56 protein-coding genes (2 of these 56 cut by a window edge) are annotated in these 55756 nt (G+C 72.8%); 28 read left to right on the top strand and 28 right to left on the bottom strand.

Going from position 1 to position 55756, the window contains the following annotated elements; all coding sequences use genetic code 11:
• On the top strand, positions 1-863 hold the 3' portion of the coding sequence (locus ABS735_RS21630; RefSeq protein WP_373900970.1) for an LVIVD repeat-containing protein. 640 nt of this gene lie to the left of the window's left edge; 863 of the gene's 1503 nt are visible here — the last part of the coding sequence; its start codon lies beyond the left edge, outside the window; its stop codon occupies positions 861-863.
• On the opposite strand, the gene ABS735_RS21625 is transcribed toward ABS735_RS21630, so the two are convergent.
• The 5 genes from ABS735_RS21625 to ABS735_RS21605 all read right to left on the bottom strand — a co-directional run bounded on the left by ABS735_RS21625 (position 851) and on the right by ABS735_RS21605 (position 4995).
• Positions 851-1588, bottom strand: coding sequence for a TetR/AcrR family transcriptional regulator (locus ABS735_RS21625; RefSeq protein ID WP_373900971.1), 738 nt, complete (start codon positions 1586-1588; stop codon positions 851-853). The genes ABS735_RS21630 and ABS735_RS21625 overlap by 13 nt on opposite strands.
• Before the next feature lie 145 nt (positions 1589-1733).
• Positions 1734-2474 (bottom strand): HAD family hydrolase, encoded by a 741-nt coding sequence (locus ABS735_RS21620; protein WP_373900972.1) that lies wholly within the window; start codon positions 2472-2474, stop codon positions 1734-1736.
• Positions 2475-2557: 83 nt separating this feature from the next.
• On the bottom strand, positions 2558-3229 hold the full coding sequence (locus ABS735_RS21615) for a phosphatase PAP2 family protein (RefSeq protein ID WP_373900973.1): 672 nt from the start codon (positions 3227-3229) through the stop codon (positions 2558-2560).
• Positions 3230-3283: 54 nt separating this feature from the next.
• A complete protein-coding gene (locus ABS735_RS21610; protein WP_373900974.1) occupies positions 3284-4219 on the bottom strand; it encodes a M56 family metallopeptidase in 936 nt (311 codons plus the stop codon).
• A 173-nt stretch (positions 4220-4392) separates the two neighbouring features.
• A complete protein-coding gene (locus tag ABS735_RS21605) occupies positions 4393-4995 on the bottom strand; it encodes a DUF5134 domain-containing protein (RefSeq protein WP_373900975.1) in 603 nt (200 codons plus the stop codon).
• Positions 4996-5192: 197 nt separating this feature from the next.
• Here ABS735_RS21605 and ABS735_RS21600 point away from each other — a divergent pair, with 197 nt between their 5' ends.
• Complete coding sequence (locus ABS735_RS21600; protein ID WP_373900976.1) at positions 5193-6881, top strand: FUSC family protein; 1689 nt, start codon at positions 5193-5195, stop codon at positions 6879-6881.
• On the top strand, positions 6878-7441 hold the full coding sequence (locus ABS735_RS21595) for a MarR family winged helix-turn-helix transcriptional regulator (protein ID WP_373900977.1): 564 nt from the start codon (positions 6878-6880) through the stop codon (positions 7439-7441). The genes ABS735_RS21600 and ABS735_RS21595 overlap by 4 nt, the downstream gene beginning before the upstream one ends.
• Positions 7442-7485: 44 nt before the next feature.
• Here ABS735_RS21595 and ABS735_RS21590 read toward each other — a convergent pair whose 3' ends face one another.
• Both ABS735_RS21590 and ABS735_RS21585 read right to left on the bottom strand, forming a co-directional pair.
• Positions 7486-8250 carry a VOC family protein gene (locus ABS735_RS21590; RefSeq protein WP_373900979.1) on the bottom strand — a complete coding sequence of 255 codons (765 nt, stop codon included), beginning with the start codon at positions 8248-8250 and terminating at the stop codon, positions 7486-7488.
• Between the two features lie 121 nt (positions 8251-8371).
• On the bottom strand, positions 8372-8764 hold the full coding sequence (locus ABS735_RS21585; protein WP_373900980.1) for a VOC family protein: 393 nt from the start codon (positions 8762-8764) through the stop codon (positions 8372-8374).
• 86 nt (positions 8765-8850) lie between these two features.
• On the opposite strand from ABS735_RS21585, the gene ABS735_RS21580 reads away from it, so the two are divergent.
• Complete coding sequence (locus ABS735_RS21580; protein ID WP_373900981.1) at positions 8851-9390, top strand: GNAT family N-acetyltransferase; 540 nt, start codon at positions 8851-8853, stop codon at positions 9388-9390.
• 33 nt (positions 9391-9423) lie between these two features.
• On the opposite strand, the gene ABS735_RS21575 is transcribed toward ABS735_RS21580, so the two are convergent.
• Entirely contained in the window at positions 9424-10107 is a 684-nt protein-coding gene (locus tag ABS735_RS21575; protein ID WP_373900982.1) for a glycerophosphodiester phosphodiesterase, read from the bottom strand.
• Between the two features lie 227 nt (positions 10108-10334).
• On the opposite strand from ABS735_RS21575, the gene ABS735_RS21570 reads away from it, so the two are divergent.
• The 4 genes from ABS735_RS21570 to ABS735_RS21555 all read left to right on the top strand — a co-directional run bounded on the left by ABS735_RS21570 (position 10335) and on the right by ABS735_RS21555 (position 14275).
• Positions 10335-11732, top strand: coding sequence for a DUF6421 family protein (locus ABS735_RS21570; RefSeq protein ID WP_373900983.1), 1398 nt, complete (start codon positions 10335-10337; stop codon positions 11730-11732).
• Between the two features lie 68 nt (positions 11733-11800).
• Complete coding sequence (locus tag ABS735_RS21565) at positions 11801-12547, top strand: SDR family NAD(P)-dependent oxidoreductase (RefSeq protein WP_373900984.1); 747 nt, start codon at positions 11801-11803, stop codon at positions 12545-12547.
• Positions 12544-13614, top strand: coding sequence for a threonine aldolase family protein (locus tag ABS735_RS21560; protein WP_373900985.1), 1071 nt, complete (start codon positions 12544-12546; stop codon positions 13612-13614). Before ABS735_RS21565 ends, ABS735_RS21560 begins: the two co-directional genes overlap by 4 nt.
• A gap of 88 nt (positions 13615-13702) precedes the next feature.
• A complete protein-coding gene (locus ABS735_RS21555) occupies positions 13703-14275 on the top strand; it encodes a transglutaminase domain-containing protein (RefSeq protein WP_373900986.1) in 573 nt (190 codons plus the stop codon).
• A 10-nt stretch (positions 14276-14285) separates the two neighbouring features.
• On the opposite strand, the gene ABS735_RS21550 is transcribed toward ABS735_RS21555, so the two are convergent.
• Positions 14286-15014, bottom strand: a complete 729-nt coding sequence (locus ABS735_RS21550; RefSeq protein WP_373900988.1) for a lysophospholipid acyltransferase family protein — start codon at positions 15012-15014, stop codon at positions 14286-14288.
• Positions 15015-15254: 240 nt separating this feature from the next.
• On the opposite strand from ABS735_RS21550, the gene ABS735_RS21545 reads away from it, so the two are divergent.
• From ABS735_RS21545 to ABS735_RS21525, 5 genes are all read left to right on the top strand, one after another.
• Positions 15255-15659: a TlpA family protein disulfide reductase gene (locus ABS735_RS21545; RefSeq protein WP_373900989.1), complete on the top strand. Its 405-nt coding sequence runs from the start codon at positions 15255-15257 to the stop codon at positions 15657-15659.
• Positions 15660-15805: 146 nt separating this feature from the next.
• A complete protein-coding gene (locus ABS735_RS21540; RefSeq protein ID WP_373900990.1) occupies positions 15806-16315 on the top strand; it encodes a flavin reductase family protein in 510 nt (169 codons plus the stop codon).
• Positions 16316-16535: 220 nt separating this feature from the next.
• Complete coding sequence (locus ABS735_RS21535; RefSeq protein ID WP_109030411.1) at positions 16536-17324, top strand: electron transfer flavoprotein subunit beta/FixA family protein; 789 nt, start codon at positions 16536-16538, stop codon at positions 17322-17324.
• Positions 17325-17378: 54 nt separating this feature from the next.
• Positions 17379-18341 (top strand): electron transfer flavoprotein subunit alpha/FixB family protein, encoded by a 963-nt coding sequence (locus ABS735_RS21530; protein ID WP_373900991.1) that lies wholly within the window; start codon positions 17379-17381, stop codon positions 18339-18341.
• Between the two features lie 165 nt (positions 18342-18506).
• On the top strand, positions 18507-19805 hold the full coding sequence (locus ABS735_RS21525; protein WP_373900992.1) for a DUF6986 family protein: 1299 nt from the start codon (positions 18507-18509) through the stop codon (positions 19803-19805).
• Here the strand turns inward: ABS735_RS21525 and ABS735_RS21520 are convergent.
• Together ABS735_RS21520 and ABS735_RS21515 are read right to left on the bottom strand one after the other, a co-directional pair.
• Positions 19786-20658: a hypothetical protein gene (locus ABS735_RS21520; protein ID WP_373900993.1), complete on the bottom strand. Its 873-nt coding sequence runs from the start codon at positions 20656-20658 to the stop codon at positions 19786-19788. The genes ABS735_RS21525 and ABS735_RS21520 overlap by 20 nt on opposite strands.
• A 125-nt stretch (positions 20659-20783) precedes the next feature.
• Positions 20784-21860 carry a LacI family DNA-binding transcriptional regulator gene (locus tag ABS735_RS21515; protein WP_373900995.1) on the bottom strand — a complete coding sequence of 359 codons (1077 nt, stop codon included), beginning with the start codon at positions 21858-21860 and terminating at the stop codon, positions 20784-20786.
• 214 nt (positions 21861-22074) lie between these two features.
• Between ABS735_RS21515 and ABS735_RS21510 the strand changes: the two genes are divergently transcribed.
• From ABS735_RS21510 to ABS735_RS21500, 3 genes are all read left to right on the top strand, one after another.
• A complete protein-coding gene (locus ABS735_RS21510) occupies positions 22075-23028 on the top strand; it encodes an ROK family protein (protein ID WP_373900997.1) in 954 nt (317 codons plus the stop codon).
• A gap of 247 nt (positions 23029-23275) precedes the next feature.
• The gene (locus ABS735_RS21505) at positions 23276-23470 is read left to right on the top strand and encodes a hypothetical protein (protein WP_373900998.1); all 195 of its coding nucleotides are present in this window, start codon (positions 23276-23278) and stop codon (positions 23468-23470) included.
• A 168-nt stretch (positions 23471-23638) separates the two neighbouring features.
• Complete coding sequence (locus tag ABS735_RS21500; RefSeq protein WP_373900999.1) at positions 23639-24682, top strand: NUDIX hydrolase; 1044 nt, start codon at positions 23639-23641, stop codon at positions 24680-24682.
• A 2-nt stretch (positions 24683-24684) separates the two neighbouring features.
• On the opposite strand, the gene ABS735_RS21495 is transcribed toward ABS735_RS21500, so the two are convergent.
• Positions 24685-25389 carry an MBL fold metallo-hydrolase gene (locus ABS735_RS21495; protein WP_373901001.1) on the bottom strand — a complete coding sequence of 235 codons (705 nt, stop codon included), beginning with the start codon at positions 25387-25389 and terminating at the stop codon, positions 24685-24687.
• Positions 25390-25464: 75 nt separating this feature from the next.
• Positions 25465-26820, bottom strand: coding sequence for a dipeptidase (locus tag ABS735_RS21490; RefSeq protein ID WP_373901002.1), 1356 nt, complete (start codon positions 26818-26820; stop codon positions 25465-25467).
• Between the two features lie 144 nt (positions 26821-26964).
• Here ABS735_RS21490 and ABS735_RS21485 point away from each other — a divergent pair, with 144 nt between their 5' ends.
• The 3 genes from ABS735_RS21485 (at position 26965) to ABS735_RS21475 (ending at position 30373) form a co-directional block, all read left to right on the top strand.
• The gene (locus tag ABS735_RS21485) at positions 26965-28242 is read left to right on the top strand and encodes a geranylgeranyl reductase family protein (protein WP_373901003.1); all 1278 of its coding nucleotides are present in this window, start codon (positions 26965-26967) and stop codon (positions 28240-28242) included.
• Positions 28243-28410: 168 nt separating this feature from the next.
• Entirely contained in the window at positions 28411-29640 is a 1230-nt protein-coding gene (locus ABS735_RS21480) for a histidine kinase (protein WP_373901004.1), read from the top strand.
• A gap of 67 nt (positions 29641-29707) precedes the next feature.
• Positions 29708-30373, top strand: a complete 666-nt coding sequence (locus ABS735_RS21475; RefSeq protein ID WP_115740757.1) for a response regulator transcription factor — start codon at positions 29708-29710, stop codon at positions 30371-30373.
• Here the strand turns inward: ABS735_RS21475 and ABS735_RS21470 are convergent.
• Complete coding sequence (locus ABS735_RS21470; protein ID WP_373901005.1) at positions 30334-30618, bottom strand: DUF6332 family protein; 285 nt, start codon at positions 30616-30618, stop codon at positions 30334-30336. The genes ABS735_RS21475 and ABS735_RS21470 overlap by 40 nt on opposite strands.
• A gap of 76 nt (positions 30619-30694) precedes the next feature.
• Here ABS735_RS21470 and ABS735_RS21465 point away from each other — a divergent pair, with 76 nt between their 5' ends.
• Complete coding sequence (locus ABS735_RS21465; RefSeq protein ID WP_373901006.1) at positions 30695-31093, top strand: MarR family winged helix-turn-helix transcriptional regulator; 399 nt, start codon at positions 30695-30697, stop codon at positions 31091-31093.
• Between the two features lie 22 nt (positions 31094-31115).
• Here ABS735_RS21465 and ABS735_RS21460 read toward each other — a convergent pair whose 3' ends face one another.
• From ABS735_RS21460 to ABS735_RS21435, 6 genes are all read right to left on the bottom strand, one after another.
• Positions 31116-31856, bottom strand: coding sequence for a maleylpyruvate isomerase family mycothiol-dependent enzyme (locus ABS735_RS21460; RefSeq protein WP_373901007.1), 741 nt, complete (start codon positions 31854-31856; stop codon positions 31116-31118).
• 76 nt (positions 31857-31932) lie between these two features.
• Positions 31933-33159 carry an MFS transporter gene (locus ABS735_RS21455; protein WP_373901008.1) on the bottom strand — a complete coding sequence of 409 codons (1227 nt, stop codon included), beginning with the start codon at positions 33157-33159 and terminating at the stop codon, positions 31933-31935.
• A gap of 186 nt (positions 33160-33345) precedes the next feature.
• Positions 33346-34749 (bottom strand): GH1 family beta-glucosidase, encoded by a 1404-nt coding sequence (locus ABS735_RS21450; RefSeq protein ID WP_373901010.1) that lies wholly within the window; start codon positions 34747-34749, stop codon positions 33346-33348.
• A gap of 39 nt (positions 34750-34788) precedes the next feature.
• Positions 34789-35616, bottom strand: a complete 828-nt coding sequence (locus ABS735_RS21445; protein WP_373901011.1) for a carbohydrate ABC transporter permease — start codon at positions 35614-35616, stop codon at positions 34789-34791.
• A 5-nt stretch (positions 35617-35621) separates the two neighbouring features.
• A complete protein-coding gene (locus ABS735_RS21440; RefSeq protein WP_373901012.1) occupies positions 35622-36599 on the bottom strand; it encodes a carbohydrate ABC transporter permease in 978 nt (325 codons plus the stop codon).
• Positions 36600-36610: 11 nt separating this feature from the next.
• Positions 36611-37897: an ABC transporter substrate-binding protein gene (locus tag ABS735_RS21435; protein WP_373901013.1), complete on the bottom strand. Its 1287-nt coding sequence runs from the start codon at positions 37895-37897 to the stop codon at positions 36611-36613.
• 284 nt (positions 37898-38181) lie between these two features.
• Here ABS735_RS21435 and yicI point away from each other — a divergent pair, with 284 nt between their 5' ends.
• On the top strand, positions 38182-40461 hold the full coding sequence (gene yicI / locus ABS735_RS21430; protein WP_373901014.1) for an alpha-xylosidase: 2280 nt from the start codon (positions 38182-38184) through the stop codon (positions 40459-40461).
• Between the two features lie 11 nt (positions 40462-40472).
• Here yicI and ABS735_RS21425 read toward each other — a convergent pair whose 3' ends face one another.
• From ABS735_RS21425 to ABS735_RS21415, 3 genes are all read right to left on the bottom strand, one after another.
• Positions 40473-41675, bottom strand: coding sequence for a cysteine desulfurase-like protein (locus ABS735_RS21425; protein ID WP_373901016.1), 1203 nt, complete (start codon positions 41673-41675; stop codon positions 40473-40475).
• Positions 41676-41805: 130 nt separating this feature from the next.
• Positions 41806-42867: an ABC-2 transporter permease gene (locus tag ABS735_RS21420; RefSeq protein WP_373901018.1), complete on the bottom strand. Its 1062-nt coding sequence runs from the start codon at positions 42865-42867 to the stop codon at positions 41806-41808.
• Positions 42868-42878: 11 nt separating this feature from the next.
• Positions 42879-43481 (bottom strand): Dps family protein, encoded by a 603-nt coding sequence (locus tag ABS735_RS21415; RefSeq protein WP_373901019.1) that lies wholly within the window; start codon positions 43479-43481, stop codon positions 42879-42881.
• 231 nt (positions 43482-43712) lie between these two features.
• Here ABS735_RS21415 and ABS735_RS21410 point away from each other — a divergent pair, with 231 nt between their 5' ends.
• Both ABS735_RS21410 and ABS735_RS21405 read left to right on the top strand, forming a co-directional pair.
• Positions 43713-44828, top strand: coding sequence for a Gfo/Idh/MocA family protein (locus tag ABS735_RS21410; protein ID WP_373901020.1), 1116 nt, complete (start codon positions 43713-43715; stop codon positions 44826-44828).
• A 127-nt stretch (positions 44829-44955) separates the two neighbouring features.
• Positions 44956-45408, top strand: coding sequence for a phospholipase (locus ABS735_RS21405; RefSeq protein WP_373901021.1), 453 nt, complete (start codon positions 44956-44958; stop codon positions 45406-45408).
• 32 nt (positions 45409-45440) lie between these two features.
• Here the strand turns inward: ABS735_RS21405 and ABS735_RS21400 are convergent, their stop codons facing one another.
• The 3 genes from ABS735_RS21400 to ABS735_RS21390 all read right to left on the bottom strand — a co-directional run bounded on the left by ABS735_RS21400 (position 45441) and on the right by ABS735_RS21390 (position 48923).
• Positions 45441-46136, bottom strand: coding sequence for a phosphatase PAP2 family protein (locus ABS735_RS21400; protein ID WP_373901022.1), 696 nt, complete (start codon positions 46134-46136; stop codon positions 45441-45443).
• Positions 46137-46341: 205 nt separating this feature from the next.
• Positions 46342-48603, bottom strand: a complete 2262-nt coding sequence (locus tag ABS735_RS21395) for a heavy metal translocating P-type ATPase (protein ID WP_373901023.1) — start codon at positions 48601-48603, stop codon at positions 46342-46344.
• A gap of 86 nt (positions 48604-48689) precedes the next feature.
• Positions 48690-48923 carry a heavy-metal-associated domain-containing protein gene (locus ABS735_RS21390; RefSeq protein ID WP_373901024.1) on the bottom strand — a complete coding sequence of 78 codons (234 nt, stop codon included), beginning with the start codon at positions 48921-48923 and terminating at the stop codon, positions 48690-48692.
• Between the two features lie 188 nt (positions 48924-49111).
• Between ABS735_RS21390 and ABS735_RS21385 the strand changes: the two genes are divergently transcribed.
• The gene (locus ABS735_RS21385; protein WP_373901025.1) at positions 49112-50083 is read left to right on the top strand and encodes a hypothetical protein; all 972 of its coding nucleotides are present in this window, start codon (positions 49112-49114) and stop codon (positions 50081-50083) included.
• Positions 50084-50154: 71 nt separating this feature from the next.
• On the opposite strand, the gene ABS735_RS21380 is transcribed toward ABS735_RS21385, so the two are convergent.
• Positions 50155-50934: a DeoR/GlpR family DNA-binding transcription regulator gene (locus ABS735_RS21380; protein WP_373901026.1), complete on the bottom strand. Its 780-nt coding sequence runs from the start codon at positions 50932-50934 to the stop codon at positions 50155-50157.
• Between the two features lie 127 nt (positions 50935-51061).
• On the opposite strand from ABS735_RS21380, the gene ABS735_RS21375 reads away from it, so the two are divergent.
• A complete protein-coding gene (locus ABS735_RS21375) occupies positions 51062-51943 on the top strand; it encodes an SIS domain-containing protein (protein WP_373901027.1) in 882 nt (293 codons plus the stop codon).
• 33 nt (positions 51944-51976) lie between these two features.
• The gene (locus ABS735_RS21370; protein WP_373901028.1) at positions 51977-52873 is read left to right on the top strand and encodes a class II fructose-bisphosphate aldolase; all 897 of its coding nucleotides are present in this window, start codon (positions 51977-51979) and stop codon (positions 52871-52873) included.
• Here ABS735_RS21370 and ABS735_RS21365 read toward each other — a convergent pair.
• Positions 52863-54041, bottom strand: coding sequence for a methyltransferase (locus ABS735_RS21365; protein ID WP_373901029.1), 1179 nt, complete (start codon positions 54039-54041; stop codon positions 52863-52865). The two genes, ABS735_RS21370 and ABS735_RS21365, sit on opposite strands and share 11 nt — an antisense overlap.
• Positions 54042-54120: 79 nt before the next feature.
• Between ABS735_RS21365 and ABS735_RS21360 the strand changes: the two genes are divergently transcribed.
• Entirely contained in the window at positions 54121-54771 is a 651-nt protein-coding gene (locus ABS735_RS21360; RefSeq protein WP_373901030.1) for an alpha-ketoglutarate-dependent dioxygenase AlkB family protein, read from the top strand.
• A 37-nt stretch (positions 54772-54808) separates the two neighbouring features.
• Positions 54809-55756: the 5' portion of an ROK family protein gene (locus ABS735_RS21355; RefSeq protein ID WP_373901032.1), read on the top strand. 291 nt of this gene lie beyond the right edge of the window; the window shows 948 of its 1239 coding nt (coding positions 1-948); its start codon is at positions 54809-54811; the stop codon falls past the right edge of the window.

The following is a 55756-nucleotide window of genomic DNA, read 5'->3' as shown; positions in this document are numbered from 1 at the left end:
CGTACTCGCCGAACGCCGCCTACCCCGACTGCCGGCCGCCGCACGACGGGATCTCCGTGATCAAGGTGCCGCGCAAGGCACCCGAGCGGGCGGCCCTCGTGGGCTTCCCCGTGCTGTTCCCCGGTGAGGGTCCCGACGGCGGCGGCAACCCGGGCGGGCCCACCAACCCGGGCGTCTCCAAGACCACCGGCTGCCACGACATCACCGTCCTGCCCTCCGAGGACCTGGCGGCGGGCGCCTGCATGGGCGACGGCATCCTGTTCTCCATCAAGGATCCCGAGCGCCCGAAGGTCATCGACCGCGTCCAGGACAACGTGAACTTCGCGTTCTGGCACTCGGCGACCTTCAACCAGAAGGCGGACAAGGTCGTCTTCACCGACGAGCTGGGCGGTGGCGGCGCCGCCACCTGCAACGCGGAGATCGGCCCGAACCGCGGCGCCGACGGCATCTACGACATCGTCGGCCGGGGCGAGAACCGCAAGCTGGTCTTCCGCAGCTACTTCAAGATCCCGCGCCACCAGGCGGACACCGAGAACTGCGTGGCCCACAACGGCTCGCTGATCCCGGTCAAGGGCAAGGACATCATGGTCCAGGCCTGGTACCAGGGCGGCGTCTCCGTCTGGGAGTTCACCGACTCCTCGCGGCCCAAGGAGATCGCCTACTTCGAGCGGGGTCCGCTGAGCACCGACACGATGACCACCGGCGGCTCCTGGTCGGCGTACTACTACAACGGCTACATCTACTCGAACGACATCGCCAAGGGCTTCGACGTCCTCAAGCTCAGCGACCGGCGCACCGACCCGGCCAAGCGGGTCCATCTGCAGGAGCTCAACACGCAGACACAGCCGGACTACTTCGACTGAGCACTCCGCTCCGTCCGGTCTGTCCGGTCCGTCCGGTCCATCTGGTCGGTCCGCTCCGGCTGATCCGGTACGCCGGTCGCGAAGAACCGCGACAGGTCCGGGTCGCACGACGTCCCGCCGGGCGCCTCGGCGTCCGGCGGGACACCCAGTTTCCAGTCCAGCCGGTAGCGCTCGAACAACTCGGCGCGCAGCTCCGGCACCGGCATCGGCACCCCGGGCACGAGAGCCGCGAAGACGGCGCCCATCAGCTGCGCGCGGAGCATCGGGTAGTCGCGGTCGACGTCCGGTGAGCCGTGCCGGGCCACGGTGTCCCGCAGCAGCTCCGCCAGTCGCCGCTGTTCCGGACACGGTACGAAACCCACTTCGGCCTGGAGCAGTCCCGCCATGTGCTGGCGCATGAGCACCGGCCGGTCCCGGGCGAGCCCCAGGATCGCGTCGATGGCCCGCGCCAGCCGCTCGCGCCCCTCGGTGGTGCGCGGCTCGCGCTCCAGAGCCTCCTCCAGGGTGCGGTGCATCAACCGGTGCACGGCGGACTGCACCAGCTGGCGCTTGCCGGGGAAGTAGTACGAGACGAGTCCGCGCGCCGAGCCCGCCCGGTCCGCGATGTCGCCCAGCGTGGTCGCGTCGTACCCGCGCTCGCCCACGAGCTCCACAGCCGCCTGCAGGAGACGCTCTTTCGAGCGCCGCCGCAATTCTTCATTGACCGAGGCGCTGCGCGGGGACATGCTGTACTCCTGCGTTGACTGGCTGCCAGCCAACTATACTCGGCGCAGACGGACGGCCCTTCGGGGCCCGCTCCGGCTACCGTCTGCCTCGGGCGACACGGGGGATCGTCCGAGGCGGACGGCAACACTCACTGGTTGCCTCGGGCTACGGGCCCGTCCGGCTGTGGAGGTGCCGAGCAGCCCACGTCGGCGCCGGTCGGCGCACCAGGTCCAGCACCGGCCGCAGCCCGTCCGGGCGTTCGGCCACCGGCAGGTGCTCCACGAAGTGCACCCCGCAGCCCAGCGCCGTCGCGCCGCCGTCCGCCCGCCGGTCGTCGCCGACCATCAGCGTCCGTCCCGGCTCCACGCCCAACGCCGCGCAGGCGACGCCGAACAGCCGGGGGTCGGGTTTGCGGATGCCGTGCTCGTACGACAGGACGTAGGTGCCCACGTACCGGTCGAGGCCGTGCGCGCGGAAGACCGGCCGCAGGTCCCAGCCGATGTTGCTGACGACCCCCACGGCGATCCCGCGCCCGCGCAACGCGCCCAGCACCTCGGCGGCGTCGGGGTAGGGACTCCACGCGCCCGGTGACATGTGCCGCTCGTACAGCGCGTCGTACAGGCCGGGGTCCGGCAACGGCACCTGCCGGGACAGTCCGGTGTACGCGGCCCGGTGCAGCTCGGAGCTGTCGTCGCGTACCTCCCACGCCTCGGCGAGCTCCTCCGGCACCCGCAGCGGCGGTGCGCCGCCGGGCAGTGCCCCCGCCCGCTGGAGCGCCTCGGCCGTCTCCGCCAACTCCGGCGCGGGAAGCCGCAGTCCGGCACCGTCGAGCGTCGCGCGCAGCCAGGCCTCGGTGGATTCGACACGGAACAGCGTGCCGGAGAAGTCGAACAGAACGGCGGTCATGGGCCGGATCCTAGGGGCGGTGGCGGTACCGGGGCGACGCAGGGGTTCGGGCGGGGACCCGGTCCGTCGGATCGCCGCTCCGCTCAGGGATGCCCGCGCCGGTGCACCAGCACCGCGAGCGCCACGACCAGGGCGCCCAGGATCCAGCCGCCGAGGACGTCCGTGATCCAGTGGACGCCGAGCCACACCCGGGTCACGCCGACCCCGGCCACGGAGACCACCGCGATGGCGAGGCCGGCGCGGCGCGGGTCGCGGCCGGCGCCGTAGTGGTGCAGCAGCCACACCAGCAGACCGCACACGAACGTCGCGGTCATGGCGTGCCCGGAGGGGAAGGCCGCGTAGTGCGCGGAGTCCACCGGGTCGGACCAGACAGGGCGGGGGCGGTCCACCGCCGCCTTGAGGGCCTGTTGCAGAAGGCTGCCCAACAGACAGGTGGCCCCCAGCCACACGGCCGTCCACCGGTCCGCCCGGCGCCACCAGAGCCACAGCACCACCACCGCGCACAGCAGACGCATCGTCCAGGTGTCCCACACCCAGTCGGTGAGGATCCGCATGGTGTGCGTGACGCCGCCTTCGTCGACGGCCCAGCGGTGGGTCGTGCCGGCGACGTCGTCGTCCAGCCGCACCAACGGGCGCCACTCGACAGCCACCAGGGTGAGCAGGAGCGCGGAGCACACGGTCAGCACCCAGGTGGCGCGGAGGGCGATGCGCGGCTGCGGCGGGGCGGGCGGGGAGTCGACCGGCGGCGTCTGCATGCTGCGATCCTCGCCGAACCGGTGGTTCCGGGGCCAGTTCCCCGGACAGAACAGCTAGCCGAGCGCCCGCAGCCCCGGTGCGAAGGCCACCAGTACCGGAACCGCCGGTACCAGTGCGGCGGCGGCCGTCAGCCGCAGCCTCCGGGCCGCCGTCAGCCGGTTCGGCGGGGTGAGCAGGCGGTGGACCCGCTGCGGGACGTGGGCCTGCGCGGTCGGACACGGGCCGAAGACGCCGCGGCCCTCGTTGAGTTCGACCAGGGCCAGGGCGGTCGTCAGCCGGCCGAAGCGGCGGGAGGCCACGTCGTCGGCGGCGAGTTCGACCAGGCGGTGCATCTCGTCGCGGAACGCCGCGAAGACCGGAACCCGCGGGAAACCGTCCGCCAGCGCGGTGGAGCAGTGCAGCAGCCAGTCGTGCCGCGCCTGCGCGTGCCCTTTCTCGTGGGCGAGCACCGCGTCCAGCTGCCGGCCCTCGAGGCGGCGCAGCGCCGCGGTGGTGACCACCAGCTGTGGGGGAGCGCCGGGCAGCCACCAGGCGTCCGGCCGCTCGCCCTCCAGGACGACGAGCCGGCTCGGGCCGGGCTCCTCGCCGGGCAGCAGCGGAGCGCGGTGCCGCAGTTCCGCCCGGCGCAGCCGGCGCCCCGAGCTGGCCCGCGCGACTTCGCGGGCCAGCATCGCGACGCTCCACAGTCCACCGCAGGCCAGCGTGACGGCGGTCGTGTCCGCCCAGAGGCCGGACGTGCCCAGCGCGTAGGCCTCGACCACCGGGCCGGGAGCGGTCGCGAAGACCGGTCCGCCCACCGCGTGCCAGGCCGCCGCCGCGCTGAACGTCATCGACAGCGCGCAGCACACGATCACCGCCGCCACCGCGCACTGCCAGACCCACAGGGCGACCACCGGTTCGCGATCCGGCCAGTCGGCCCGGGCGAGCAGCCTCGGGGCGAGCACAGCGGTCAGCGCGCCGAGCAGCAGCAGTGCCGCGGGGAGAATCATGGGGGGCAGCCTATGAGCGCCGCGCCGCCGGCAGTACGGCCCGACGCGCAAAGTGACGCAGGCAACGATTGCGCACGGCGGACCCCGGGCAGGCCAGGCCCCGGCAGGCCGGGCCCCGGCAGGCCGGGCCCCTGGGCGGGGGTCCCGGGCAGGCCGGGCTCCGACCGCCGGTTTCACAGGGGCAGCAGCATGGCCAGCATCCCGATCGCCATGGAGAGCCGGCAGGCCCGCGCCAGCTCCGGCCGGTCGCCCCACCCGGCCGCAGCACCGCCGCCGGCGACCGGACCAGCCCCGGGCGCGGGCACGGGTGGCGCCCCCGGGCCGCCCCCGGCCACTGCCACGACGGGTATCAGACGCACGCCGGTCAGCAGGACGTACCCCGTGAAGTAGAGCAGCAGCGCCCCGGTCAGCACCGGCGTGCCGGCCGTACCGTGGGCATGCGCGTGGGCGGGGGAGCCGGCCATCACCACCGCCATGTAGACCATCGCCGCGGCGCCCACGAGGTGGTGCAGATGGTGACGCCCGGACCGGGCCGCCCACAACGCCCGCAGCCCCGCGGCGCCGAACACCACCGCGTAGCCGGGCCAGACCCAGACCGGCGGGGTGAACACCGCCGCGGGCACGGCCATGGCCGCCATGCCGAACCCCATGAGGGCCTCACCGCCCGCGGCGCTGCGCTGTTCCTCGACACTGCTGCGCATCCGCAGCAGGCAGTAGACGCCGGTCGCCGCGCACAGCGCGACCAGCAGCCACCCGGACGACGCCGGTCCGTGCACACGCACCTCCCCGTTCCGCGGTCCACGGTCCGTCAAGAACTGCCCGGGCCACGCGGCGCGCACGCGAGCGCAAGGGTGTACGCGGGGGCATACGGGGGAGCGCGCCCTCGCCGCGGTCGGTCGTCGCTGGTCGGTGACGTGGGCGGAACCGCATCCGGCATTTGATTTACAAGTAAAACACTTGTTAACCTCAAACCATGAGCAGTGCGACCCCCACCCCCGGCACCTCACCGGTCCGACGTCTGTCCCTGGCAGGCGTGCTGCGCCTGCGCCGTCCCTCGGAGATCTGGTTCAAGCCCGCCCTGAGTTCGGTCGCCGCCGTCGCCCCTCCCAACCTGCTCCTGCTGGCGTTCGGCCGGCTCGACCTGGCGATGTACACGATGGCCGGGTCCCTGTGCGCGCTCTACGCCCACAACCGCCCCTACGCCGCCCGCGCCCGCACCCTGGCGTGGGTGGTGCTCGGCATGCTCGGCGGCGTCGCCGTCGCCCTGGTCACCGCCTCGCTCACCCGCGACGCCGTCGTCCTCGTCACCGTCGGCGCCCTGCTGGCCGCCGTGCAGAAGGCCCTGTGCGACGCCACCCGCGTCGGCCCGCCGGGCAACGTGGTCCTGACCTTCATCAGCTCCGCCGCACTCTTCGTCCCGCAGACCCTCGGCCAGGTACCCGGCCACCTGGCGCTGGCCGCCGCCGCCGGCGTCTGGGCCTGGCTCGTCGGGATGGCACCCGCCCTGGTCCGCCCGCACGGGCCGGAACGCCGGGCCACCGCCCAGGCCCTGAACGCCGCCGCCGCGTACGCCGCCACCCGCGGCACCGGCGACGGCCACGCCGCCCTTCGCGCCGCCGGGTACGCCGCCGTACAGGCCGCCTGGCAGACGCTGCTGTCCCTGCCCGCGACGGGCGCCCGCGCCACCACCCGGCACGCCCTGGAACGCCTCGTCGTCCGCGCCGAGGTCGCCCTGGCCGCACCCGCCGACACCGACCCCGAGCGGCTGCGCGACTGGGCCCACGCCCTGCGCGGCGGCGGCCGGATCCCCCGCACCGGCGACACCCCGGCCGACACCGACGAACTGCTCGGCGTGGACGCCGAACTCGCCGCCCGCCCCGCGCCCCTGTGGCAGCGGCTCGGCCCGCTGGCCCCGATCGCCGTCCGCACCGCCCTCGGCTGCGCGCTGGCCGGCTACGCCTCCCTCGCCCTCGGCATCGGCCGCCCCTACTGGGCCCTGGTCACCGCCGCCGCGCTCTACCAGGCCAACATCACCCTGACCTGGAGCCGGGCCGTACAGCGCGTCGTCGGCAACCTCGCGGGCGTGCTGCTCTTCGCCGCCATAGCCCCGCTCGCCCACCTCGGGCAGGCGCTGCTCGTCCTGTGCTGCCTCGCCCTCAACTTCGGCGCCGAGGCCCTCATCACCCGCAACTACTGGCTCGGCAGCGTCTGCGTGACCCCGATGGCCCTGCTCGTCACCGAGTTCGCCGGCTACCAGGCCCCCGGCGACCTGATGACCGAGCGGGCCGTGGACACCCTCGTCGGGGCCCTGGTCGGCTTCCTCGCCGCCGTCGTCGTCACCAACCGGCGCGCCGGGAACCGCGTCGAACAGGCGGTGACCGCGGCCGACCGCGCCCGGGAGCGCACCGCGCGCCTCCTCGCGGAGCCCGCCCCCGCCCCCGGCGCCCTGGAGACCGCCCGCCGGGGACTGGCCGCCGCGCTGACCGACCTGCGGGCCACCGCCGAAGGCGCGGCCGGCGAATGGTGGGGACGCGCACTGCCCCAGGAGAGGGTCGTGCTCGCCGAGCAGTCCGGACACCGTACGCTCGCCGAGGCGGTGCGACGCCAGGCAGCGCGTCCGGACCGGGACACGGGCACGAGAACGGAGGACGTACGGCCATGACCGCAACCGACGGGGGAGCCCACGACGGGGGAGCCGGTGACGGCAGGACGGGAACGGGCGGGGACACCGTGGCCGCCGTGGTGCGTCAGTGGCGTGCCGTCCGCCCGGACCTCGACACCGGGCCGATGGAGATCATCGGCCGCATCAACCGCTGCGCCGCCCTCCTCCAGCAGGCCGAGGACGCACCGCTGCGCCGGGCGGGCCTCAGCCGCGCCGAGTTCGATCTGCTCGGCGCGCTGCGCCGCACCGGGCACGAGCTGACACCCGGCGAGCTGGCCCGGGAGACCTTCTCCTCCGGCGCCGCCGTCACCAAGCGCCTCAAACAGCTCACCGAGCGCGGCCTCGTCGAGCGGCGCGGCGACGCCCGGGACCGCCGGGTGGCCCACCTCCGCCTCACGGACACCGGACGCGACCTCGTCGACGGCATCCTGCCGGAGCAGCTCGCCTACGAGTCCGCCGTCCTGTCCGGCGTCGACGGACCCCGGCAGGGCGAGCTGGCGGCACTCCTCGGCGGGCTGCTGGGACAGCTGGAGGGCCGCCTGGACGCGCTGCGGGCCTGAGCGCCCTCCGCCGGACGGCGGCGGCCTCCCGCGCGCCGGGCGGATCAGCGCTCGTCGCCCGCCCGGTACACGCCGAACATCGCGCCCTGCGGGTCCCGCAGCACCGCGATGCGCGGCCCGTCGGGCACCGAGGTCGGCTCCATGAGCACGGAGCCGCCGCCGTCCGTCGTGTCGACCGCGACCGTGTTCACGTCCGCCACCGCGAAGTACGGCAGCCAGTGCGCCGGCACCTCGTGCGGGAACTTGTCGTCCATCGTCACCATGCCGCCGAAGTCCGCCCCGTCGATGCCCCACTGCGGATAGTGCTGCGAGGCGGTGACGCTCCAGCCGAACACCGTCTCGTAGAAGTCGGCGGCCCGGTCGGGCTCCCGGGTCAGCAGCTCCACCCAGCCCAGCGACCCGGGTGCGTTGAACAGCCCGGCCCCGGGGAACGAGCGGCCCTGCCACAGCTGGAAGACCGCCCCGGTGGGATCGGCGGCCACCACGAAGCGGCCCGAGTCGAAGACGTCCGTGGGCCCCTGGAGGGCCGCACCGCCGGCCGCCGTCACCTGCCGTACGGCCGCGTCCGCGTCGCGGACGGCGAAGGACACGTTCCACGCGACCGGCTGCTCCCGCTGGTACAGCGGCGTGAGGGCGGCGACCGCGGCGTCGTCGATCCGGGCGATCGTGTAGCCGCCCGCCTGCTGCCGCGGGTCCGTCTCGGGGTACCAGCCGAAGAGCTTGGTGTAGAACCTCTTGGCCGCTTCCAGGTCGGTGGTCCCCAGCTCCGCCCAGCAGGGCCCGCCGGTCACCGGTTCGTGGAGCTTCATCGTGGTGGCGTCCTTCCGCCGGGGCCGCAGACCGTCCGTCCCCCTCCAGCACGCTAAGGCCGGGCCCCGGCCGCGGCCATCCGGCAGGTACGCACCCCTGTCGCGGTACCTCGCCGGCGGCTCAGATGCCGGGCCGGTAGCGCAGCGGGTGCTCCGCAGGCACCTCCACCAGCACGATCCGGGTGCCGTCGGGGTCCGCGATCCACATCTCCACCAGGCCCCAGGGCTCCTTGACCGGCGGTCGCACGATCTCGACCCCCTTGGCGCGCAGCTCCTCGTGGGCCGCCGCCGCGTCCTCGACCTGGAGCCACAGGGCGAGCCCCGGGGTGACGGGGGCTTCGGAGCGCCCGGAGACCTCCAGGAAGCCGCCACCGAGGAAGTAGACGGTGCCCCGCTCCGGGCCCGTGCCGAACTCCCGGTGGACGGCGAGGCCGAGCTGCTCGCCGTAGAAGGCGCGGGAACGGTCGGGGTCGGCGGGGCGAAGCAGGGTCCGGCTGCTGAGTACATGCACCATGCGTCCCGACCCTAGTGGCGCCCTCCGACGGCGTTACGCTCATCGGTGCCCGCGCCGCGCCCGAGAACGAACCGGAGACGCCCACCATGGACACCGCCGCCAGCCGACTGACCTACCGCGACGCCACCGACGCCGACGTGGACGCGCTCGTCGCGCTCATAGAGTCCGCGTACCGGGGCGAGACCAGCCGGGCCGGGTGGACCACCGAGGCGGACATCCTCCAGGGACAGCGCACCGACCCGCAGGGCGTGCTGGAGGTCGTCAAGACGCCGGACAGCCGCCTGCTGACGGTGGAGCGGGACGGCCGGATCGTGGCCTGCTGCCAGCTCGAGCACCGCGGGGCGCACGCCTACTTCGGCATGTTCGCCGTCAGCCCGGCGCTCCAGGGCGAGGGACTGGGCAAGACGATCATCGCGGAGGCCGAGCGGCAGGTCCGCGAGACGTGGGGCGTCACGGAGATGCACATGACCGTGATCTCCGTGCGCGAGGACCTCATCGCCTGGTACGAACGCCGCGGTTACCGCCGTACGGGAAAGACGACCCCCTTCCCGTACGGCGACGAGCGCTTCGGCATCCCGCAGCGCGACGACCTCGAGTTCGAGCTGCTGGTCAAGCCGCTGGCGTGACGCGCGTCCGGCCGCTCAGGCCGTTCAGGCCGCTCAGGCGGTGAAGCGGCCGGTGCGCTTGATCTCCGGGTAGTCGGTCGTCGCGCCGTCCAGGCCGAGGGCGCGCACCAGCCGCAGGTGGTCCTGGGTGTTCACGGTCCAGGAGAAGACCCGCAGACCCGCCTTGCGGGCCTTCTTCACGATCTCCAGCGTGATCCTGTTGATGTCGAGGCACAGGGTCCCGGCCCCCGCCTCCAGAGCGCGGTCCACGACCTCGGGGCCGTAGTACTGCGCGACCAGGGCGGTCCGCACCCCCGGCACCAGCCGGGCGACCTCGACGATGGCCTCGTCGTGGAACGAGATCACCTCCACCCGGTCCACCAGGTCCCGGCGGAGCATCACCTCCGCGAGGACGCGTGCGGCCGCCGCGTCCTTGATCTCGGCCTGCAACGGCACCGAGACGGCGTCCAGCGCCTCCTCGAAGACCGGGACCCGCTCCCCGCGGCCGGCGTCCAGGGCGCGCAGCTCCTCGAGGGTCTTGTCGGCGATCGCACCGGTGCCGTCGGTGGTGCGGTCCACGTCGGCGTCGTGCATGACGACGAGCGCGCCGTCCTTGCTCAGATGCAGGTCCAGTTCGACGACGTCGAGGCCGGCCTGCTCGGCGGCGACGAAGGAACGCAGGGTGTTCTCGGGTTCGACACCCATCGCTCCGCGGTGACCGATGGTGAGGAAGTTCAAGGCTCGACTCGCTTCCGTCGACGTCGGCGTGGGCAGGGCGGCAGCCTAACGGCCCTGCCGGACCGTTTCCCCCGTGCCGCGCCGGGTATACGAACCCGGCGCTCGACAGGAAAAAATGCGGCGAAGACCGGGGTGAGGCAGGATAATTTACGGAGCCTCCCCTTGATAGGAGAAACGTCGTATGTCTACGGTGTCTCGACGCTAGCTTCTCCCGTGGAGGATGGGACATGACGGAAATTCTTGTGCAGGTGGGTGTGGAGGAGAACGTTCCTCCGGCGAGCAGGGTGGTGGAGCACCCGGCGTGGCCCGTGCTCAAGGATGCCGTGGAGCGGATCCGGCCATGGCAGTCCAAGGACGGGTCGATCGACTTCGACGCCGAGGGCGCCCCCGAGCGGGCCACCGCCGAGGACGCCGTACGCCGTGTCACCGAGGCCGTGCGCGAGCTGTCCCCGCTGCTGCCGCACGACCGCGCCTACCACGATGCCCTGGTGACCGACCTCGGTCGCTGGGCCGACGGCGGCTTCCAGGTGCCCGACTTCCTCGACTCGCTGCTGGCCTTCCAGCCCGCCGCCAACCGCGCGGACGGCCTCCAGCACCTGGTCGTCTTCCCGATGTACACGCAGAACGGCAACCCGGACCGCAACCTCGAAGCGGTCGTGCTGCGCATGGTCTGGCCCGACTGGCTGGCCGAACTGGAGCGCACCCGCTACGACAACCCGCTGTTCTGCGGCATCACCTTCGAGGACTTCACGGCCGGCTACGACACCAACTCGGCCGTCCTCTTCCCGGAGACCATCGCCGTGCGCGAGGCCCCCGAGCGCTTCTCCTGGGGCGGCATCTTCTGCGACCGCGAGGCCGCCCGCTTCCGCCGCGTCACCGAGGCCGCCGTGGACCTGCTGGGCCTGGAACTGCCCGAGGACGTCGCCGCGATGGTCCACGACCAGAAGCGCTGTGAAGAGGCGTTCGTGCTGTGGGACATGGTCCACGACCGCACCCACAGCCACGGCGACCTGCCCTTCGACCCGTTCATGATCAAGCAGCGCCAGCCGTTCTGGATGTACGGCCTGGAGGAGCTGCGCTGCGACCTCACCGCCTTCAAGGAGGCCGTGAAGCTGGCGGACGACGGCGTCCCGCAGGCCCGCGACGTGCAGTACGCGGTGCTCTTCGACCGCATGTTCCGCTTCCCGGTGACCGGCGAGCGCGTACGCAACTACGACGGCCTCGGCGGCCAGCTCCTCTTCGCCTACCTGCACAAGCACGACGTCGTCCGCTGGACCGACAACAAGCTCTTCATCGACTGGCAGCGCGCCCCGCAGGTCACCAACCAGCTGTGCGCCGAGATCGAGAAGCTCTACCGCGACGGCATCGACCGTCCGAAGATCGTCCACTGGTTCGCCGGCTACGAGCTGGTCTCCACCTACCTCGCCCCGCACCCGGGCTCGAAGTGGGCCAAGGGTCCCGACGCCCTGGACCTGACCCTGCCGCCGCGCAAACTCGTCGATGACGTGCTTCCCGACGAGTTTCCGCTGAGCATGTTCTACGAGGCCCTGTCCAAGAAGCTCAAGAAGGTGATCGCCTCCACCCGGGGGATCACCGCGGACGGCGCCGAGCGGGCCGCCGCGTGAGCGACGGCGGCGGCACGCACGAACACGTACGGCAGACACGGGCTCAGCAGACTCGGGAGGCGAGGACCATGGGGAACGGGGCGCTCGACGGCGCGGTGATCGCGGTGGCCGGGGCGGGCGGGCCCGCCGGACGGGCCGCGCTGTTGCGGCTCGCCGAGGCGGGCGCGACCGTCGTCGGCGCGGACAACGACCCGGAGCGGCTGGCCGAGGCGGTGGACGCGGCGCGCTACGCGCACGGCGGCGCCACCGTCACCGGCGAGACCGTCGACCTGCTGGACCTGGACTCCACCCGGGCCTGGGCCGACCGCACCGAGCAGGAGTTCGGCCACGTCGACGGCGTGGTCCACCTCGTCGGTGGCTGGCGCGGCAGCAAGAGCTTCACCAAGACCGAACTCGGCGACTGGGACCTCCTCGAGAAGCTGCTCATCCGCACCGTGCAGCACACCTCCCTCGCCTTCCACGAGGCGCTCCAGCGCAGCGACCGCGGCCGCTACGTCCTGATCAGCGCCGCCGGTGCGTCCAGCCCCACCGCGGGCAACGCCGCCTACTCCGCCGCCAAGGCCGCCGCCGAGGCGTGGACGCTGGCCATGGCGGACTACTTCCGCAAGGCGGGGGGCGAGCAGGGGCCGACGTCGGCGGCTGCGATCCTGGTGGTCAAGGCGTTGGTGCACGACGCGATGCGCGCCGAGCGCCCCAACGCGAAGTTCGCGGGCTTCACGGACGTGCGTGACCTCGCCGAGGCCGTCGCCGGTGTCTGGGACAAGCCCGCCGCGGAAGTGAACGGAAACCGTCTGTGGCTGACCGAGAAGCCGTGAACCCCCCGCAGACCGACGCGCGTCGCCATCACGACCCCGAGGTCCGCGGTTTCGCCAGCGACAACTACGCCGGGGCCCACCCGGAGGTGCTGGCCGCCCTGACGCTGGCCAACGGCGGGCACCAGGTCGCGTACGGCGAGGACGACTACACCGAGAACCTCCAGCGCGTGATCCGCAGCCACTTCGGCTCCGGCGCCGAGGCGTTCCCGGTCTTCAACGGCACCGGCGCCAACGTCGTCGCGCTCCAGGCGGTCACCGACCGCTGGGGCGCGGTGATCTGCGCCGAGAGCGCGCACATCAACGTCGACGAGGGCGGCGCCCCCGAGCGCATGGGCGGCCTCAAGCTGCTCACCGTCCCCACCCCCGACGGCAAGCTCACCCCCGAGCTGATCGACCGGCAGGCGTACGGCTGGGACGACGAGCACCGCGCGATGCCGCAGGTCGTCTCGATCACCCAGAGCACCGAGCTGGGCACCCTCTACACGCCCGACGAGATCCGCGCCATCTGCGAGCACGCCCACGCGCACGGCATGAAGGTGCACCTGGACGGCTCCCGGATAGCCAACGCCGCCGCCTCCCTGAACGTGCCCATGCGCACGTTCACCAACGCGGTCGGCGTCGACCTCCTCTCCCTCGGCGGCACCAAGAACGGCGCCCTGTTCGGCGAGGCGGTCGTGGTGCTGAACCAGGACGCGGTGCGGCACATGAAGCACCTGCGCAAGCTGTCCATGCAGCTCGCCTCCAAGATGCGCTTCGTGTCCGTGCAGCTGGAGGCGCTGCTGGCCAAGGACCTGTGGCTGCGCAACGCCCGGCACTCCAACGAGATGGCCCGGCGCCTGGCCGAGGGCGTGCGCGCCGTGCACGGGGTCGAGATCCTCTACCCGGTGCAGGCCAACGCGGTCTTCGCCAGGCTGCCGCACGAGGTGAGCGAGCGCCTGCAGAAGCGCTTCCGCTTCTACTTCTGGGACGAGGCCGCCGGGGACGTGCGCTGGATGTGCGCCTTCGACACCACCGAGGACGACGTCGACGCGTTCGTGGCCGCCCTCAAGGAGGAGATGGCGCGCTGACGCGAGACTCTCCCGAGAGGTGCATAGGTATGCGGTCACCTGAAAAGTCATTGACTGACGGGTGATCGCTTTCCTATGCTCTGCGGGCATGGAGCTGATCCAGACAACCTCTGACCTGTCCGCTTATCTAGCCGCCGACGAGGCCATCGACCACGACCACCCGCGCGTACGGGAGGTGGCCGGCCGGCTCGCCAAGGAGGCGGAGGACTCGTATGCCTATGCGCGGCTGGCCTTCGAGTTCGTGCGTGACACCATCCCGCACTCGCAGGACTCCGGGGACCCGCGTGTCACCTGGCGCGCCTCCGACGTCCTGGAGCAGCGCACCGGCATCTGCTACGCCAAGGCCCACGCACTGGCCGCGCTGCTGAGGGCCGAGGACATCCCGACGGCACTGTGCTACCAGCGGTTCGACGTGGTGCACGGATTGGTCGCCGTACGCCTGGACGGCGCCTGGCACCGGCAGGATCCGCGCGGGAACAAGCCCGGCGTGAACGCCCAGTTCTCCCTGGGCGGGGAACGACTGGCCTTCACGCCGGACCACGCGGCGGGCGAGGCGGACTACCCGGAGCTGTACGCGGCGCCGCATCCGGCGGTGCTGGACGTCCTCAGGGCGGCCACCGACCGACCGCACCTGTGGGAGACCCTCCCGGCCGCCCTGTGAGACGCCCGGCTCAGTGTGCCTGGGCCGTGCGCAGCTGCTCGGGCGTCGGGGCCGTGCCGCCGAGATGGGCCGGCATCCACCAGGTGTCGTCGGCCCCCTTGGGGCGCACCGGGTAGGCGCGCTGCGCCGCCTCCAGCAGCTCCTGCACCCGCTCGCGCAGCCGCCGGGTGATGGCACCCGCGTACTGCTCGCGCGAGGCCTCCATCGCCTCGCCGACCCGGATGGTGATGGGGGTGTGGCTGCGCTTGAAGTTGCGCGGGTGACCCTTGGTCCACAGGCGCTGGGTGCCCCACAGCGCCATGGGGACCAGCGGGACGCCCGCCTCCTGCGCGAGCCGCGCGGCTCCCGACTTGAAGCTCTTCAAGGTGAACGACTCGGAGATCGTCGCCTCCGGGAAGACCCCGACGATCTCACCGGACTTCAGCGAGTCGAGGGCGTGCGCGTAGGCGGCCTCGCCCTGCTTGCGGTCCACCGGGATGTGCTTCATCCCGCGCATCAGCGGACCGGAGATCCGGTGCCGGAAGACCGACTCCTTCGCCATGAAGCGCACCAGCCGCTTCTGCGGCAGCGCGGCCAGGCCGTCGAAGATGAAGTCCAGGTAGCTGATGTGGTTGCTCACCAGTACGGCGCCGCCCGTGCGCGGGATGTTCTCCGCCCCACGGCAGTCGATCTTGAGGTCCCACACCTTGAACATGGTGCGGGCGAGACCGATGACCGGACGGTAGACGAGTTCTGCCATGGGCGGGTCGGACCCTTCCTTGTCAGCCTGGGAAGGGAAACTCCCAGTCGAAAGTTACGCAGCCGTAGGTTTACGGCTTGTCGCCGATCGTGCCCCAAGAACGGCCGGTGTACCAGCCTTGGTGCCCGTGCGCGGCGAGATCCTCATCACTCGCCCGGACGTTTCGTGGCCGAAATGCGACGGTGAGCGGGAATCCTGGCCGCCTCGAGCGCGCTGCACCTTCGGAGGACCGGATCGGCGGTGCGCGGGTACGCGTGCCCAGGAGAGCCGCGGTGGCGGCGGAACGGGAGCGGGCTGGTGCGCGAGCAGGACGACGGCAGCCGGGCCGGGGCCGGCGCCCCACGGCTCGACGCGGCCGACCTCGGTGCGGAACTCGGCGTCCGCGCCACGCTCGTACAGTTCTCCAGCGCCTTCTGCGCGCCCTGCCGGGCCACCCGGCGAGTGCTGGGCGAGGTGGCCGGCATGGTCCCCGGCGTCGCCCACGTCGAGATCGACGCCGAGGGCCACCTGGAACTGGTCCGCGCCCTCGACGTGCTCAAGACCCCCACCGTGCTGGTGCTGGACGCCGGCGGCCGCGTCGTACGGCGTGCCGTCGGGCAGCCGCGCCCGGCGGACGTGATCGCCGCGCTGGGTGAGGCGGTGTGACAAGCGCCACGCGAGTGGTGAGGTCTTCTCCACAGCTTCGAGATCCCGGGACGTAATTGACTGTGTGTGCCACCCGTCGTCAGCCTGCCCCCGTACCCCGCTCCAGGTTCCCGGGGCCGAGGCGCAACGCAGAAGGACCACCCCGTATGACGGTCACGCCCGACCTCGACGCGCCGCGGCCCGCCACCGACGACCTGATGCGGTCCGTCTTCCGGCGGCACGCGGCGGGCGTCGCCGTGATCACCGCGCGGGGCCCCGGCGGTCCGGTCGGTTTCACGGCCACGTCCCTCACCTCCGTCTCCGCCCGTCCTCCGCTGCTCTCCTTCGGTATCGGCACCGGCTCCTCGAGCTGGCCCGCGGTGTCCGGGGCCGAACACGTCGGCGTCCACCTGCTGGGCGAGCACCAGGAGGAGCTCGCGGCCACCTTCGCCCGCAGCGGCGCCGACCGCTTCGCGGCTCCCACCGCCTGGCGGGAGGGGCCGGAGGGCGTGCCCGTGCTGGACGGCGTGCCGGCCTGGCTCGTGTGCCGTGTGGTCGGCCGGGTGCCCGCGGGAGACCACCGGATCGTGCTGGCGGAGGTGCTCCTCGGCGACCCCACGGGCGTGGGCGAGCCGCTCCTGTACCACCAGGGGCGTTACCGGGGTCTGCGCGACTGACCGGTCAGCGGGACGCCTTCTGCGAAGGCGTCGAGTTCCGGTTACGCTGCGTTGCGAAGGTCACAGTTCAAAGCGCTTGCTTAGCGGGAAAGAACTGGATGTACTGACGAGTAATATTCCGGGCGGAGCGCAGGTCGCCCCGACCGGGATCGGCCGCTTGGGGCGCCTATGCTGCCTGCAAGAGGCAGCACTGAAATGTCGACGCAGTAGGAGAGCCGGCGTGAGCTTGAGGATCGTTGTCACTGTGAAGTACGTGCCCGACGCCACTGGCGACCGGCACTTCGCCGATGACCTGACCGTCGACCGGGACGACGTGGACGGTCTGCTCTCCGAGCTGGACGAGTACGCGGTCGAACAGGCGCTGCAGATCTCTGAGAATTCCGACGACGACGTCGAGGTCACCGTCCTGACGGTGGGCCCCGAGGACGCGAAGGACGCGCTGCGCAAGGCGCTGTCCATGGGTGCGGACAAGGCGATCCACGTCGAGGACGACGACCTGCACGGCACCGACGCCATCGGCACCTCGCTGGTGCTGGCCAAGGCGGTGGAGAAGGCAGGTTACGACCTGGTCGTCTCCGGCATGGCCTCCACCGACGGCACCATGGGCGTCGTTCCCGCGCTGCTGGCGGAGCGTCTGGGCGTGCCGCAGGTGACGCTGCTGTCCGAGGTCTCGGTCGAGGGCGGCGTGGTGAAGGGCCGCCGGGACGGCGACTCGGCCACGGAGCAGCTGGAGGCGTCGCTGCCGGCGGTCGTGTCGGTCACCGACCAGTCGGGCGAGGCGCGTTACCCGTCCTTCAAGGGCATCATGGCGGCCAAGAAGAAGCCGGTTCAGTCCTGGGACCTGTCCGACCTCGACATCGACGAGGACGAGGTCGGTCTGGAGAACGCCTACACGGTCGTGGAGTCGGCCGCCGAGCGTCCGGCGCGCACCGCGGGCACGATCGTCAAGGACGAGGGCGAGGGCGGCAAGCAGCTCGCCGAGTTCCTCGCGGGCCAGAAGTTCATCTGAGTCCCGCCCCGCTGACCGCCCCTCATCTTTCGCAAGCAGGAGAGAAGAAGTCCCATGGCTGAAGTTCTCGTCTACGTCGATCACGTGGACGGTGCCGTCCGCAAGCCGACCCTGGAGCTGCTGACGCTGGCCCGCCGTGTCGGCGAGCCGGTCGCCGTCGCGCTGGGCAACGGCGCCGGTGACACCGCCGCCGCCCTGGCCGAGCACGGCGCGGTGAAGGTGCTGACCCACGAGGCCGCCGAGTACGCCGACTACCTGGTCGTGCCGAAGGTGGACGCCCTCCAGGCCGCCGTCGAGGCCGTCTCCCCGGCCGCCGTGCTGGTCCCGTCCTCCGCGGAGGGCAAGGAGATCGCCGCCCGTCTGGCGCTGCGTCTCGGTTCCGGCATCATCACCGACGCCGTCGACCTGGAGGCCGGCGCCGAGGGGCCGGTGGCCACGCAGTCGGTGTTCGCCGCCGCCTTCTCCACCAAGTCCCGCGTCTCCAAGGGCACCCCGGTCATCACGGTCAAGCCGAACAGCGCGGCCGTGGAGGCCGCCCCGGCCGCCGGTGCGGTCGAGGCCCTGCCGGTCATGTTCTCCGCCGCCGCGACCGGTACGAAGGTCACCTCGCGCACGCCGCGCGAGTCGACCGGGCGTCCGGAGCTGACCGAGGCCGCGATCGTCGTCTCCGGCGGCCGCGGCGTCAACGGCGCGGAGAACTTCGCGATCATCGAGGCCCTCGCCGACTCGCTCGGCGCGGCCGTCGGCGCCTCGCGTGCCGCGGTGGACGCGGGCTGGTACCCGCACACCAACCAGGTCGGCCAGACCGGCAAGTCCGTCTCCCCGCAGCTGTACATCGCCTCCGGCATCTCGGGTGCGATCCAGCACCGGGCCGGCATGCAGACCTCCAAGACGATCGTGGCGATCAACAAGGACGCCGAAGCCCCGATCTTCGAACTGGTCGACTACGGCGTCGTCGGCGACCTCTTCGACGTCGTCCCGCAGCTCACCGAGGAAGTCAACACCCGCAAGGGCTGAACATCCCGGCGGCAGTGCATGCCGAGGCCCCCGCGACCGTCCGTGGTCGCGGGGGCCTCGGCGTGTGCGCAGGATGGTGTTGACCGGCGGGGGAGCGACAGATAACTTCGCTCTACGGATAACTGATTCCGGTCAGCGGAAAAATGAACATCAGGAGGGTGTCGGATGGGTCAGCAGGAGAAGGTGGCAACGAGCCTCGCGGGCGCCGTCGGCGAGGAGATCAGTGCCTCCCTCGCACCGGTCGACGCGGAGCTGGAGCGCCGCTACCCCGGAGACCCGGGCACCCGTCAGCCCGTCCACACCGTCTACGTCCCCGGTGACGTCTTCGCCGCCGACACCGTCCGCTCCTGGGGCGACAAGGCCCTGGCCGCCCTCGACGAACACGCCCCGGACGCCGCCTCCTTCGCCGCCGCCCTGGGCCTCACCGACGATCTCGCCGAGCCCGTGTACACCCGCGTACGCGCCAAGCTCGAGCGAGAGCCGATCGAAGACCTGCGCGTCGACTTCGAGGACGGCTACGGGGCCCGCACGGACGCCGAGGAGGACGAGGCGGCCGCCCGCGCGGCCCGGCTGGTCGCCGAGGCGTACCAACAGGGCACCGCGGCTCCCTGTATGGGCATCCGCATGAAGTGCATGGAGGCTCCGGTGCGCGCCCGGGGCATCCGCACCCTCGACGTCTTCCTCAGCGGCCTGATGGAGGCCGGCGGCCTGCCCGACGGGCTGGTCCTCACCCTGCCCAAGGTGACCTACCCCGAGCAGGTCACCGCCATGGTGCGGCTCCTGGAGGCCTTCGAGAAGGCGCGCGGCCTCACGCCCGGCCGGATCGGCTTCGAGATCCAGATCGAGACCAGCCAGTCCATCCTCGCCGCCGACGGCACCGCCACCGTGGCCCGCATGATCCAGGCCGCCGAGGGCCGCGCCACCGGCCTGCACTACGGCACCTTCGACTACAGCGCCTGCCTCGGCGTCTCCGCCGCCCACCAGGCCAGCGACCACCCGGCCGCCGACCACGCCAAGGCGGTCATGCAGGTCGCCGCCGCCGGGACCGGCGTACGCGTCTCGGACGGCTCCACCAACGTCCTGCCGGTCGGCCCCACCGCGCAGGTCCACGACGCCTGGCGCCTCCACTACGGCCTCACCCGCCGCGCCCTCGCCCGCGCCTACTACCAGGGCTGGGACATGCACCCGGGCCACATCCCCACCCGGTACGCGGCCGTCTTCGCCTTCTACCGCGAGGGCTTCGAACAGGCCGCCGCCCGACTCGCCCGGTACGCCAACCGCACCGGCGGCGACGTCATGGATGAGCCCGCCACCGCAAAGGCCCTCAGCGGCTACCTGCTGCGCGGCCTGGACTGCGGCGCCCTCGACATCGGCGAGGTCGCCCGGCTGACCGGCCTGACCCGCGCCGACCTGGAGGGCTTCTCGGGACCGCGGCGCGGCGACCTCACGGCATCGGCGCAGTAGGCCCCGGCGACGGCGTCCGGCCCCCGGCGAGGGGATCGTCCGGCCCGGAGCCCACGTACCGCTCCAGGCCGGACGCCGTCACCCGCTTCTCCTCGGCGAACAACCGGGTCCCCCGGTCGCACAGCCGCCGGTCCGCGCGCGCCCGCGCGCAGAACTCCTCCGGCGTCACCCCGAACAGCTCCCGCAGCCGGGCCGACTCGTGCAGCAGCTCGGTGATCAGGGGCCGTTGCTCGCCCGGATGCCGTCGCGGCGCGCCGGTGCCGTCGTGCAGGACGCCGTGGCGGTTGACGTACGCGTACGTGCCGCGCAGCACCGAGCCGTCCCCCGGCTCGACGCGCACGTCGGGCGCGGGCAGCCACACGCGGTCGAAGTTGCCGCCCGCCATCGGCACGCCCTCGCTCGCGTCGATCACCGCGAGCTGCTCGGCGTCCAGCCACAGGACGAACAGCTCCCGTAGGACGCCGGGGGCGCCCACCGGCGAGGCGGACACGTAGCCCATGCGGCTCACGTGCGCGGAGACGCCGATGTCCAGTCCGGTGACCCGCGACCTGACCATCGGGACCGGCGAGTCGATGCCGAACTCGGCCATCTTGTGCCGCAGCTGTCCCGGGCTCGCGTTGGAGCCGATCGCCAGCACCGGAACCCGGCCGTCCCCTTGCTCCCACTCCTCCCACGCCGGCCGGTCCAGCGGCAGCAGCCGGTCCCCGTCCAGCAGCCCGGACTCGCGGGGCCACGCACCCGGGTACAGCAGCGGCTCCTCGCGCGGCACCCCGGCCAGCCCGAGCGCGTCCAGCGTGCGGTCCTGGCCCGGCGGCCGCGCGGATTCCCCGCCCTCGGTCGGTGGTCGCGACACGGTGTGTTTCCTCCCGGCGGTGGCGCGGGTGAGCGGGGTGCGGTGCCCGGCTCCGCCCGCGCGGTGGCGGGCCGGCTCGGACGCCGGACAGGCGCCGGGCCCGTACGGTCCTCCGTCGCGGCCGGTCAGTCCGACGGCGGCAGCTCGCCCGAGCCCCGGGTGACCAGCCTGGTCGGCAGTTCGATGCGGTCGGGGGCGAGGAGGCTGCCGTCCAGCTGCCGGAAGAGCCGCTCGGCGGCGGTGCGGCCGAGCGCGGCCGCGTCCTGCGCGACCACGGTGACGCCCGGCTGGAGCAGGTCGGCCAGCTCGATGTCGTCGAAGCCGACCAGGGCGACGCCCCGGGTGTGCTCGGCCAGGACCCGGATCACGGTGACCGTCACCCGGTTGTTGCCGGTGAAGATCGCGGTCACCGGGTGCGGGTCGGCGAGCATCTCCTCGGCCGCCCGGCGCACCCGCACGGGGTCGGTGACGCCCAGGGACATCCAGGAGTCCTTGACCGGTATGCCCGCGTCCTCCATGGCCGCCCGGTAGCCGCGCAGCCGCTCGGCGGCGGTGTGGATGCGGGGCATGTCGCCGATGAAACCGATCCTGCTGTGCCCGTGGGCGATCAGGTGGGCCACGCCGTCGCGGGCGCCGCCGAAGTTGTCGGACACCACCACGTCCGCGTCGATCTGCCCCGCCGGACGGTCCACGAACACCGTGGCGACGCCCGCCTTCAGCTCGGGCTCCAGATAGCGGTGGTCGTCCCCGGCGGGGATCACCACCAGCCCGTCCACGCGCCGCGCGCACAGCGCGAGCACCAGCTCCTGCTCGCGGTCCGGGTCCTCCGCGCTGGACCCGTTGATCAGCAGGGCGCCGTGGGCGCGGGCCACCTCCTCGACGGCACGGCTGAGCGGCCCGTAGAACGGGTCGGCCAGATCCTCCAGGACCAGGCCGATGCTCGCGGTGCGGCCCTTGCGGAGCACCCGCGCGCTGTCGTTGCGGCGGAAGCCCAGCGCCTCGATGGCCTCCTGGACGCGGCGCTCGGTCTCCGGGGTGACGCCGGGCTCCCCGTTGACCACCCGGGAGACGGTCTTGAGGCCGACACCGGCCCGGGCGGCGACGTCCTTCATGGTCGGGCGATTGCCGTAACGGTTCCCGGGGAGGCGGTCTGCGCGGCGGGTCGTGTCGGGCACGATGCGGTGTCCTGTCCTGTCGTCCACGGGAATGCGTCGGCTCCTGCTGTCCAGGGGGATGTGTCGGTCATGGGCTTGTATGAGGATGTGGCGTCGAGCATAGAGCCTGGACAACGTTGTCAGATGCGGGGGACACTGTCCATCGCACTCTCCGGTCCTCGTCCCCACCGCAGGGACCGGTCGCTGCGCGCTCTTGGGTACGACATTTTCGCTTTCGGTCCGACGGGGAGATCCGACTCTGATGCACACCGACCTCGTGGCAGCGCTGGACATCGGCGGCACCAAGATCGCCGGCGCGCTGGTGGACGGCCACGGCCGCATCCAGGCGCGCGCACAGCGTGCGACACCCGCCCGGGAGGACGGTGACACCGTGATGGGGGCCGTCGAGGCCGTGCTCGCGGAACTGACCGCGTCGCCCCTGTGGGAGCGGGCCACGGCCGTCGGCATCGGCAGCGCGGGCCCGGTGGACGCCTCGGCCGGCACCGTCAGCCCGGTGAACGTGCCCGGCTGGCGCGACTACCCGCTGGTCCGGCGGGTCCGGGCCGCCTCCGGTGGCCTGCCGGTGGAGCTGATCGGGGACGGGGTGGCCATCACGGCCGCCGAACACTGGCAGGGCGCCGCCCGCGGGCACGACAACGCGCTGTGCATGGTGGTGTCGACCGGCGTCGGCGGCGGTCTCGTGCTGGGCGGCCGGCTGCACCCCGGACCGACCGGCAACGCCGGCCACATCGGCCACATCAGCGTCGATCTGGACGGCGACCCCTGCCCGTGCGGTGCGCGCGGGTGCGTGGAGCGCATAGCGAGCGGCCCCAACATCGCCCGCCGCGCCCTGGAGGCGGGCTGGCTGCCCGGGCCCGACGGCGACACCTCCGCCGCCGCGGTCGCCGCCGCCGCCCGGCTGGGCGACCCCGTCGCCGTCGCCTCCTTCGAGCGGGCCGCGCAGGCGCTGGCCGCCGGTATCGCCGCCACCGCGACCCTCGTCGAGATCGACATCGCCGTGGTCGGCGGGGGAGTGGGCAAGGCGGGGGACGTCCTCTTCGCCCCCCTGCGCAAGGCGCTCACCGACTACGCGACGCTGTCCTTCGTCCAGCGGCTGGTGGTCGTCCCCGCCCAGATGGGGACGGACGCCGGGCTGGTCGGCGCGGCCGCGGCGGCCCTGTCACGGACGGCGGGCGCGAGCGCCGCGCACGTCTGAGTACGGGGGGTGCGAGCGCCGGGCACGTCTGAGTACGGGGGGTGCGAGCGCCGGGCACGTCTGAGTACGGCAGATGTGACCGCCGGGCAGGTCCGAGTACGGCAGATGTGACCGCCGGGCAGGTCCGAGTACGGCAGATGTGACCGCCGCGCACGTCCGAGGCCCGGGAGCCGGTACGAGCCGGTGTCTCCCAAGGCTTCCCACCGCCTGCCCGTGACCCCGGCGCGTCGGCGTAGTTGAACGGGGCATGAAGAAGCGCAGCATGCTCGCCATCGCGTCCCTCGCCACCGGCTTCGTCGTCGCGGCCGTCAGCCCGTCCCACGCCGCTCCGAGCGAACTCCCGCTCGGTCTCGGGGTGGACGACACCGTCAGCAACCTGCAGGACACCGTCGCCACCGAGAGCCTGACCCTCGACGACGACGCCCTGGGACAGCTGGGCTGACGCCCTCGGCCGGACCCGACGTGCCCGGCCCGGACCGCACGGCGCCGGCGCCCCCGAGGGGGCGCCGGCGCCGCTGTCATATGCCCTTTCCCCCGCCCTCAACTGGGCTGGTTTCCGTGGCAGGGTGAAGCGGGCAAGCCACAGGGGGCCAACAGAAGAGGGGGACCTGTGACCGTCGTCTGGATCAACGGCGCGTTCGGTGCGGGGAAGACCACCACCGCACGGGAACTGATCGAACTGATCCCGAACAGCACACTCTTCGACCCCGAGGTCATCGGCGGGGCGCTCGCACACCTGCTGCCGCCCAAGCGCCTGGCCGAGGTGGGCGACTTCCAGGACCTGCCGATCTGGCGCCGACTGGTGATCGACACGGCGGCCGCGCTGCTGGCCGACCTCGGCGGGACGCTGGTGGTGCCGATGACCCTGCTGCGCCAGGAGTATCGGGACGAGATCTTCGGCGGTCTCGCCGCCCGCCGGATAGAGGTCCGGCATGTCCTGCTGGCCCCGGCCGAAACGATCCTGCGGGAGCGCATAGCGAGCCGCGAGACACCGGACGACCTGCCGGACGGCGAGATGCGCGTACGGCAGTGGTCCTACGACCACATCGAGCCCTACCGCGCGGCCCTCGCCTCCTGGCTCACCACCGACGCTCATCCCGTCGACACCGGCGCCCTCACCCCGTACGAGGCCGCCGTCCGGGTCGCCGAGGCCGTCGGCACGGGTGCGGTACCGGCCTGCGAGATCGTGCAGACTCCGGAGCCCACCGGCGAGACCGTCGCCGCCGGCGTCCTGCTCTTCGACGACCGGGACCGGGTGCTGCTCGTCGACCCCACCTACAAACCCGGCTGGGAGTTCCCCGGCGGTGTCGTCGAACCCGGCGAGGCGCCCGCCCGTGCCGGCATGCGCGAGGTCGCCGAGGAGACCGGCCTCAGCCTCCACGACGTACCGGCCCTGCTGGTCGTCGACTGGGAACCACCGGCGCCCCCCGCCCACGGCGGTCTGCGGCTGCTCTTCGACGGAGGCCGGCTCGACTCCGCGGACGCCGGCCGGGTCCTGCTGCCCGGCTCCGAGCTGCGCGCCTGGCGCTTCGCCACGGAGGACGAGGCCGCCGGCCTGCTGCCCCCGGTCCGCTACGAACGGCTGCGCTGGGCGCTGCGGGCCAAGGAGCGCGGCGCCGCCCACTACCTGGAGGCGGGCACGCCGGTCGGCTGACGTCAGCCGGCCGCCCCGTGCGTCCGCGCCGAAGCCCGCAGCACATCCCCGGCCCGCGTGGTCACCGGATCCCCGTGGCCGAAACAGGCCACCTCCGTGTCGAGGCCCGCCAGCCGCCCGAAGGACGCCACGGCCCGGTCCCGGTCGACGTTGAACACGCCGAGCAGCACACTGCCGTCGACCGGCGACGCGGCGACCGCGTCCCCCGTGCACAGCACGCCGTGGGACGGCAGGTGCACCGCGATGCTCCCCTCCGTGTGACCCGGCGCGTGCACGATCCGGGCCCCGCCACCGAAGTCCAGGACGTCACCGTCCACCACCTCGGTCACCCGGGCCGGCCGGGCGAAGCCACCTCGCGGGAGCTGACGCGCGGCGTTCTCGTGCAGTGGGCGCTCCCAGGCCTCGAGCACGGGCGGCGGACCGGCCACCTCACCCCGCACGGCGGGCGCCTCAACGGTGTGCGCCACCACCTCGGCCCCGGTGAGCGCGGCGACCTCCTGCGCCCCGCCCGCGTGGTCCTCGTGGAAGTGGGTGAGCACGACACGCCGTACGCGACCGGCGGCCCGCGCGGTCTCGACGATGCGCGCACCGTACCCGGCCGGTCCGGCGTCGATCAGCGTCACCTCGTCCCCGTCACGCCAGAGATACGCCTGACCGACCGGGAAGCGCAGCAGGTGCAGGCGCGGAAGGAGTTCGACGACGTCCATGGGACGACCGTAGGCAGGGCCCCGCTCTCGTGCGAGACCCCTCTGCCGACGGCAGAACCCGAAACGGTACTCGGCTCAGCTCGCCGCGTAATTGAGCAGGAAGTGCGCCTCCGCCACCGACAGCCGCTCCAGCTCCTCGGGGGACACGCTCTCGTTCACGGCGTGGATCTGGGCCTCCGGCTCGCTCAGCCCGATCAGCAGGATCTCCGCCTCCGGGTAGAGGGACGCCAGGGTGTTGCAGAGCGGGATGGAGCCGCCCTGACCGGCGTACTGCATCTCCTCACCGGGGTACGCCACCGCCATCGCGTCCGCCATGGCCTGGTACGCCGGGCTCGTGGTGTCGGCGCGGAATGCCTGGCCCTGGCCGATCTGCTCGACGCCGACCCGGGCGCCCCACGGCGTCCGCGTCTCCAGGTGGGCCTGGAGCAGCTTGGTGGCCTCGGCGGCGTCCACGCCCGGCGGCACGCGCAGGCTGACCAGCGCCCGCGCGCCCGCCTGCACGGACGGCGTGGCACCGACGACCGGCGGGGAGTCGATGCCGAGCACCGTGACGGCCGGCCGCGCCCAGATGCGGTCGGCGACCGAGCCGGAACCGATGAGTTCGACGCCGTCCAGCACCCGCGCGTCCCGGCGGAACTGCTCCTCGTCGTAGGCGAGGCCCTCCCACGTGCTGTCCGCCGCCAGGCCGTCGACGGTCGTCGAGCCGTCCTCGGCGCGCAGCGAGTCCAGTACGCGGATCAGGGCGGCCAGCGCGTCGGGCGCCGCACCGCCGAACTGGCCCGAATGCAGGTTGCCTTCGAGCGTGTCGACCTGCACGCGCAGCAGCGTCATGCCGCGCAGCGTGGAGGTGACCGTCGGCAGGCCGACCCGGAAGTTGCCCGCGTCGCCGATGACGATGGTGTCGGCGGCCAGCAGCTCGGGGTGGGCCTCGGCGTACCGCTCCAGACCACCCGTGCCCTGCTCCTCCGAGCCCTCGGCGATGACCTTGACGTGCACCGGCACGCCACCGTTGGCCTTGAGCGCGCGCAGCGCGAGCAGGTGCATCAGCACGCCGCCCTTGCAGTCCGCGGCGCCGCGCCCGTACCAGCGGCCGTCGCGCTCGGTCAGCTCGAACGGCGGAGTGACCCAGCCGGCCTCGTCCAGCGGCGGCTGCACGTCGTAGTGGGCGTAGAGCAGCACCGTCTTCGCGCCCTCGGGCCCCGGCAGATACCCGTACACCGACTGGGTGCCGTCCGGGGTGTCGAGCAGGTCCACGTCCTGGAAGCCCTCGGCGCGCAGGGCCGCCGCTATCCAGTTGGCGGCACCCACGCTCTCACTGCGCGGGAACTGGTCGAAGTCGGCCACCGACTTGAAGGCCACCAGCGCGGCGAGTTCCTCCTTCGCGCGGGGCATCAGCGAAGCGACGGTCTCGGCGACCGGATTCGACGACATGGGCACGCTCCTTGTGGGTGCGACGTTGTACCAAGGAGTACTTGGAATGACGGGCCGATCCTCCCACAGTGGCCTGCGGCGATGCCCGCCGTAGGATGCGGGGGTCAGGTGCGGCATGCGGTTTGATCGGAGCAGTAGACCATCGTGAGCAGCGAGAACTCTTCGGCGGACGACGCGCGTCAGGTCTGGGACGTGGTCGTGGTGGGCGCGGGACCGGCGGGGGCCTCGGCCGCCTACGCGGCGGCGGTCGCGGGGCGGCGCGTGCTGTTGCTGGAGAAGGCGGAGCTGCCCCGCTACAAAACATGCGGTGGCGGCATCATCGGCCCCTCGCGCGACACCCTCCCGCCCGGCTTCGAGCTGCCCTTCCAGGACCGCGTGCACGCGGTGACCTTCTCGAACAACGGGCGCTTCACCCGGACCCGGCGCTCCCGGCAGATGCTGTTCGGGCTGATCAACCGGCCCGAGTTCGATCTGCAGCTGGTCGAGCACGCCCAGAAGGCGGGCGCCGAGCTGCGCACCGGGGCGACGGTGACCCGGGTGGAGCAGCACGGGTCGGCGGTCCCGGACCGGCGCACGGTCGCCGTCGTCCTCCAGGGCGGGGAGACGGTACTGGCCCGGGCCGTCGTCGGCGCGGACGGCAGCGCCAGCCGGATAGGCGCCCACGTCGGGGTGAAGCTCGACCAGGTCGACCTCGGCCTGGAGGCGGAGATCCCGGTGCCCGAGACGGTCGCCGAGGACTGGAAGGGCCGGGTGCTCATCGACTGGGGCCCGATTCCCGGCAGTTACGGCTGGGTCTTCCCCAAGGGCGACACGCTGACGGTCGGGGTGATCTCGGCGCGCGGCGAGGGCGCGGCGACCAAGCGGTACCTGGAGGACTTCGTCGCCCGGCTCGGGCTCGCCGGATTCGAACCCAGCATCTCCTCCGGCCATCTGACGCGCTGCCGCGCGGACGACTCGCCGCTGTCGCGCGGCCGGGTCCTGGTCTGCGGGGACGCGGCCGGGCTCCTGGAGCCGTGGACCCGCGAAGGCATCTCCTTCGCGCTGCGCTCGGGCCGGCTCGCGGGGGAGTGGGCGGTGCGCATCTCCGAGGCGCACGACGCGGTGGACGCGCGCAAGCAGGCCCTGAACTACGCGTTCGCGATCAAGGCCGGGCTGGGCGTGGAGATGAGCGTCGGCAAGCGGATGCTGACGGTCTTCGAGCGCCGGCCCGGGCTCTTCCACGCGGCCCTGACCGGTTTCCGCCCGGCCTGGAAGGCGTTCAAGGACATCACGCAGGGCTCGACCTCGCTGGGCGAGCTGGTCCGCGGCCACCCGCTGGCGCAGCGGGCGCTGGGGGCGATGGACCGGCGGCCGGAGCCGTCCGGGTCGTCCGAGCCGTCCGAGCCGCCCGCGTCGTCCGCGGGGGAAGCGACCGGGGCCTGACTGTCGGCGTCCGGCCGTCGGCGGCGCGTCACCGCCCCGGGGGCACACGGTGCCGGACCTCGGCCCTGGGGGCCTCCGGCCTGTGAAGGGCGTACTTCGCCGGGAGTACCTGTGATCACCACGCGCGGGTGACGCCGCCCGACGTGCCCGGCGTCTAGCGTGGCGGGCATGGACGGACAGCGCGAGCGCGAGGGCCGGGCGCCGCAGTGGTGGCGGCACGGGCCCCCGTGGTGGAACCTGCGGGGCGACGAGGAGCAGCGCCCCCGGTGGCCCTGGCGCTCCACCGTGCTCATCACGGCGTTCGTGCTGTTCGGCTCGAACTTCGCCGCCCACGCCCAGGAGGGGGAGCGGGCCGGCCTGGACCCCTTCGCACGCGTGCTGCTCTTCGTGACCGGGGCCGCCCTGCTGTGGCGGCTGCGCCACCCGGTGCCGGTCGTGTTCGGCACGGCGGTCACCACCCTGGTCTACCTGGGCGCCGGGTACCCGTACGGCCCGGTGTTCGTGGCCGTCGCGGTGGCCTGCTTCGGTGCCGTCGTCGCCGGGCACCGCAAGGCCGCGTGGGCGGCGATGGGGACGCTGTGGGCCGGCCACGCCCTGGTGGCGCACTGGCTCTACCGGTGGCTGCCGCCGTCCGGGGACTCGGCCGCGTCCTGGGGGCAGGAGCTGGTGATCGCCACCTGGGTCGTGGCGATCGCGGCGCTGTCGGAGCTGGCCCGGGCCCGCCGCGAGCAGTGGGCGCGGGAGCGGGCCGAGCGGGCCCAGGCGGCGCGGCGACGCGCGGACGAGGAACGGCTGCGGATCGCCCGCGAGCTGCACGACGTACTCGCGCACAGCATCTCCGTCATCAACGTGCAGGCCGGTGTCGGACTGGCCCTCCTGGACACCGACCCGGAACAGGCCCGCACCGCGCTCGCCACCATCAAGGACCAGAGCAAGGAAGCGCTCGGCGAGGTGCGGCAGGTACTCGACACCCTGCGCACCCCCGGTGACGCGCCGCGCGCCCCGGCCCCCGGTCTCGACCGGCTCCCCGAACTGGTGGAGCAGGCGGCGAGCGCGGGCCTCACCGTCGAGGTGGAGGGGAAGGCGCCGCGGCTGTCGCCCGGTACCGACCTGGCCGCGTTCCGCATCGTGCAGGAGGCGCTCACCAACGTCGTACGGCACTCGGGTTCCCGGCACGCGCGTGTCCGCCTCGACCGGGACGGGAGCACGCTGCGGCTGCGCGTCGACGACGACGGCCCCGCGACGGGCGCCGAGGCGGGCGGCAGCGGCAACGGGCTGGCGGGGATGCGGGAGCGCGCGGCGGCGCTGGGTGGCACCATCGAGGCGGGCCCGCGTCCCGACGGCGGCTTCCGGGTGCTGGCGGCCCTGCCGATCGACGTGAAGAAGGCGGCCACGTGAAGCACATGGCTCACCTGGAGAACAGGAATCACGTGACACGTATGACGCAGTCGAAGGAGGAGGACCAGTGATCCGCGTACTGCTCGCCGACGACCAGTCACTGGTACGGGCCGGGTTCCGGGCGCTGCTGGACGCCCAGTCGGACATCGAGGTGGTCGCGGAGGCCGCCGACGGCGAGGAGGCGGTGCGTTCGATCCGCGAACTGCGCCCCGACGTCGTCCTCATGGACATCCGCATGCCCCTGCTCGACGGCCTCGCAGCCACCCGCCGGATCACCGGTGACCCCGGACTGCACGACGTGAAGGTGGTCATGCTCACCACCTTCGAACTCGACGAGTACGTCTTCGAGGCGATCCGCTCCGGCGCCTCCGGCTTCCTGGTCAAGGACACCGAACCCGAGGAACTCCTGCGCGCCGTAAGGGCAGTGGTGGACGGTGACGCGCTGCTCTCACCGGGCGTGACGCGCCGGCTGATCGCCGAGTTCGCGGCCCGCTCCAAGGAACCCGCGGCGGCGGGCGAGATGGCCCGGCTGACCGAGCGGGAGCGTGAGGTGATGGCCCTGGTCGGCATCGGACTGTCCAACGAGGAGATCGCCCGCCGGCTGGTCGTCAGCCCGCTGACCGCCAAGACCCACGTCAGCCGCACGATGGTGAAACTGGGCGCCCGCGACCGGGCCCAACTGGTCGTACTGGCCTACGAGTCGGGGCTGGTGCGGCCGGGCTGGCTCGGCTGACCACCGCGCGCGAACCGGACCAGCACGCTCACCACCCGGACGGAGAACACCACCACGGCGAGCACCGCACCGGCCCCGACGAGCGCGGTGCGCACCCCGCCCGTCAGGTCGAAGAGATACGCCGGCCCCGCCACCGCCCCGAACAGCACGGCCGCCGCGAACGCCGCGCTGCACAGGGCGTAGCCGATCTCGACCGTGATGGCGTCCCGCTCACCCTGCGTGCGCCGTCCCCCGTAGGTGTCCATGTCGCCAAGTCTCCCAGAGCGGGCGGTGATTCGGCAGCGCGAAGACCGCCGCGCAGGGCTCTGCTACGGTGCGCGGATGGCGGCGAAGAAGGCCGAACAGGTGCTCGTGACCCGGTGGCGCTCGATCCTGGTCCTCCATGCCCGCGTCCAGTTGGAACTCGACCGTGCGCTGCACGGACACGGCCTGTGCGGAAGCGACTTCGAGGTCCTCGACGTCCTGGCCGGCACCCGGGACGAGGACGGTTCCGGGTCCTGCGGGTACCGCGTCCAGCAGATCTCCGAGCGGGTCCACCTCAGCCAGAGCGCGTTGTCGCGGCTGGTCGCCCGGCTGGAGAAGGACGGCCTCGTCGAGCGCTCCATGTGCCCCGAGGACCGGCGGGGCGTGCGGGTGGTGCTCACCCCGAAGGGCCGCGCCAGGCACGGCGAGGCGCTCCCGGTGCAGCGGGCGGTGCTGCACCGGATGCTGGCCGGCTGAGCGACGCCACCGCACGGTCGCCCTACTTCCAGGTGACGCCCGACCGCTCGCGCCACAACGCGGCGAGGGAGCCGTCGCCGGTCACCTCCGGGAACGGCCGGCGGTTCCACAGCGCCGGGTAGAGCCCTGCGGCGGGACCGGACAGCTCGCAGTCGGCGTCCCCGGTGTCCTCCCGCACGGTCACCGGCGGCTGCGCGGACAGCCGTACGGTCCATACGGCGTCCGTCGCGTCCGTCGCCCGTACCCGCAGCGTGCGGGGCTCCTCGGTGCGTACGGCGCTCTTCGGGCGGGCGTGGAAGGCGCACAGCAGCTCGTCGATGCCGTCCACCGCGAAGTCCACGCCGGCACCGGTGGGTTCACCGCCGAGGGCAGACTCGGCGTCGATCCGGTGCACCGTCGTCTCGTGCGCCTGCCGCCGGGCCCAGAAGGCCAGCGGTGACGGTGCGGGCAGGAAGTGCCAGCACCGTACGTCGGGTGCGGCGCCGGCGAGGGTGTCGACGAGCCGCCCGTGTCCCTCCCGGAACCAGCTCACCAGCGGGGCGCCGTCGAGGGCGGGCAGGTCCTCGGCGGGCCGGGGACCGGTGTGCCCCTCGGCGACGAACGCCGTCGCCCAGCGGTGCACCGTCCCCGTGTGCCGCAGCAGGTCCCGTACGCGCCAGCCCGGGCAGGTCGGCACCTCGGCGTCGCTGCCCGCCGCCTCGGCGGCGGCGGCCAGCAGGGCGCCTTCACGTTCCAGGATCTCGACGTACGCGGCAGTCTTCATGGCAGGGAGTCTGCCGTATGGAGCGGACTCGACGGCAGACCTCCCCGGTAATCCCCAGGGGGGCCGGCGGCCCGGCTCAGCCGGGAACCGCCGCGCGCCGTGTCGCGACCGCGACCAGCACGGCGACCGCCGCGAGCACCGCCACGCTGGTGAGGGCGGCCGACAGGGACAACCAGTCGGCCATGAAACCGATCGCGGGCGGGCCGAGCAACATGCCGCCGTAGCCCAGGGTGGACGCGGTCGCGACACCGCTGGGGCCGCCGAGCGCACCGGCCCGCTCGATCGCGACCGGGAAGATGTTGGCAAGGCCGAGGCCGGTGATCGCGAAGCCGAACAGCGCCGCCCACACGGACGGGGCGAGCGAGCCGAGCAGCATGCCGGCCACCGCGGTGGTGCCGCCGGCCACCACCGTGGCCGTCCGGCCCAGGCGTTCCAGCAGCGTCGTCCCGGTCAGCCGGCCGACGGTCATGGCGAGCGCGAAACACGAGTAGCCCGCCGCCGCCAGTCCCGGGGAGGCGTCGAGGTCCTGCCTCAGGTGCAGGGCGCCCCAGTCGGCCATGGCACCCTCGCCGTACGCCGTGCACAGGGCGATCAGGCCGAAGGTGATGACGAGGCGACGGGTACGGCGGTCCCGGCGGTGCGGGGTGCCATCCCCTCCGCGCGTGCGGTCCTCTCCGCGCGTGCGGTCCTCTCCGGGCGTGCCGCCCTCTCCGGGCGTGCGGTCCGGCGGCGCGGCGGGTTCGCAGCGCAGCAGGGCGCGGCCCGCGAACAGGGTGACCAGCAGACCGATCGCGGTGAGGGCGAGGAGATGCCGCGTCGGCGACAGCGCCCCGGCGACCAGGCCGCCGAGCCCCGCACCGACCATGCCGCCGAGGCTGAACGCCGCGTGGAAGCTGGGCATGATCGGGCGCCCCAGTACGGCCACCAGATCGACGGCAGCACTGTTGAAGGCGACGTTGATCCCGCCGTACGCGCTGCCGAAGACCAGCAGGACGACGCCGAGGGCGAGGGCCGAGTGGGTGAGCGGGGGCAGGGCGATGCTCAGGCAGAGCAGTACCGCGCAGGCGACGGTGACGGGGTGGCTGCCGTAGCGCCGGACCAGCCGTCCGGTGAGCGTCATGGTGACGACGGCACCCGCCGAGACACCGAGCAGGGCGAGCCCCAGGGCGCTGGCGGAGGCGCCGGTCTGCTCCTTGATGGCGGGGATCCGGACCACCCAGCCGGCGAAGACGAAGCCGTCGAGGGCGAAGAAGGCGGTCAGGGCGATGCGGAGTCGGGTGAGGTCGTCGCGGGTGCCCGGCACGGCGCTGTGCGATCGGGCTTTGTTTATTTGCGGCACAAAGTCAGGCTAGGGGTAGGGCCGCGGACGGGCAAGGTTGGTTCCCATGCCCGGTGCCGCAGGCCGGAGCCGCTGCCGAAGTCGCCCGCTGATACCGAGGGCAGCCGCCCGGCGGCCCTCGGCACCCGTGGTCACCCGCCTCCCCCGCCGTCACCCGCGGTTCGCGGCGATCATCTCCCGGAACCAGTGGTAGCTGTCCTTCGGCGTGCGCTCCTGCGTGTCGTAGTCGACCCGCACGATGCCGAAGCGCTTGTCGTAGCCGTACGCCCACTCGAAGTTGTCCAGCAGGGACCACACGTAGTAACCGCGCACGTCCACGCCCGCGTCGATCGCCGCCCGCAGCGCGGTGAGGTGGTCGTGCAGGTAGGCGACCCGGCCGGTGTCGTGCACCGTGCCGTCGGCGGCGGGCGCGTCGTCCTCCGCCGAGCCGTTCTCCGTGATGTGGACCGGCGGGAGCGCGTCGCCGTACCGCTGCTTCAGGGCGACGAGCAGGTCGGTGAAGCTGTCCGGGACGACCGGCCAGTCCATCGCCGTGTGCCGGACGCCGGGGAGCCGTACCTCCTCGTAGCGGTTGTCCGTCGCCACGCGCCGTGCCGGGTCGCTCTCGCGGTGCGGGGCGTCGGCGACCACGATCGGCCGGTAGTAGTTGATGCCGAGGAAGTCCAGGGGCTGGGAGATCAGCTCCAGGTCGCCGTCCCGCCGGAAGTCCTCCCGGGTGATCAGCTCGCCCCAGGTCTCCTCCTCGGTGGCCGGGTAGCGGCCCGCGAGGATCGGCTCGGTCCACACCAGGTTGTGCTGGGTGTCCGCGCGGACCACCGCCGCCAGGTCGGCGGGGGAGTCGGTGGCGGGCAGGTTGCGGTCCAGGTTGAGCGTGATGCCGACCTCGCGCACCCCCGCCGCGCGCAGCGCCTTGACGGCCAGTCCGTGGCCGACCAGCAGGTGGTGGGCGGCGGCCAGCGCACCCCGGCCCTCCTTGGCGCCGGGGGCGTGCCGGCCGATGGAGTAGCCGAGGAAGGAGCTGCACCACGGCTCGTTCAGGGTGATCCAGCGCGGCACCCGGTCGCCCAGGTGCTCCGCCACCACCGCCGCGTAGTCGGCGAACCGCTCCGCCGTCTCCCGCACCCGCCAGCCGCCGCCCGCGGCGGAGCCGCTGTCGGACGGAGTCTCGAGGGCCTGCGGCAGGTCCCAGTGGTAGAGGGTGGCGGCCGGTTCGATGCCCGCCGCGAGCAGTTCGTCCACCAGGCGGGAGTAGAAGTCGAGACCCTTGGGGTTCACCGGGCCCGAGCCGTCCGGCACGATGCGGGGCCAGGCGATCGAGAAGCGGTAGGAGTCCACGCCGAGGTCGCGCAGCAGGGCCACGTCCTCGGGGTAGCGGTGGTAGTGGTCGCAGGCCACGTCACCGGTGTCGCCGTTCGCCACCAGGCCGGGGGTGTGACTGTAGGTGTCCCAGATCGACGGACCGCGGCCGTCCTCGGTCGCCGCGCCCTCGATCTGGTACGAGGCGGTCGCGGCGCCGAGGACGAAGCCGGGCGGGAAACCGGGGTAGTCGCTCATGCTGTGCTGCTCATCTCCGTGCTTGCGGGGGTGCGAGGTTCACTTGACGGAGCCGCCGGTGATCCCGGCGGCGATGTACTTCTGGGCGAGGACGAGGAGGATCGCCGCCGGCACCGCCGACAGCACGGACGCCGCCATCACCGATCCCCAGTCGCCGACGTGGGCGCCGATGTACTGGTAGATGCCCAGGGTGACGGGCTTGACGTCGTCGGTCGTGTTCAGGGTGAGCGCGAACATGAAGTCGCTCCACGAGAAGAGGAACGCGAACAGGCCCGACGTGATCAGCGAGTTGCGGCTCATCGGCAGCACCACCCGGACGAACGTCCGCACCGGCCCGGCGCCGTCGATCTGCGCGGCCTCGATCACCTCGCCCGGGATCGACACCATGAAGGAGCGCATCAGCACGATGGAGAACGGGATGCCCAGCGAGGCGTCCGCCAGCATCAGGCCGAAGTAGGAGTTGACCAGGCCCAGGTCGACGTAGGAGTTGTAGAGCGCGTTGGCGATGACGATGCCCGGCACCATCTGGGTGATCAGCGTGCCGAACACGATGGTGCGCGAGCCGCGCAGCCCGAACCGCGCGAGCCCGTACGCCGCCGGCGCCGAGATCGCCAGGCAGATGGCGACCGCGCCGAGCGAGACCGCGAGCGAGGTCAGGAGGTGCCCGCCCTGGTCGCTGACCGCCTTGGAGAAACCGGACAGGTCCAGTCCGCTCGGCACCGGGTCGACCTGGAGCAGCCCCGAGTCGGGCTGGAGCGCGGTGTTGAGCATCCAGTACAGCGGGAACAGCATCACGCACAGGACGATCACGCCGGCGACGGTGGAACCCCAGCGGCGCCGGGAGGCGGTGGGCGTGTGGGAGGCCATGGACGTCACTTCCCCTCGGTGCGGTTGGCCCGCAGGTAGAACACCGCGAACACGGCGGAGATCAGGATGAGTACGTTGCCGACGACGGCGCCCGCGCCGAAGTCCAGCTGGACGAACGAGTTCTGGTAGGTCAGGGTGCCGAGCGTCTGGGTGGCGTCGGCCGGACCGCCGTCGGTCAGCGCGAGGATCAGGTCGAGGATCTTCACCGTCGACATGAAGCCCAGCACGAGGACGACCGTGACGACGGGCTTGAGCATCGGCAGGGTCACCGAGCGGAAGGTCCGCCAGGCCGAGGCGCCGTCCAGCGCGGCCGCCTCGTGCAGCTCCTTCGGGATCTCCTGGATACCGCCGTACAGGATGACCATGTTGAACGGGATGCCGATCCAGATGTTGACCAGGACGACCGACAACAGGGCCATCTCGGGGCTGGTCAGCCAGGGCGTGTGACCGCCGATCCCGAGCGTGTCCAGGAACGAGTTGAGCACGCCCGTGTCCTGGTCGAGGATGCGCCGCCAGACGATGCCGGACACCACCATGGGCACCAGCCAGGGCAGCAGGATCAGTGAGCGCAGCACGCCGTTGAGCGGGAAGCGGCGGCTGAAGAACACCGCGAGTGCCAGGCCGATGCAGAACTGGCCGAGCAGCGAGCCCGCCGTGAAGACGAGCGTGTGCCACAGGGCCTTGCCGAACAGGGCGTCCTGGAACACGTTGGACCAGTTGTCGGCGCCGTTGAAGGGTGCCTCACCGGTGAAGAAGGTCTTCGGCGTGTAGTCCTGGAAGCTCATCACGACGTTGCGCACGAGCGGGTAGCCGAAGAACAGCAGCATGAAGACGACGGCGGGGGCGACGAACCCCCACTGGGTGAGCCTGCGGCGGCGCGCGATCCGGCCCGGATCGGGCGCGACGGGCGACGTGGACGCCTCGGCGGGCGCCTGCGCGCCGACGGTGGACGTGGACGTGGGCATGGGCGTGGGCGTGGTCATGGGGGCGTACCTCAGTTCCCGCTCGTGGCCCGCTGCTGGGCGCGCTTCAGGGCGGTCTCACTGGACTGGCCGGTCAGGGCGGACTGGAAGGCGCTCTGCAGGGCGAGCGACACGCTCGACCAGCCGGCGCCGAGCTTCGCCGTCCGGGACCGGGCGACGGCCACCTGGTCGGCGAGGGAGTCCAGCTCGGGCACCCTCTCGCGCCAGACGGCGGCGGCCTTCGCGTTGGCCGGGATCATCCAGCTGTTGAGCGCGTAGGTCAGCTGCTCCTTCTCGCTCGCCAGACACGCGACGATCTTTCCGGCCGTCTTCTCCCGGGCCTCGTCACCTGTGTTGGGCACGGTGAGGACGGCTCCACCGAGCGGACCCACCGAGTCGTCGCCCGCCTCGGGCACCGGGATCGGGGCGATGCCCCAGTGCAGCGACTTGTCGCTGTTGAGGGTCTCCACCTGCCACGGGCCGTTGATCATCATGGCCGCGTTGCCGGCCATGAACTGGTCGTTGACGTCCGCCTGCGTCCAGTTGACCGTCGACTTGGAGAGCGAGCGGTCCTTCAGCAGGTTCTTCCAGTAGTCGAGTGCCTCGACGACCTTCGGGCCGTCCAGGTCGGTCTCGTCGCCGCCGTTGGACCACATGAACGGCGTGAACTGGAAGACGCCGTCCTCGGCGCCGCCCGCGCTGAGCGCCAGGCCGTACCGCTTGCCCTGCGTCAGCTTCTTCGCGCTCTCGCGCAGCTCGGCCCAGGTGGTGGGCACCTCGACGCCCGCCTTGTCGAGGACGTCCTTGTTGTAGAAGAGGGCGAGCGTGTTCACGGAGCGGGCCGCGCCGTAGTACGTGCCCTTGTACGAACCGAAGTCGACGATCCCCTCGGGGATGTCGTCGGTGCTCAGCCCGAGGGTCCTGAGGTCGACCAGGCCGCCCGCGTCGGCGAAGGTCGGCATCTCGGACGCGTCGAACTGCACGATGTCGGGCAGCGACTTGGACGACGCCATGCGCAGCGCCTTCGTCATCACCTGCGCGGCGGGGACGCTCTGCTGCTCGATGGTGACGCCCAGCTCCTTGCCGCAGCGAGCCATCGCCTCCGCGTCCCAGCGGTGGTACGACTCGTCGGTCGAGGAGTTCATCACGGTGTACGTGTCGGCGTCGCGCTGCTGTCCGCAGCCGGCCAGCGCCGCTCCGGCGACCAGCACGGACACGGCGGTGAACGGGGCGAGGACACGGCGTGAGCGTTCTCGTCCGCGGCGCGTGGCAGCCGGAGGGTGTGCTGTCAAGGCGAGCGAGGTGAAGCGCTTCGACATGGGGCGGCCCTTGCTGTCGTACTGCCCGGCTTCCTTGCCGGACCGATTTGTTTGGTGTGATGACTAATACGTCACCCACCCGCTTCCGCGCTAGAGGAAAGTGGTCCCCCTCTCTTTGCTCCGTAAGGTGAGGAAGTTGTTCCCTTGGGTAATAACCCCAGTTCAGAGTGGTGGAGTCGACGCGGACACCTCGGCGTCGGGATTCGTTGTGTGTACGATCAAAACGCTGTGAGACGGTCCCCGTGCTCTCCATCCGGCAGCTCCCGCCCCACCCGAGGAAGATCATGAAGTTCACCGACGGCTTCTGGCTCATCCGTGACGGCGTGCATCTCTCGTACGCCACCGAGGTACGCGATGTACGTCCGGAATCGAAGCGCTTCACCGCCCATGCCGCCGTGAAGAAGGTGACGCGGAGGGGGGACACGCTCAACGCGCCGCTCCTCACGGTCGAGTGCTTCTCTCCCGCCGAGGGCGTCATCGGCGTCCGCGTCACCCACCACGCCGGCAAGCGCCGGCCGGGCCCCGACTTCGCCCTCACCGGCGCGGCGGACGGTGCCGGCGAGGTCCGCCAGGACGGCACCGTCACCGAGCTGACCAGCGGCCCGCTCACCCTCCGCCTGGACCGCGAGGGGCCCTGGGGCCTCACCTTCCGCGACGCGGACGGACGCGAGCTGACCCGCGCCGACGCCAAGGGCACCGCCTTCGCCACCACCGGCGACGGCGCCCACCACATGCTGAGCCGCCTCGCCCTCGGTGTCGGCGAGCAGATCTACGGCCTCGGCGAGCGCTTCACCCCGTTCGTCAAGAACGGCCAGGTCGTCGACATGTGGCAGGCCGACGGCGGCACAAGCAGCGAACAGGCCTACAAGAACGTCCCGTTCTACCTCTCCTCGCGCGGCTACGGGGTCTTCGTCAACCACCCCGGCGCGGTCTCCTTCGAGGTCGGCTCCGAGTCCGTCGGCCAGGTCCAGTTCAGCGTCGGGGACCAGACGCTGGAGTACTACGTCGTCGCCGGGCCCACCCCCAAGGACGTCCTCACCCGCTACACCGCCCTCACCGGCCGCCCCGCCCTGCCGCCCGCCTGGTCCTTCGGGCTGTGGCTCACCACGTCCTTCACCACCTCCTACGACGAGCAGACGGTGACGTCCTTCGTGGACGGCATGGCCGAGCGCGGCATCCCGCTCTCCGTCTTCCACTTCGACTGCTTCTGGATGCGCGAGTACCAGTGGTGCGACTTCCAGTGGGACCCGGACGTCTTCCCGGACCCCGACGGCATGCTCGCCCGGCTCAAGGCCAAGGGCCTGAAGGTCAGCGCCTGGATCAACCCCTACATCGCCCAGAAGTCACCGCTGTTCGAAGAGGCCGCCGCCCTCGGGCACCTGGTGCGCAGGCCGGACGGCGACATCTGGCAGTGGGACCTGTGGCAGGCCGGGATGGGCCTGGTCGACTTCACCAGCCCGGCCGCCCGCGACTGGTACGCCGGGAAGCTCAAGCCGCTGCTCGACCAGGGCGTGGACTGCTTCAAGACCGACTTCGGCGAGCGCATCCCCACCGACGTGGTCTGGCACGACGGTTCCGACCCGGAGCGCATGCACAACTACTACACGCACCTGTTCAACCGCACCGTCTTCGAACTCCTCGAGAAGGAGCGCGGGCAGGGCGAGGCCGTCCTCTTCGCCCGCTCGGCGACCGCGGGCGGCCAGCAGTACCCCGTCCACTGGGGCGGCGACTGCTGGTCGTCCTTCGAGGCGATGGCGGAGTCACTCAGGGGCGGCCTGTCCCTGTCGCTGAGCGGCTTCGGCTTCTGGAGCCACGACATCGGCGGCTTCGAAGGCACTCCCGACCCCGCGGTCTTCAAGCGCTGGCTGGCCTTCGGGCTGCTCTCCTCGCACAGCCGGCTGCACGGCTCCTCGTCGTACCGGGTGCCGTGGGAGTTCGGCGAGGAGGCCGTCGACGTCGCCCGCCGCTTCACCCTCCTCAAGCACCGCCTGATGCCCTACCTCTACGGCGTCGCCGCCGACGCCCACCGCACCGGCGTGCCGATGATGCGGCCGATGGTCCTGGAGTACCCGCACGACCCGGCCTGCCGCCCACTGGACCGCCAGTACATGCTCGGCTCCGATGTCCTGGTCGCCCCGGTCTTCACCGAGGACGGCGAGGTCGAGGTCTACCTGCCCGAGGGCACCTGGACCCACCTGCTGACCGGCGAGCGCGTCACCGGCCCGGCCTGGCGCACCGAACGGCACGCCTACGACAGCCTGCCCCTGTACGTCCGCGAGGGCGCCCTCCTGCCGCTGGCCTCCGACGACCAGCGGCCCGACGGCGACTGGCTGGACGCCCCGACCCTGCTGGTCCACCCGGCCGCCGACACCGGCTACGCGGCCGAGGTCACCGTGCCCGACCTGCTGGGAATGCCGGCCGCGACCTTCCGCGTGCGGCGCGAGGGGGACGTCCTGCGGGTCACCGCGAGCGGTACGGACCGGCCCTTCACCGTCCGGATCGCGGGCGGCGCCGGTGGCGTGGGCGCGGAGGGCGAAGGAGAGGTGACCGTACCGCTGTCGTGAGGCGGCGCGAGTCAGCGGTCGAGGCCGGCCAGCGCGGTCAGGAGGCGGTCCACGTCGTCCGCGCTGGTGTAGGGCGCCAGTCCGACCCGGACGGCGCCCTCGTCGCCGAGCCCCAGGCGGCGCGAGGCCTCCACGGCGTAGAAGGACCCGGCGGGCGCGTCGACGCCCCGCTCGGCCAGTTGCCGGTACACGTCGGCCGGGCTCAGGCCCGCCACGGTGAACAGCAGGGTCGGCGTGCGCCGTGCGGCCCGCGAGTACACGGTGACGCCGTCCAGGCCGGCCAGTCCCCGCTCGATCCGCTCGCGCAGTGCGTCCTCGTGGGCCTCGAGCGCGGCGAACGAGGCGACGAGCCGGTCCCTGCGGCTGCCGCGCGCGTCCGGCTCCAGACCGGCGAGGAAGTCCACCGCGGCTCGGGCGCCGGCCAGCAACTCGTACGGCAGCGTGCCCAGCTCGAAGCGCTCGGGGACGGCGTCGCTGGAGGGCAGCAGCTTGTCCGGACGAAGGGTCTCCAGGAATTCCGGCCGGGCTGCCAGCACCCCCAGGTGCGGACCGAGGAACTTGTACGGCGAGCACACCAGTGTGTCCGCGCCGAGGGCCGCCGGGTCGACGACGGCGTGCGAGGCGTAGTGCACCGCGTCGACGTGGAAAACCGCGCCGACGCCGTGCGCCAGCCGGGCGACGGCCGGCAGGTCGGGCATCGTGCCGATCAGGTTGGACGCGGCCGTCACCGCCACCAGCCTGGTGCGCGGGGAGAGCACCGCCTCGATGTGCTCGGGACGCAGTTCACCGGTGGCCGGGTCGAAGTCGGCCCACCGCACGGTCGCGCCGACCGCCTCGGCCGCCTGGACCCAGGGCCGGATGTTGGAGTCGTGGTCCAGCCGGGTGACGACCACCTCGTCCCCGGGTCCCCACGACGTGGCGAGCGTCCGGGACAGGTCGTAGGCGAGCTGGGTCGCGCTGCGGCCGAGGACGATCCCCCGCGGCTCGGTGCCCAGCAGGTCGGCCAGCGCGCTGCGGGCCTCCGCGACGATGCCGTCCGCGTTGCGCTCGCCCTCGGTCGTCCGGCCGCGGTTGGCCAGCGGGTTGGACAGTGCCTCGGAAATGGCGTCGATGACGGGCTGCGGGGTCTGGGTGCCGCCCGGCGCGTCGAAGCGGGCGGAGCCGGACTTCAGGGCGGGTATCTGTGCGCGGATCGCGTCGACGTCGAGGGCCATGTGCACTCCAACCGAAAGCGGGGACTCCCGGGAGCGGGTACTCCCGGAAGCGTGGACTCCCGAAGGCGGGGATTCCCGCCTCATGATCGCAGCAGCGTGGCGCTCACGACAGAAGCCCGCGACCGGCCGGTCAGGTGTCCTTGGCCCCCGTCGGTTCCTTGTCGCGGCCGCCGGGGTGCCGGTGCCGCCAGACCCAGAAGACCGTGCAGGACAGCAGTGCCCACCCGCCCAGCACCAGGAACGGGAAAGCGTGCTGGTGGCCCTGGAAGTACACCGCGGTGTGCTGCGCGTTGACCGAGCCCCCGGGCGGCAGCCACCGGCCGAGCACCCCCAGCGGAGACGGCAGCAGCGGCCAGGACACCGCGCCGCCGGAGGAAGGGTTGCCGATGATCACCATCAGGCCCCAGGTGGGCAGCATCGCCCAGCGGCCGAACATGGTGTTGAACATGGTGAAGACCATGCCGGACACGAACATCGTGAGCGCCAGGATCATCCACGACTCGGCGAACGGCAGGTCCAGCGCGCCCAGCAGCCAGTCCACCGTGGCGGCGATGGCGAACCCGCCCAGCAGTGCGTAGGCCACCGTGAACAGGATGCGTTCGAACGGGGTGAGCGTGCGCGCGTGCACGCTGAGCTGGATCGCCCCGACGAAGCCGATGATCACGGCGGCCAGCGAGATGTAGAAGATCGCCAGCCCGCGCGGGTCGCCCTCCTGCAACGGGTTGATGTCCCGCACGGTGACGTGGACGCCGAGCTTCTTCCCCACGGCCGGTGCCGTCTGGGCGAGCAGTTCGGCGACCGAGGCGCCGGACGCGCCGGACACGTCGAGAACGGCGCTCCGCCCGTCGTCGCGCAGCTCGAAGACCGCGAAGACCTCCTGCTGCTCGATCGCCTCGCGGGCCGCGGCGCGGGTCTTGTAGGGATGCACCTTCACCGAGGTGTTCAGGGCTTGTTCCAGGCCGTGAAGGTAGGCCTGGCCGCCCGCCTTCTCGTACGAGCCGACCACGGCCGTGGGGATCAGGCGCGGCGTCGGGTTCGCCATCGAGTAGGTGTACGAGCCCGCGAAGAGACCCGCCGCGGCCGCGAGGATCAGCACCAGGACGGTGGCCGGCCAGAACGGCGACTGCCGGAACGCGGACCACCGCCCGCGTTCCGGTGAGCTGCCGGCGGCGTCCTGTGACGTGTGCGCCATGTCCGGCGGGGTCAGGCGTGGACCAGCGGAGTGTCCACGAGGTGTTCCGCCACGAACCACGCCTGGAGTTCGTTGGTGCGCACGACGTCCGAGACCAGGAGGTCGTTGGTGCCGTCGTCCCCGTACTCCTGGGTGCGGGCCGCCGCGTCATGGCACTCGGTCAGGATCAGCTCGTGCGCCTCCAGCAGCCGCGAGAGCATCGACGGCACCTCCTCCACCCCGTCGGGCGGACGCGGCACGGTGGTGATCTCGGCGACGTGCCGGGGGTCGCCGACCGCGACGCCGCCGAGCGTCTGGACGCGCTCGGCGATGGTGTCGATGAGTTCCAGCTGTTCGCCCGCGTGCTTGTCCAGCAGCAGGTGCAGTTGGTAGAACGTCGCTCCGCGCATCAGCCAGTGGTACTTCTTGTACAGGTCGTGCAGGATCCGGGTGTCCGCCAGGACCTTGTTGAGCCGCTGGCAGGAGTAGAGGCGGGTGTCCATGGTGAGGGCCACGGGGAACTGCTTGACGGTGCCGAACTCCTGAATGGTCCGGCCCTTCTGGTGCAGCCAGGGCTGGCTGCCCTCCGACCGGTGTTCCGCGGACGACGGGGGCTTGGGCTTCGGGGAACTCACGCCTGGGCTCCTTCCGGAGAGAACTGAAGGGCGGGCCGGCGCGATACCGCCGGCCCCGGCTCCCCCCGCGACAGTCGACCAGGCGTGCGCCCGGCCCGCAAACGGTGGGGGTTGTCCGGGCCATCGCTGTCCGCCTATGGTCGGCCCTGTTTGAAAGCGCTTTCTAAGTCATGTGGTGCGGCACGGTGTGCGTGTGCCCCGTGCCGCGCCTCGCTGTCCGAGGAGGACCGCATGCCCCCACGCCCCGCCCGCCGCCGGGTCGCGGTGATCGGTACCGGTGCCATCGTCACCGGGAGCCACCTGCCGGCTCTCGCCGCCCACGCCGACCGCACCGAGCTGGTCGCCGCCGTCGACGTGGACCCCTCGCGGCTCGACGCCTTCCGTGCGCAGGTGCCCGGTGGCGTCGCCGGGTACGCGTCGACGGGCGCGATGCTGGACGCCGTACGCCCCGACCTCGTCCTCATCGGCACGCCGCCGTCCCTGCACCGGGAGCAGACGGTGGCCGCGCTCAAGGCGGGCGCCTGGGTGCTGTGCGAGAAGCCGCTGTGCCTCTCCCTCGCCGAGTACGACGACATCGCGGCGGCCGAGGAAGCGTCCGGGGCGTACGCGTCCGTGGTCTTCCAGCACCGGTACGGCTCCGGTGCCGCGCACGCCCGTGAACTGATCGCGAGCGGCGAGCTGGGCGCCCCGCTGGTCGCCCACTGCCAGACGACCTGGCACCGCGACGCCGACTACTACGCGGTGCCGTGGCGCGGACGCTGGTCCACCGAGGGCGGTGGCCCGACCATGGGGCACGGCATCCACCAGTACGACCTGTTGCTCCATCTGCTCGGTCCCTGGGCGGAGATACGGGCCATGGCGTCGCGCCTGGTGCACGACACCGAGAGCGAGGACGTCTCCACCGCCCTCGTGCGCTTCGAGAGCGGCGCCCTCGCCACCGTCGTCAACAGCGTGCTCTCCCCGGACGAGACGAGCCGGATACGCGTCGACTGCTCCGACGCGACGGTCGAGTTGACGCACCTGTACGGGCACCGCAACGACGACTGGGTCTACACCCCGGCCCGGCACGTCGCCCCCGGACGCGCCGCCGCCTGGCGCACCCCTCCCGCCGACGTGCCCAGCTCCCACACGGCGCAGCTCGGCGCCGTGCTGGACGCCTGGGACGCCGGGGCCCGACCGCCCGGCAGCGGCCTGGAGGCCCGCGCCACGCTGGAGTTCGCCGCGGCCCTGTACAAGGCGGCGTTCACCGGTCGGCCGGTGCGGGCGGGCGAGATCGCACCCGGCGACCCCTTCTACGCCGCCATGCACGGCGATCACCCCGAGTGGAGCCCTGGGAAACGCGCGTAGCGTCCCAAAAGGGGAGTGTTCACGGTGACTTGGGCCGCCGGAGGTGTGAACAGGCGGTCGAGGTGCGCATCATCTTGACATGAACCTGCGGTCCGAGAGGCGGGCCGCAGCCTCATGGAGGTGTGGGATGCACCGCAGACTCGCCACCGGACTCACCGCCGCCGCGCTGGCCGTGACCACCGTCGTCGCCACGGCCGCGGCCGCCGACGCCGCTCCCTCCGACAAGGCACAGGTCCTCGCGAGCTGGACGCAGACCAGCGCGTCCAGCTACAACGCCTGGACCGCCGCGCGGGCGAACAAGTCCGCCTGGTCCGCCTACGGGTTCGACTGGACCACCGACTACTGCTCCTCCTCGCCGGACAACCCGTTCGGGTTTCCCTTCAGCACCTCCTGCGCGCGGCACGACTTCGGCTACCGCAACTACAAGGACGCGGGCACCTTCAGCGCCAACAAGTCCCGTGTCGACAGCGCCTTCTACGAGGACCTCAAGCGTGTCTGCGCCCGCTACGGCGGCGCCACCAAGACCGCCTGCAACAGCACGGCGTGGACGTACTACCAGGCCGTGAAGGCGTTCGGCTGACGAGCCCTCGGCTCACGGCTGACGGCCCCGGCTCACGTTCTCCGGCGCCCGGCTCGACGGACCCCGGCGCACGGCCGACCGGTGCCCGTCGTGCAGCCGGGCACCGGAGCGGACGCCGCTGCCGCCAGCGCGGCGGCCGCGCTGGCGATGCCCAGGACGGCGCCCGCGGCGACGTCACCCGGGTAGTGCACGCCGGTGTGGACCCGGGAGTAGCCGACGGCGCTCGCCAGCGCGCCGAGCGGCACGGCGGCCTCGGGCAGGACGACGCCGACGGCCGTGGCGAACGCGACCGCCGCGGCCGTGTGCCCCGACGGGAACGACGCCGACCGGGGCATGGGCACATACCGGTCCACCGTCACCCGCGCCGCCTCCCGGTCCGGTCGCGCCCGGTGCACCAAGCGTTTGCCCAGCAGGTTCGTCGCGGCCGATGCCACGGCGACCGCCCCCACGCCGACGAGAGCCGCCCGCCGGGCCCGCGCCCCGCTCAGCGCGAGCGCGGCGGCGATGCCCAGCGAGACCTTCGAATGGTCCGCGGCGTGGGACAGGCGCCGCAGCGCCCGGTCGAGGGTGGGCGTGGACGTGGCGGCCACCGCCGCGTACAGCGCGCCGTCCACGGCACGCAGATCACCGAGTACGGCGGCGACGGCCCGCTTGCGCGCGGGCCCCGGGGCAGGACCCGGTCCGAGCGGGCCACGGGTGTCGCCGTCGGCGTTGGTCGGTTCGGTCATGGGCTCCTGCTCCGCGGGGAGACGGGACCCGAACCATCCTGGTCGCGCCCGGGCCCGACGGCGCGTGGGCGGACCCGTCCGGGCGACGGCGGGAGGGCCAGGACTCGGTGTGGACGGTGGGGCCCGGTCCGGCCGGGGCCACACGGCGACGGGCCGCCGGCCGACCCTCGGGGAGTCGCCGGCGGCCCGTCGCCGTGGCGGTGGATCAGTCCGCGGCCTTGAAGCCCCGCAGTCGCAGGCTGTTGCCGACGACGAAGACGGAGGAGAAGGCCATGGCCGCCCCGGCGATCATCGGGTTGAGGAGTCCGGCCGCGGCGAGCGGCAGGGCGGCGACGTTGTAGGCGAAGGCCCAGAACAGGTTGGACTTGATGGTGCCGAGCGTCTTGCGGGCGAGCCGGATGGCGTCGGCGGCGGCGCGGAGGTCGCCGCGGACGAGGGTGAGGTCGCCCGCCTCGATGGCGGCGTCGGTGCCGGTGCCCATGGCGAGCCCCAGGTCGGCCTGGGCGAGCGCGGCGGCGTCGTTGACACCGTCGCCGACCATCGCCACCGAACGCCCCTCGTCCTGCAGGCGCTTGACGACGGCGACCTTGTCCTGCGGCAGCACTTCGGCGACGACGTGCTCGGCGTCGATGCCGACCTCGCGGGCGACGGAGGCGGCCACCGCCTTGTTGTCGCCGGTCAGCAGGACCGGTGTCAGGCCCAGGGCACGCAGCCGGGCGATCGCCTCGGGGCTGGTCTCCTTCACCGCGTCGGCGACCTCCAGGACAGCCCGGGCCTCACCGTCCCAGGCGACGGTGATCGCGGTGCGGCCGGTTTTCTCCGCCCCGGCCTTCGCCCGGGCCAGGCCGGCGGGCAGTTCCATGGCCCACTCGGCGAGCAGCTGCTCGCGGCCGACCAGGACCGCGTGGCCCTCGACGACGCCCTGGACACCGAGCCCCGGGACGTTGGCGAAGTCCTCGGGGGCGGGCAGGGTACCGACCCGTTCGGTGGCTCCCGCGGCCACCGCCTGAGCGATCGGATGTTCCGAGGCGTGCTCCAACGCCCCCGCCAGCCGCAGCACCTCGGCCTCCTCGGTGCCTTCCGCGGTGTGCACGGCGAGCAACGTCATGCGGCCGGTGGTGACGGTGCCGGTCTTGTCGAGGACGACGGTGTCGACCTTGCGGGTGGACTCCAGGACCTCGGGGCCCTTGATGAGGATGCCGAGCTGGGCGCCGCGCCCGGTGCCGACCATCAGCGCGGTCGGGGTCGCGAGGCCGAGGGCACAGGGGCAGGCGATGATCAGGACGGCGACGGCGGCGGTGAACGCGGCGGCCGGTCCCGAGCCGTTGCCGAGCCAGAAGCCGAGGGTGGCCAGCGCGAGGGCGATGACGACGGGGACGAAGACGCCGGAGATGCGGTCGGCGAGCCGCTGGGCGGCGGCCTTGCCGTTCTGCGCGTCCTCGACCAGCTTCGCCATCCTTGCGAGCTGGGTGTCCGCGCCGACCCGGGTCGCCTCGACCACCAGCCGGCCGCCCGCGTTCAGGGTCGCTCCGGTGACCCCGTCGCCCACGCCGACCTCGACCGGGACGGACTCGCCGGTGAGCATCGACGCGTCGACGGCCGAGGTTCCCTCGACCACCGTGCCGTCGGTGGCGATCTTCTCGCCGGGTCGGACCAGGAAGCGGTCCCCGGTCTTCAGCTCGCCGACCGGGATCCGTTCCTCGGTCCCGGCTCGCAGCACGGTCACGTCCTTGGCGCCCAGTTCCAGCAGGGCCTTCAGCGCGGCACCGGCCTTGCGCTTGGAGCGGGCCTCGAAGTAGCGCCCGGCGAGGATGAAGGCGGTCACCCCCGCCGCGGCCTCCAGATAGATGTTGCCGGAGCCGTCGCCGCGGGCGATGGTCAGCTCGAAGGGGTGCGTCATGCCGGGAGTGCCCGCGGTGCCGAGGAACAGCGCCCACAGCGACCACAGGAACGCCGCCGACGTGCCGACCGAGATCAGGGTGTCCATGGTGGCCGCGCCGTGCCGGGCATTGGTGAAGGCGGCCTTGTGGAAGGGCCAGGCGGCGTACGTCACCACGGGCGCCGCCAGGGTCAGCGACAGCCACTGCCAGTACTCGAACTGCAGCGCCGGCACCATCGCCATCGCGATGACGGGGGCGGCCAGCACCACTGCCGTGACCAGCCGCTGCCTGAGCGGCCGCAGTGTGTCGGGGGCGTCGGTGTCGTCAGCGCCGTCCGCGGGCTCGGCACGGACCGGCTCGGGTTCGCGGGCCGTGTACCCGGTGGCCTCGACCGTGGCGATCAGCTCGGGGACGGAGACGTCACCGGCATAGCTGACCCTGGCCTTCTCCGTCGCGTAGTTGACGGTGGCGGTGACCCCCTCCATCCGGTTCAGCTTCTTCTCGATCCGGGCGGCGCACGAGGCGCAGGTCATGCCGCCGATGGCGAGTTCCACCTCGGCCGGTGCGCTGGTCGTACTCGTGGTCATGGCTGCTCCTGGTACGGAGGTCGTCGGCCGGGACCCGGCGTGCGGGTCCCGGCGGTGCGGCGGTTCGACGGGGGAGTGCGGGTCGGTCAGAGGCGGCCGGTCAGCTCGTAGCCGGCCTCGTCGACGACCTCGGCGATCGCGGCGTCGTCCGGCTCGGCGGCGGAGGTGACGGTGACGCGGCCGGTGTCGAGCCCGACGTCGACACCGGTGACAGCGTCCAGCTCGCCGATCACCCGGGTGAGCGTCGCGCTGCAGTGGCCGCAGCTCATGCCGGCGACGGCGTAGGTGGTGATGACGGGGGCGGTGACGTTCGAGGGCATTGCTTCCTCCGGAGGTCGTCGAGAAATACGGGCCGGGGGTATCCGGCGGGACGACTCCATGTATACCCCTGGGGGGTAATGGACGCAAGCGACTCGGAAGCGTTGACTGGATACCCCCAAGGGGTATGGTGAGGTGCATGAAGAGGCCTCCGAGTGCGTCGGAGACCCCGATTGGAGAGGCGACCGCCATGCACACCGGACTGAGGATCACCGCATTCGCCGCCGCGCTGGCCGCCACCTTCGGTACCGCCTACGGGGTCGGCGCGGGGGTGGACCCGATCGTCGCGGACAGCGAACCCGCGCCGCACGACGAGCACGGTGAGTCATCGGCGCAGCAGCAGAAGAAGGGCGAGAGCCACGCGGGACACGAGAGCACCCGGGCCGACGGCCTGGAGATCTCCGCGAACGGCTACACCCTCGACCTCGCCACCCCGCGCGTCACCGCCGGTCAGAACGCGGAACTGCGCTTCACGGTCCGGGACGCGAGCGGCGAGGCCGTCACCGCGTACCAGCGCGAGCACGACAAGGAGCTCCACCTCGTCCTCGCCTCACGCGACCTGGTCACCTACCGCCACCTGCACCCCACCCGCGCCACCGACGGCACCTGGAGTACCCCCGTGGAACTGCCCGAGGCGGGCGGCTACCGCGTCTTCGCCGACTTCACCCCGGCGGGCAAGGGCGCGGAGAACCTCACCCTCGGCGCCGACCTGGCCGCCTCCGGCCGCTACGAACCCGCTCGGCTGCCGGCCCCGACCAGCACCGCCCGCGCCGACGGCTACCAGGTCGAACTCGCCGGTTCCCTGCGCCCCGGCAAGGCGAGCGAGCTGAAGCTGAAGGTGTCCCGCGCCGGCGAACCCGTCAGCGACCTCCAGCCCTACCTGGGTGCCTACGGCCACCTCGTCGCCCTGCGTTCCGGTGACCTCGCGTACCTCCACGTCCACCCGAACGGCGAACCCGGCGACGGCGCCACCGAGCCCGGCCCGGAGATCTCCTTCACGGCCACCGCGCCCAGCGACGGCACCTACCGCCTCTTCCTCGACTTCCGGCACCGGGGCAACGTCCACACCGCGGCGTTCACCGTGCGCGCCGGATCGGCGCCGGATGCGCAGGAGCCCGCCCCGACGGCCACGACGGAGCACACCGACGGTCACGGGCACTGACGGACGGAGGGGCGCATACGAGCACCGGCACGGGCGGCACGGGCACTGACCGGCACCACCGCCGTAGGTTCTCAGGCCGTGACGACCCGCACCCCAGCCTCCTCGAACCCCCGCACCAGCTCGGGGTCGGCCGCCCCGTCCGTCACCAGCGTGTCCACCGACTCGGTCGCGCAGATCCGGGCGAACGCCCGCCGCCCCAGCTTGCTGGAGTCAGCGGCCACCACCACCCGCTCGGCGCGCTCGCACAGCAGCCGGTTGATCGCGGCCTCCGCCTCGTCGTGGGCCGCGGCACCGTGCGCGACGTCGAAGGCGACGACGCCCAACACCGCCACGTCGAGCGTCACCTGACCCAGCACCCCGTCCGCGAGCGGCCCGATCAGCTCGTACGACTGTGCCCGGGCCACCCCGCCGGTCACCACGATCTTGAACTGCGGCCGGACGGCCAGCTCGTTGGCGATGTTGAGCGCGTTGGTGACCACCGTCAGCGCGGGAGTGCCGGAGGCCAGGTCGGCGCGGACCGCCAGGGCGCGCGCCACCTCCGTGGTGGTCGTGCCCCCGGTCAGTCCCACCGCCTCGCCGGGCGCCACCAGGGCGGCGACCGCCTGTGCGACGCGCTGCTTCTGAGAGGCGCGGCGGGCGGTCTTGTAGCGCAGCGGCAGTTCGTACGACACCCCGTGCACGACCGCGCCACCACGCGTGCGCACGAGCATCTGCTGCTCGGCGAGCCGGTCGAAGTCGCGGCGGATCGTCGCGGCCGAGACCTCCAGCTCGGTCGCCGCCTCCTCGACGTCCAGCCGGCCGCGCTCGACGAGCAGCTCCAGCAGCGCCTTCCAGCGGGCGTCGCGCGACATCCGCGCCTCCGTTCCTCGATCTCCGCCGACCCTAGCGCACCGCCCTCTTCCTCGGATTGCTTGATTGTGCTCGAAAGCTCGCTATATCTTGCAGGAACAATCAACCTGTCTTCGGGGAGTGTGCGACATGACGTATGTCGAGGACGAGCTCAACAGCCAGCCCGAGTGCTGGACGCGCGCCGCCGAGGAGGCGGCACGCCACACGGCGGCGCTGCCGGCGGCGGGGGAGCGGGTGGCGATCGTCGGATGCGGCACCTCGTACTTCATGGCGCAGTCGGCGGCGGCCCTGCGCGAGGACGCGGGCCTGGGCGAGACGGACGCGTTCGCCGCCTCCGAGTTCCCGCGGGGGCGGGGGTACGACCGGGTCGTGGCCCTCACCCGCTCCGGCACCACCACCGAAGTGCTGGGGCTGCTCACGGAGTTGAAGGGCCGTTCGCGCACCGTCGCGCTCACCGCCGATCCGGAGACGCCGGTCATGACCGCCGCCGACGACGTGGTCGTCCTCGACTTCGCCGACGAACGGTCCGTCGTGCAGACGCGGTTCGCCACCACCGCGCTCACGCTGCTCCGCGCCCATCTGGGCCTGCACACCGACGCGGTCGTCGCCGACGCCCGTGCCGCACTCGCCGCCGAGCTGCCCGAAGGGCTCGTCGAGCGCACCCAGTTCTCCTTCCTCGGCCGGGGCTGGACCGTCGGACTGGCCAACGAGGCCGGCCTCAAGATGCGCGAGGCCTCCCTGTCCTGGACCGAGGCCTACCCCGCGATGGAGTACCGGCACGGCCCCATCAGCATCAGCACCGCGGGCACGGCGACCTGGATGTTCGGCCAGGCGCCCGAGGGACTGGCCGAGCAGGTCCGCGACACCGGCGCGATGTGGGTGCCCGGGGAGCTGGACCCGCTGGCCGAACTGGTGCGCGCCCAGCGGCTCGCCGTCGCCGTCGCCGCCGCGCGCGGCCTCGACCCGGACCGCCCGCGCCACCTGACCCGCTCGGTGATCCTCGCCCCCTGACGACCGACGCCCGACGCCCGGGAAGGAAACAGAGTGCCCCTCGCCACCACCGGCGACCTGGTCGGCCGCGCCGCGGCCGACCGCTCCGCCGTCGCCGCCTTCAACGTCATCACCCTGGAGCACGTCGAGGCCGTCGTCGCCGGCGCCGAGTCCGTGCGGATGCCCGTCGTCCTCCAGGTCAGTGAGAACGCCGTGAAGTACCGCTACGGCCGCCTGCTGCCCCTGGCCCGCGCGGCCGTCGCCGCCGCCGAGGGCGCAGCCGTGCCCGTCGCCCTGCACCTCGACCACGTCCAGAGCGACGGCCTGCTGCGCCAGGCCCCGGACGCCGGGTTCAGCTCCGTGATGTACGACGCCGCCCGGCTGCCGTACGCGGAGAACCTCGCGGCGACCCGGGCCGCCGCCGACTGGGCGCACGCCCAGGGACTGTGGATCGAAGCGGAGTTGGGAGAGGTCGGCGGCAAGAACGGCGCCCCGCCGCTCGACGCCCACGCCCCCGGAGCCCGCACCGACCCCGCCGAGGCACGCGCCTACGTCGCCGACTCCGGCGTGGACGCCCTCGCGGTCGCCGTCGGCAGCTCCCACGCCATGACGACGCGCACCGCGACCCTCGATCACGACCTGCTCAAGGAACTGTCCGGCGCCCTGGACGTGCCGCTCGTCCTGCACGGCTCCTCCGGAGTCCCGGACGGCGAACTCACCGCGGCCGTCGCGGGCGGCATCGCCAAGGTCAACGTCGGCACCGCGCTCAACATCGCCATGACCGGCGCGATCAGGGAGCACCTCGCCGCACGCCCCGAGGCGGTCGACTCGCGCGGGTACCTCACCGCGGGGAGGGAGGCCATGGTCCGGACGGTGGCGACGATCGTCCAGGTGGTCGCCCGGGCCGCTCCCGCCGCCGCTGCTCCTTCCGCGCCTCCGGCTACTCCCTGACCGCCTTCAGCACCACGAACTTCCGATCGCCCGCCACCAGCCGACTGTTGCCGAACAGGCGCCGCAGCTTGGCGTGGTAACCCAGGTGCCGGTTGCCGACCACCCACAGTTCGCCGCCGGGGCGCAGCACCCGCCGTGCCCCGGTGAACATCCGCCACGCCGTGGCGTCGGTCGTCGCCTGGTGGGAATGGAAGGGCGGGTTGTTGAGCACCAGGTCGACACTGCCGTCCGGCACCCCGGTCAGCCCGTCGCCGACCCGGAACTCCGCCTGCCCCGCGACCTCGTTCGCCCGGTACGTCGCTTCGGCCGAGGCCACGGCCTGGAACGACTCGTCGGTGAACAGCACCTCGGCGTCCGGATCGGCCAGTGCCACGGCCGTACCGACCACACCGTTGCCGCAGCCGAGGTCCACCACCCGCCCGAAGCCCCCGGTGTCCGGAAGGTGCCGGAGGAAGAAGCGGGTGCCGATGTCGAGCCGGTCGGCACAGAAGACCCCGGCGTGGTTGACGACGGGCCGGCCGGAGAGCGGTCCGACGTCGTCGGGGAGCCGGTAGCCGAGCGGCCAGGGGCTGGCGGGCCGCTCCAGCGAGGGGTCGGGCTCCGCGAAGATCAACCGGGCCTTCTTCACCGCGAGCGAGGTCCGGGTCGGGCCGACGATCCGCTCGAACAGCCGCAGCGTCGAGGTGTGGATCTCCTTCACCATCCCGGTGCCGACCACGACCGTGCCCTCGTGCAGCGCGGGCGCCAGCCGCAGCAGCTGGTCCTCCAGCAGCGCCAGGCTCTTCGGCACCCGCACCAGCAGCACGTCGACGCGGTCCGGCGGCGGGTCCTGCGTGGTGAGCAGGCGCACCGAGCCCGGCTCGACGCCGCCGCGCTCCAGGTTGGCGCGCGTCGCCTCCCGGGCGAGGTGGGAGTCGGTGATCTGCACCGGCCGGTGCGCCGCCAGCGCCGTCACCAGCGCTCCCCAGCGGTCGCCGACGACCACGACCGTGCCGGACAGCGGGACCTCGCGCTCCGCGAGGTGCGCCAGCAGGTACTCGTCGGAGGCGTCCCAGGCACGGAGCCGGTCGCGCGGGTCCTCGGGGTAGCGGGACAGCACGTGCTCGCCCCAGGGCGTGGTCATACGGTCGTCGCGGTCGCTGCGGTCGTTCATGCTGCGGTCGTTCATCGTGTGCCCCAGGCTAGCCGAGCCCCAGCTCAGCGCCGGTCGCGCCCGGTGAGGCACGGCGCGGAGGCAGGATGGGGACATGGACGCCGAGCTGTTCCCCAGGACCCGTGCCGAGACCGCGCCCGGCGCCGTCCACGAGCCGGACTGGCTGGCCCCGGAACGGCAGCGCGAGCTGCTGGACGCCTGCCGCGACTGGGCCCGCCCCCCGGCCGGACTGCGTACGGTGCGCACCCCCGGCGGCGGCACCATGACCGCCCGGCAGGTCTGCCTCGGCCGGCACTGGTATCCGTACGGCTATGCCCCCACCGCCGTCGACGGCGACGGCGCCCCGGTCAAGCCCTTCCCCGCCTGGCTCGACGACCTCGCCCGCCGCGCGGTGACCGACGCGCTCGGCGCCGAAGCGGTGGCGCGGGCGCCGTACGACATCGCACTGATCAACTTCTACGACGGAGACGCGCGCATGGGCATGCACCGCGACGCGGACGAGCGCGCCGAGGCCCCCGTGGTCTCCCTGAGCCTCGGCGACACCTGCGTCTTCCGCTTCGGCAACCCCGACACCCGCACCCGCCCCTACACCGACACCGAACTGCGCAGCGGCGACCTGTTCGTCTTCGGCGGCCCGTCCCGGCTCGCGTACCACGGGGTGCCGAGGGTGCACCCGGGCACCGCACCGCCCGAGTTGGGACTCACCGGGCGGCTGAACATCACGCTCCGGGTCAGTGGCCTCTAGGCCCGCGCCACGGACGGATCATGGGAGACTCCCCCTCATGAGCGGCAAGGCGGACCCCCGGGCGGCGGGGGAAGGGACCACCTCGAGGACGCGGCTGGACCGGGGGCGCGGTGCGCTCGGGCCCGCGTTGGAGCTCGTGCACACCGGGCGCGCCCCCACCCGGGCCGTCCTCACCGCGGAGCTGGGCGTGACCCGGGCCACGGCCGGCGCGGTCGCCGCCGAACTGGAGGCGCTCGGCCTGATCCGGGTGGACGCGCGGCCCGGCGCGGCGGCCGGTTCCCAGGGCCGCCCCTCGCACCGACTCTCGGTCGCCGAGGACGGGCCCGTCGCCCTCGCCGCGCAGATCCACGCCGACGGCTTCCGCGCGGCCCTGGTCGGTCTCGGCGGCCGGATCGTCGCCACCGCGCCCGGCTGTGAGGTCGTCGACGCCGACCCGGCGAAGGTACTGGGCTCGGTCGTCGAGGCGGGCACGGAGCTCCTGAGGGAAACCGGACGCCGCTGCGTGGGCGCCGGACTCGCCGTGCCGTCCGCCGTCGCGGAACCGGAGGGCCTGGCCCTGAACCCGCTCCACCTGGCCTGGCCGGCGGGCGCGCCCGTGCGGGAGATCTTCGCGCGGCAGGTGCGCGCCGCAGGGATCGAGGGACCCGCCTTCGCCGCGAACGACGTCAACCTCGCGGCCCTCGCCGAGCACCGTCACGGCGCCGGACGCGGCGCCCGCGACCTGTTGTGCGTGGCCACCGGCCACCGTGGAGTCGGCGGTGCGCTGGTCCTCGACGGCCGTCTGCACACCGGCAGTTCGGGTCTCGCCCTGGAGGTCGGCCACCTCGCCGTCAATCCCGATGGCCGCCCCTGCCACTGCGGCAGCCGCGGCTGCCTGGACGTGGAGACCGACCCGCTGGCCTTCCTCACGGCGGCCGGTCGCGAACCGGGACCCGAGGTGTCCCTGCTCCAGCAGTCCTACGACCTGATCCGCGAGCACTACGCC

This window comes from Streptomyces sp. MMCC 100 (assembly GCF_041538145.2).
Lineage (GTDB): Bacteria > Actinomycetota > Actinomycetes > Streptomycetales > Streptomycetaceae > Streptomyces.
This window is presented reverse-complemented; position numbering and strand designations above follow the sequence as displayed.

Coding starts and splice junctions, on each gene's coding strand:
- ABS735_RS21425 (WP_373901016.1), bottom strand. CDS start 41,675: ATGGCCCTCGACGTCGACGCGATCCGCGCACAGATACCCGCCCTGAAG.
- ABS735_RS21365 (WP_373901029.1), bottom strand. CDS start 54,041: ATGAACGACCGCAGCATGAACGACCGCAGCGACCGCGACGACCGTATG.
- ABS735_RS21570 (WP_373900983.1), top strand. CDS start 10,335: ATGACGGAAATTCTTGTGCAGGTGGGTGTGGAGGAGAACGTTCCTCCG.
- ABS735_RS21525 (WP_373900992.1), top strand. CDS start 18,507: ATGGGTCAGCAGGAGAAGGTGGCAACGAGCCTCGCGGGCGCCGTCGGC.
- ABS735_RS21600 (WP_373900976.1), top strand. CDS start 5,193: ATGAGCAGTGCGACCCCCACCCCCGGCACCTCACCGGTCCGACGTCTG.
- ABS735_RS21380 (WP_373901026.1), bottom strand. CDS start 50,934: ATGTCGCGCGACGCCCGCTGGAAGGCGCTGCTGGAGCTGCTCGTCGAG.
- ABS735_RS21555 (WP_373900986.1), top strand. CDS start 13,703: ATGGAGCTGATCCAGACAACCTCTGACCTGTCCGCTTATCTAGCCGCC.
- ABS735_RS21470 (WP_373901005.1), bottom strand. CDS start 30,618: ATGGACACCTACGGGGGACGGCGCACGCAGGGTGAGCGGGACGCCATC.
- ABS735_RS21405 (WP_373901021.1), top strand. CDS start 44,956: ATGCACCGCAGACTCGCCACCGGACTCACCGCCGCCGCGCTGGCCGTG.
- ABS735_RS21510 (WP_373900997.1), top strand. CDS start 22,075: ATGCACACCGACCTCGTGGCAGCGCTGGACATCGGCGGCACCAAGATC.
- ABS735_RS21450 (WP_373901010.1), bottom strand. CDS start 34,749: ATGAGCGACTACCCCGGTTTCCCGCCCGGCTTCGTCCTCGGCGCCGCG.
- ABS735_RS21440 (WP_373901012.1), bottom strand. CDS start 36,599: ATGACCACGCCCACGCCCATGCCCACGTCCACGTCCACCGTCGGCGCG.
- ABS735_RS21540 (WP_373900990.1), top strand. CDS start 15,806: ATGACGGTCACGCCCGACCTCGACGCGCCGCGGCCCGCCACCGACGAC.
- ABS735_RS21360 (WP_373901030.1), top strand. CDS start 54,121: ATGGACGCCGAGCTGTTCCCCAGGACCCGTGCCGAGACCGCGCCCGGC.
- ABS735_RS21580 (WP_373900981.1), top strand. CDS start 8,851: ATGGACACCGCCGCCAGCCGACTGACCTACCGCGACGCCACCGACGCC.
- ABS735_RS21460 (WP_373901007.1), bottom strand. CDS start 31,856: ATGAAGACTGCCGCGTACGTCGAGATCCTGGAACGTGAAGGCGCCCTG.
- ABS735_RS21490 (WP_373901002.1), bottom strand. CDS start 26,820: ATGTCGTCGAATCCGGTCGCCGAGACCGTCGCTTCGCTGATGCCCCGC.
- ABS735_RS21505 (WP_373900998.1), top strand. CDS start 23,276: ATGAAGAAGCGCAGCATGCTCGCCATCGCGTCCCTCGCCACCGGCTTC.
- ABS735_RS21465 (WP_373901006.1), top strand. CDS start 30,695: ATGGCGGCGAAGAAGGCCGAACAGGTGCTCGTGACCCGGTGGCGCTCG.
- ABS735_RS21595 (WP_373900977.1), top strand. CDS start 6,878: ATGACCGCAACCGACGGGGGAGCCCACGACGGGGGAGCCGGTGACGGC.
- ABS735_RS21480 (WP_373901004.1), top strand. CDS start 28,411: ATGGACGGACAGCGCGAGCGCGAGGGCCGGGCGCCGCAGTGGTGGCGG.
- ABS735_RS21530 (WP_373900991.1), top strand. CDS start 17,379: ATGGCTGAAGTTCTCGTCTACGTCGATCACGTGGACGGTGCCGTCCGC.
- ABS735_RS21385 (WP_373901025.1), top strand. CDS start 49,112: ATGCACACCGGACTGAGGATCACCGCATTCGCCGCCGCGCTGGCCGCC.
- ABS735_RS21420 (WP_373901018.1), bottom strand. CDS start 42,867: ATGGCGCACACGTCACAGGACGCCGCCGGCAGCTCACCGGAACGCGGG.
- ABS735_RS21410 (WP_373901020.1), top strand. CDS start 43,713: ATGCCCCCACGCCCCGCCCGCCGCCGGGTCGCGGTGATCGGTACCGGT.
- ABS735_RS21585 (WP_373900980.1), bottom strand. CDS start 8,764: ATGGTGCATGTACTCAGCAGCCGGACCCTGCTTCGCCCCGCCGACCCC.
- ABS735_RS21395 (WP_373901023.1), bottom strand. CDS start 48,603: ATGACCACGAGTACGACCAGCGCACCGGCCGAGGTGGAACTCGCCATC.
- ABS735_RS21400 (WP_373901022.1), bottom strand. CDS start 46,136: ATGACCGAACCGACCAACGCCGACGGCGACACCCGTGGCCCGCTCGGA.
- ABS735_RS21565 (WP_373900984.1), top strand. CDS start 11,801: ATGGGGAACGGGGCGCTCGACGGCGCGGTGATCGCGGTGGCCGGGGCG.
- ABS735_RS21620 (WP_373900972.1), bottom strand. CDS start 2,474: ATGACCGCCGTTCTGTTCGACTTCTCCGGCACGCTGTTCCGTGTCGAA.
- ABS735_RS21590 (WP_373900979.1), bottom strand. CDS start 8,250: ATGAAGCTCCACGAACCGGTGACCGGCGGGCCCTGCTGGGCGGAGCTG.
- ABS735_RS21375 (WP_373901027.1), top strand. CDS start 51,062: ATGACGTATGTCGAGGACGAGCTCAACAGCCAGCCCGAGTGCTGGACG.
- ABS735_RS21445 (WP_373901011.1), bottom strand. CDS start 35,616: ATGGCCTCCCACACGCCCACCGCCTCCCGGCGCCGCTGGGGTTCCACC.
- ABS735_RS21550 (WP_373900988.1), bottom strand. CDS start 15,014: ATGGCAGAACTCGTCTACCGTCCGGTCATCGGTCTCGCCCGCACCATG.
- ABS735_RS21435 (WP_373901013.1), bottom strand. CDS start 37,897: ATGTCGAAGCGCTTCACCTCGCTCGCCTTGACAGCACACCCTCCGGCT.
- ABS735_RS21625 (WP_373900971.1), bottom strand. CDS start 1,588: ATGTCCCCGCGCAGCGCCTCGGTCAATGAAGAATTGCGGCGGCGCTCG.
- ABS735_RS21390 (WP_373901024.1), bottom strand. CDS start 48,923: ATGCCCTCGAACGTCACCGCCCCCGTCATCACCACCTACGCCGTCGCC.
- ABS735_RS21495 (WP_373901001.1), bottom strand. CDS start 25,389: ATGGACGTCGTCGAACTCCTTCCGCGCCTGCACCTGCTGCGCTTCCCG.
- ABS735_RS21615 (WP_373900973.1), bottom strand. CDS start 3,229: ATGCAGACGCCGCCGGTCGACTCCCCGCCCGCCCCGCCGCAGCCGCGC.
- yicI (WP_373901014.1), top strand. CDS start 38,182: ATGAAGTTCACCGACGGCTTCTGGCTCATCCGTGACGGCGTGCATCTC.
- ABS735_RS21610 (WP_373900974.1), bottom strand. CDS start 4,219: ATGATTCTCCCCGCGGCACTGCTGCTGCTCGGCGCGCTGACCGCTGTG.